Below are 57,671 nucleotides of genomic sequence, written 5' to 3'. Positions count from 1 at the left end.
TATGTGTGGAAGATGCGCTGGATGGTTTGCGTTGGGCCGAAGAAATTGGCGGTCTGGATGCCTTGATCCAACGTTCTCAAGCCAATCTGAAAGTATTGGAAGACTGGGTGGACGGTAATGAGAACGTGGCCTTTTTATCTGTTGATCCGGCAACACGTTCCAATACATCGGTCTGCTTATCCATTACGGCGGACTGGTTTGCAGCTTTGTCCGATGAAGATAAGACAAAGGCTGCGAAGAAACTGGTGGCTTTGTTGGATGAAGAAGGGGCTGCCTACGATATCGGATCTTACAAGGATGCCCCGGCGGGCTTGCGCATTTGGTGCGGGGCAACGGTGGAAGCGGATGATCTGCGGCTTTTGACCCCTTGGCTGGATTGGGGGCTGGCGGAAGTCGCTGCACAATATTCCTAAAATAAAAAAGAACCCATCGTCTGATTTATTGTACGATGGGTTTTTTCTTGGGCCTCTCAAGGGTGGACTGTGGCGGAATTCTGGGCAGCCTTTGCGGCAGCGTTTGATTTGATCTATGGGGCAGATGACAATCTGGTCGGGATTGTCCTGTTGTCATTACGTGTCAGTCTGACGGCTGTATTGATTGCTGCCCTGATCGGTTTACCATTGGGGGCGCTGGTTGGCTTTCTCTCTTTTCCGGGGAAAAAGGCCTGTGTTGTGGTTCTGAACGCCCTGATGGGATTGCCCCCTGTCGTTGTCGGCTTGCTGGTCTATCTGGCGTTATCACGCGCAGGACCATTGGGGGTGTTCGGCCTGCTGTTTACGCCAATGGCAATGATCATTGCCCAAGTCATTTTAATCACCCCGATTATTGCGGCATTAACCCGTCAGGTCGTAGAGGATTTGTGGGGGGAGTATCGCGAACAATTAACCTCCCTGCAATGTAGCACAGGGCAAGTGGTTTTGACCTTGTTATGGGATGGGCGGTTTAGTCTGTTTACAGCTGTCTTAGCCGGGTTTGGTCGGGCCAGTGCCGAGGTTGGGGCGGTGATGATCGTCGGGGGTAATATCGACCATGTGACGCGGGTGATGACAACTGCGATTGCACTGGAAGTCAGTAAAGGTGATTTGGCCTTGGCGCTGGGACTTGGGATTGTCTTATTGACCTTGTCGTTGGGGGTGAATGCAATTGCGTATGTGTTGGGTGAATTTGCCCGAAAAAGGATGGGCGCATGACCAAAAGAAACGTGCCTTTACAGGTCAAAAACCTGTGTTTTGATGCCCGTGGCATTCGACTGATCAAAGACGTTTCGTTTGATTTGACCGCTGGTTCGCGTTTGATGGTCTTGGGGGCAAACGGCGCGGGTAAAAGCCTGTTGATGCGTTTGTGTCATGGCCTGTTGGTTCCCCATTCCGGGACAGTGCAATGGGGGGAAGGGCAAGAGGGAAAAATGATCCAACAAGCCATGGTTTTTCAGCGCCCTGTTATGTTACGCAGAACGGCCCTTGCTAATATTGTCTATGGCCTGAAATGCAAAGGGGTTGCGCGTCGCTCACGTCGGGATATTGCGTTTGATTTTCTAAGCCGTGTGGGCTTGGCCCGTTTGGCAAACCATCCCGCGCGGCTGTTGTCGTTTGGGGAACAACAACGCCTTGCACTGGCGCGGGCCTGGGCGATGGAACCGGACGTCTTGTTCATGGATGAACCAACCGCCAGTCTGGACCCAAGCGCGACACATGCGATTGAAGAAATCACACGCTTGATCGCAGAAGAAGGCACGACCATTATGATGAGCACCCATGATTTGGGACAGGCCAAACGTTTAGGCAGCGACGTGTTGTTTTTGCATCGCGGGCGTGTTTTGGAACAAGCGGGTGTGCAAGACTTTTTCCAACAGCCAAAAAATGATTTGGCGCAGGCTTTTGTGCGTGGTGAATTGTTGTGGTGGAAGAAAAAGAAAGATTTATATCCCGGTGGCGGGATAGAGCAAATCCCGAGCGACCGAATTTAGGTCGTGACGACGCATTTGCGTAAGATAAACAGGCAAATCCCGAGCGACCGAATTTAGGTCGTGACGACGCATTTGCGTAAGATAAACAGGCAAATCCCGAGCGACCGAATTTAGGTCGCGACGACGCATTTGCGTAAAATAAATAAACAAAAATTCCGAGTGATCGGACTTAATCCCGCGTGACTTTAGCCGTGAACATATACCCGCGATTGCGCACTGTTTTGATGAATTTAGGGGCTTTCGGGTCACTTTCGATTTTTTTGCGCAAACGTGTAATCTGCACATCAATACTGCGGTCAAAGGCCGGGGTGTTGTCACCGTGGACAAGATCAAGCAACTGGTCACGGCTGAGAATACGGTTGGGATGTTCGATGAAGGCTTGCAGCAGGTTAAACTCGCTATTGGATAATTGCGGCTGCATACCGTCTGGTCCGGTAATTTCCAAGGAGGCGAGATCAACTTTCCAGCCATCGAAAATAAAGGACATATCAGAACGTTGTGCCCCGCTGGACACCGTGGTTTGTGTTGTCGTCTGTGCGCTGCTGGGTTGTGTGCGGCGGATAATGCTGCGCACACGGGCGAGTAATTCGCGAGGTTCAAACGGTTTCCCCAGATAATCGTCGGCCCCGACTTCCAGCCCGATGATACGTTCAGTGGTGTCTCCGCGCCCACTGAGGATCATAATGCCGATGCTGGTACGGCTTTTAATTTCGCGCGTCAGGGATAAACCGTCCATATCGGGCAGGCCCAAATCAACAACGCAAAGATCAACATGTGTATCTGAGATAATATTCAGGGCAGCCTGACCGGAAGACGTTATGGTGGTTTCAAATTCCGCATCTTCAAGACATGCGGCGACCACGTCAGCCACAACCGGGTCGTCTTCGACGATCAGAATGTGTTTTGTTTCGCCCATGGTTTGCCCGTTATTATTATTGTTGAAATATTTTGAAATAATATGGGCATATCACGTTTTTCGCAACTGCTAATTTCTATACGGGGACATGCACAAGTTATATTTTATGTAAATAACGGCGTGGATCCAACATGTCTACAACCTTAACGAAAATAACAAGATCCCCGGCGCCCTGTTTTGTCGAAATAGCGTTGATGATATTCCTCTGCGCGATAAAAGGTTCCGGCGGGGGCAACCTCCGTGACAATTGGGTCTGCGAATCGGTGGGCAGCATTCAGGTTTTCGATCATTGTTTCAGCGGCTTGTTGTTGACTGTCATCATGGTAATAGATGGCGGAACGATACTGGCTGCCGATGTCCGGTCCTTGACGATTAAGGGTGGTTGGGTCATGCAATTCAAAAAATAATTCCAGTAAACCCTCAAAAGAAATACGTACTGGATCATAGGTCAGGTGGACGGCTTCGGCATGACCCGTAGTGTCTGTACAAACTTCACGATAGGTCGGGTCAAGCTTGTGTCCGCCGGTATAGCCGACTTCGGCATCAACAACCCCATCCTGATCCCGAAACCGGGCTTCGACGCCCCAGAAGCATCCGGCGGCGAATGTGGCTGATTTATATTCTTTAGACATGAGGTCACCTTTATCTTTTGCACTGTGTCGTTCGGTTCTATAGATATGGCCTATTCAAACGGAATTAAACAGGCCGATCACGAAAATATGAAGACCATTGTTTATCAGTCCTATCGAAATAACGATGTACCCGACTGGATTGCCCTATGTTTGCAATCGGTAAAGTCTTGGGCGGACACAATTGGTGCGGACTATCGTTTCTATGGGGATGAGCTGTTTGATCGGGTGCCTGCGTGGTATCTGGAAAAGACCAAAGAGCGTCTTGTCGTTGCAACGGACCTTGGACGTCTGATGCTGGCGAAAGAACTGTTGAACGAAGGTTATGATCGTGTGGTGTGGCTGGATGCCGACATGCTGGTTTTTGCGCCTGAGCGTTTTGAGCTGAATATCGATGCACAATATGCCTTCGGACGCGAAGTATGGGTTCAACGGGATGAAAAAGGCCGATTGAGGGCATATCGCAAAATTCACAATGCCTTTTTTGTTTTTATACAGGAAAACAGCTTTCTGGATTTCTATATTCATTCCTGTCTGTCGATTATCCGTCGAATTGAAGGGCAGATGGTGCCGCAGATTGTGGGGCCGAAGTTTTTAACCGCTATTCACAATATTGTTGCCTGTCCGGTGGTTGAAGAAGCCGGTATGTGCAGCCCTTTTGTCATTCGTGATATATTGAATGGTGGTGGGGACGCACTGGATTTGTTCCATCAGGAAAGTCCCTCATGCGTATTCGCTGTTAATATGAGTGCCTCACTTGAGGGTGTAGAACTAAGTGCACAGGAAATGGAACGGGCCTGTCAGTTGTTGCTGGCGCGAAAAGAGTTGTAGTTATGGAAGATATCAAACAGAAAATCCGCGAACTTGCCTTGGAAATCGGGTTTGATGATGTGGGGTTCTGTGCGGCCCAAACCACCGATCAGCATAAGGCGGATTTAAAGGAATATAACGAACGCGGCTGCCACGGCACAATGGATTGGATGGAAACCACTGAAGAACGCCGCGCAGATCCGACCGTCCTGTGGGAAGAAGCCAAAAGTATCATTGTACTGGGGATCAATTATGCTCCCAAGGGGGATCCGATGGCGTTACTGGATCATCCGGATCGCGCTATTATCAGCTGTTATGCCCAAAACCGGGATTATCACGATCTGGTGAAAAAACGCCTAAAACGGCTGGCGCGTGAAATGGTGGATCGTTGGGGCTGCGCGCTCAAGGTCTTTGTTGATACAGCCCCTGTTATGGAAAAACCAATCGCTTCGCAAACGGCGCTGGGTTGGCAGGGCAAACATACCTGTCTTGTGTCGCGAAAATTTGGGTCATGGCTGTTTTTAGGCGAGATTTATACGACGTTGGAGATGGAACCGGACAAGGCTCATAAACATAGCTGTGGGTCGTGTACCAGCTGTTTAACCGTCTGCCCGACCGATGCGTTTTTAGGCGAAGGCAAAATCGATGGGCGCAAATGTATTTCGTATCTGACCATTGAATATGACGGTGTGATTGAACCAGAACTGGCCTTGAAGATGGGAAACCGGATTTATGGATGTGATGACTGTCTGGCGATTTGTCCCTGGACCAAGTTCAGCGTACCGACCAAGGAAAAAGATTTTAAACCGCGTGCGGAATTTATGGCCCCACGTTTGGGGGATTTGGTCGGGTTGAATGATGAAGAATTTCGCGATCTGTTTCGGGCTTCCCCGGTGAAACGTATTAAACGACATCGGTTTATTCGAAATGTTTTGATCGCTATTGCCAATGGACGGTGTCTGGAATTGCGCGACAAGGTTGTTGCCTTGATCGAAGATGAACATCCGGTCATCAGTGAGACGGCAAAGTGGGCTTTATCTGTGTTGGATAAAGAGTCGAAAACGTCGATTTAATATTGTAGAGTGCGCTCAAACAGGCCCTCAGGTATCTATAAGGTAGAGTGTGAATGAAACAGTATCTGGATCTTATGCGTCACGTGCGTGATAACGGCGTTTATAAAAGCGACCGTACCGGGACGGGGACCTATAGCGTTTTTGGACACCAGATGCGTTTTGACTTGTCACAAGGCTTTCCGTGTTTGACGACCAAAAAACTGCATTTACGCTCGATCATTCATGAACTGTTATGGTTTTTGAAGGGCGACACCAATATTAAGTATCTCAAAGAGAATAAAGTGTCCATTTGGGATGAGTGGGCCGATGATGACGGTAATCTTGGCCCTGTTTATGGTTATCAATGGCGATCCTGGCCGACACCGGATGGAAACCATGTGGATCAAATTGCCAATCTGGTTCAGCAGATTAAAAATAATCCGGATTCCCGTCGTTTGATCGTTTCTGCGTGGAATGTCGCCAATATTGAAGAGATGGCCTTGCCGCCGTGTCATTGCCTGTTTCAGTTCTATGTGGCAGAGGGGAAATTGTCCTGTCAGCTATATCAGCGCAGTGCCGATATCTTTTTAGGTGTTCCGTTCAATATTGCCTCCTATGCCTTGTTAACCATGATGCTGGCACAGGTCTGTGATTTGGAAGTGGGTGAATTTATTCACACGTTTGGAGACGCACATCTTTATTCCAATCATATGGATCAGGTGGAATTGCAATTGTCACGTACACCGGGACCGTTGCCGACAATGAAAATGAACCCGGACGTAAAAGACTTGTTTGATTTTACGTTCGATGATTTTGAATTGGTGGATTATAACCCGCAGGCTCATATCTCGGCACCGGTGGCGGTGTAATGAAGATCAGTATGATTGTGGCGGTTGCCGGTAACGGGGCGATTGGCAAGGATAATAAAATGCTCTGGCATATCCCAGAGGATTTTAAATATTTCAAGGCCACGACGATGGGCAAGCCCATGATTATGGGCCGCAAGACGTTTGAATCTATCGGCCGTCCTTTACCCGGTCGCCTGAATATTGTCGTAACACGTGATGAAAACTGGCAAGCTGATGGTGTTATGGTGTGCCATGATCTGGATGCGGCTCTCTCGGCAGCTTTTGCCGAGGCAAAGGCGAAAAATGCCGGGGAAGTGATGATTGTGGGCGGGGCGCAGATCTATGCAATGATGATGGAACGTGCCGAGCGAATTTATTACACCGAAGTCCATCGCGACTATGACCATGATGCGGCCTTTCCCGCACTAGATAAGGCGATTTGGCAAGAAGTGTCCCGCGAAGACCATCAGGGGGACGGCGGGGATAAACCCAATTATAGCTTTGTGGTGTTTGAACGCATTTAAATTCGCGGTTTCATGGCATGGGTTTTGCTTTTTTCTTAAGGAAACATTAACCTTTAAGGAAGAGAAAAATGGACGTTGTTGTTGATGGTAAAACCTATGCGGTGAATATCCCTCAAACGGGGTTGCGCAATATGGGGCAAAACTCTCAAGGAACAGATTTTGCCGCCATGCTGGAAGAACAAAATCAGATTAAAAACCAAATCATGGATGAAGGTTTCGGAAAGTACGTTTCCGATATTCAGCAGCAAAAGCTGGAAGAAAAAATCCGCGACAAAGTTTTGGCGGCAATGGGCTTAACGGAAGAGCAGTTTAACGCGTTGCCGGCAGAACAACGTGCGGCGATTGAGCAGGCGATTCAGGAAACTATTCAGAAAGAAATGATGGCGCGTGCAGAAGAAAATGCAAAAGGCAAAGCCAATCAGGCTGTTTCCGTCCCGCTTATTGCGATGAAGTAAGCTTTTGATTGATCCATAAGGTTGCGTCGGCTTCGTTGGAAAAAATTTCAACCGTCATGTCGATGTATTGCTGGACCAGTTCAGGATATAGTTCATATCGGGCGCGCACATTTTTGATATCGTCTTGTTGGACAACAACCGCAAGAATACAGGCTTTAATACCGTATTCATTGGCTTTGCGGGCAAAAACAACGGCCCCTTCTTTTGGAAAAAGGGAGAGGCCGTTTTGTATATCTAAAATAATACCAAGTGTCGTATGAGGCTCGGCAAAGATGTAGTCAAAAGCGTGGGATAAATCCTCGCTCGTATGTCCGCCAATAGAACAAAGACGATATAGATTGTTGAGGTGCTTGGCCTGATAGGTCAGAAGATGCATGATATTAATCAATAAAGAGTACATATAAAGGTATTCTTTAAGTCTTATCATATCCCCCAGACTCGATCAAACCATTGCATTACTCTGCATCTTCGATTGGGTCGTCGTACGAAAACAAGTCACCCGGCTGACAATCCAATCCCTGACAAATGGCATCCAGGGTGGAAAGGCGGATCGCTTTGACTTTTCCTGTTTTTAGAATGGAGATGTTCTGTTCTGTTATGCCGACTTTTTTGGCAAGCTCGTTTGAGCGCATTTTGCGTTTGGCAAGCATAACATCTAAATGGACTGTAATGGTCATTGAGTTACACCGTATAAAGTCGTTCTTCTTCCATTTGCGCAGCTTCATTCATAACCCATGAAACCAGCAAAACCATGATACCGGCGGTAAGAGTGGTTAGGTCCATTGTGCCGATGGTGATTTGAAGTTGACGTTCGCCTTCTGGCCGATGAAAGGTCAGCACGACGCTTAAGACACTGTTGTAAATCAAATCTGTAAAGGCATAAATCAATGTGCCGTAGCCGATGTGACGATAACAAGTGACATTTTGGCGTGTGAAGATGACCCCTTTTTCATAAAAAGAAAAAAGGCGGCGGAATGTAAAAATGACATACATGCCCGCGCCGACAGGCAGCATATTGACCAGTGCGGCCAGGGCAATTTGCAAATCGGAGATTGCCTCTTGTGGTGGGATGAGAAGTTCATCACGAAACCCACCCGGCAAGTCATTAAAGTTCACCCAAAATACAATGGTTAAAATGGGGCAGGCAAATAAGAGTATGGTGAATAACCAGCGAAAGAGTCTGCTCATTCGTTGGATGCGTACAAGATTTTGCTGAGACATAATCAGGTCCTTTTGGTGTTTAATTTTCCTGATTATTGATAATAATTTATCGAAAAACAATAATTAATTTCGATTTAGATGAATTTTTTTGAAGGGGTAAAGGGCGACCGCAATAAAAAAAGCCCTCATATCAGGGGATATAAGGGCTTTTAGAAAATTAGATATGTACGGGTTAAGCGTTTAAATCGTCACCCTTTAAGACTTTTTCGATCAGCGCACAGCTTTTGTCCAGACCGTAAAGGGCGAAGAAAGACCCCATGCGCGGCCCGGTTTCTTGTCCCAGCAGGGTTTCATATAAAGCCCCAAACCATTCACGCAGGTTTTCATAATTATGTTCTTTACCGATGGTATAGACTTCGGTCTGAACATCTTCACCACTGGTGTCCGGTGACAGTGTTTCCAGCTTGGCTTTTAAATCTGAAAGTGCGGCACGTTCGCCATCTGTCGGTGTCCGGAATTTCTTCGTTGGTTTAACGAAGTCCTGATAGTAATTGATGGAATGTGCCACCAGTTTATCCAACATCGGGCTGTTGTCCGGTGTTGCATCTGAATTATAGGTTTTGATGAATTCCCAAATGACGGACGGGTTTTCCGTATTCAAAACAGATACGAGATTAAGCAACATATTGAAGCTCAGGGAATGGCTGTCAGCTTGCGGGTGACCATTATGGATGTGCCATGCCGGGCTGTCGATTTTCTTGGCATCTTCCAGAGTGTCGAATTTCTGAACATGGCTGACATATTCATCGACCGCCTTCGGGATGACATCAAAATACAGACGTTTGGCTGTCTTTGGTTTTTGGAACATAAAATAAGACAGCGTTTCCGGCGGGGCATAGCGCAGCCAGTCTTCCATAGACAAGCCGTTGCCTTTGGATTTTGAAATTTTCTCGCCTTTGTCGTCGAGGAACAACTCGTAAGTGAACTGAACGGGCGGTGTACCGCCAATGGCACGACAAATTTTAGAGGACAGGTTCTGCGAATCGATCAGGTCTTTACCTGCCATTTCATAATTGACGCCCAAGGCTGTCCAACGCATGGCCCAGTCGGCCTTCCATTGGCATTTCACTGCACCGCCTTTGACGCTGGTTTCAACTTCTTTGCCGTCTTCGTTCAGATAGACCATCGTCCCGGCGTCCGGGTTGGTGGACACGACTTTTGCCAGCAGAACTTTACCGGATTCGGCATCAACCGGCAGAAGCGGGCTGTAGGTTGCACGACGTTCTTCCCCCAATGTTGGGCGAATGATGTTACAAACTTCTTCGTGGTTGCGCAGTATCGAAAGCAGGGTTTCGTCAAAAAGGCCGTCTTTATAGCATTGTGTGGCACTGCGAAATTCATATTCAAACCCAAACTGGTCGAGGAATTGACACAGGCGGTTGTTGTTATGTTCGCCAAAGCTCGGGTGTGTGCCGAACGGGTCGGGCACAACTGTCAGCGGCTTGCCCAAATGCGGAGCAATGATTTCTTTATTGGGGATATTGTCCGGCACTTTGCGCAGGCCATCCATATCATCGGAAAAAGCGATCAGTTTGGTCGGCATACCGTCTGAAAGAATTTGAAACGCGCGCATAACCATTGTGGTCCGTGCCACTTCGCCAAATGTACCGATATGAGGCAGGCCGGAGGGACCGTAGCCGGTTTCAAATAAAACGTAGCCTTTTTCCGGGCACTTAGCGTTCAAACGTTTAAGGATATTGCGTGCTTCAACAAAGGGCCAGGCTTTTGAGTGGTGCGCGGCTTCGCGCGCGTGCAGGGAAGGTGCATCCGATGGCATCGCAGGTCATCCTTAAAAAAGTGAATCGTTGGGGAGAATAATATCTCCAAGGTTGGGCAAACTAAGGCTATGGCTGACATTCGTCAATAGTTTCACGTCAATCATGCCATTTGTTTCACCTAAACGGCGAATGTAAAAATGTAAACTCTCCTTCTGCTTCATGTAAGAGCTTGAATTTTTTCTGAAATGATTCCATAATGAATACGACAGAATGTATTTCATATAGGAGAGAACTCCAATGGGTAACAGCATGACAATTACGTCCTCGGACGGTCGTGTTGATATCGTTGCTGCACCCGATGGCGTGCAGACCGATAGCAATTTCGGGCAAGGATATCAACAAGGTAGCGGCCATTCAGGGGAAATCGAAGACATCGTTAGTATCGGTATTGCCTTGTCAACGGCGGAGAAACTGAAAGAAGCTCAAGACGAAGTTGAGCTTATGAAGATTCTCGGCATTGACGAGGAAAAAGCGCGTGAGCTTGTCGGTATCGTAGGTCAACAATATCAAGAACTTCCCGGTGAACGCCTCGGTAAAGATGAATTTCTTTACGATACCGTGCGTGAGGTCGTTATTGATATGTTGACGGCAAATGTTGGTAATGAAGATGAAGTAGTCATCTTCAGAACATTCGAGACACGTTTGGCTGAGCGAATTCGTGAAAAACAAAGTGATCCGATCAATCGCGAACAGCTTAATAAAGCTGAAGGGGTTGATGGGGACGAGGCGTCTGAGTAACGACTAAATTTGGGTTTAGCGGTTAAAAAAATGCGTTAGGAAGGAATTCTTGGCGCCAATAGGTGTGCCTGAAATTTAGAAAAAGCGTCTCCATGAAAGCCTGTGCTGGAAATTGTATAAAGTGCAGGCTATTGTGACAAAATGAATGCCAGAAACGATACGTTAAGCCAGACTTCTCAGCCGATTCGCATGCCATGTGTTCCCGTTCTGGTAACGCATGTGCGCTCGTGCGTGTGGTTGAGTTTGGACGGGGAAATCGAAATCCTGTCGCAAAAGGAAGGGGCACGTCGACTGTCCACCAGTGAAATCCCCGTACTGGTCTTGCATGCGTTGGCGACAGCGCGACGTTTGCGGTGTGGCCCGTTTCCAAGGCTGGATATTCTTGAACTCTTTGCCTTTGTGCGCCCTGCTCAATTTTGCTTGCCGACCCCTCGTGGGATCGCAGACAGTCTAGGCTTGCCCAAACCAATGAGTTTGGAAGATGAAGTGGAGACCTTACGCAATGTATGTCAGCAATTGCTGGGGGAGTTGCGCGCGCGGTCAAGTAAGGATTTGATAACGCTGGCCTGGGCAATGAAAACCGGAGGTTGGAGCTGGGGGGATATCGTTCTGGATGCCTTGGGGGTAGAAGAAGGCGATGCGCCACACAGCGGTGCGTTATTACGATCCTTGCAAATTTGGCATAAGTTAAAAGAATGGGTTGAAAGTGCCCCGCCGCCACAACCCGGTCATTTACCGGTTGAACCGGTGGAGGCGCGCGCGCGTCTGGACCTTTTACTGGGATCGGATGCAGAAGTACGTCTGGAACAGAAAGACTATGCCGCGTCGATCTGCGAAGCGTTTCAAGCGCCGAACGCCGTGGGGGAACCTGTCATGGCTTTGGTGGAAGCGGGCACAGGGGTTGGCAAAACGCTTGGCTATATTGCACCGGCAAGTGTCTGGGCAAAAAAAAATCAAGGGGCTGTCTGGATCAGCACTTATACCCGAAACCTGCAACGTCAGTTAGATAGCGAACTGGACCGTCTGTACGCTGACCCGAACGAAAAGAAGCGCAAAATCGTTATTCGCAAGGGGCGGGAAAACTATTTTTGTCTTCTGAATTTTGAAGAGGCGGTTTCACGTTTACGCCTGCGTGCTGATGATGCGCCTGCCTTGGGCTTGATGGCACGCTGGGCATTGGCAAGCCGGGACGGGGATATGATCGGTGGTGATTTTCCGTCTTGGTTAAAAGAACTTCTGGGGGCACGCCTCACTGTTGATATGACGGATACCCGTGGCGAATGCGTTTATTCGTCTTGTTCTCATTATGCAAAATGTTTTATCGAAAAAACGGTCCGTCGGGCACGTCGCGCGGAATTGGTTGTGGCCAATCATGCCTTGGTGATGATCCAGGCCGCGTTGGGCGGGACAGAAGAGGCCCTGTTGCCGACCCGCTATATATTTGATGAAGGCCATCATGTGTTTGATGCGGCGGATAATGCCTTTTCGGCGCATTTGTCCGGTCAGGAAGGGGCGGATTTAAGGCGTTGGTTATTAGGTGCAGAAGAAAGTAGCCGATCACGCGCACGCGGATTAAAGGCGCGCATTGAAGATTTGGTGGCAGGTCGTGAGATGGAAGAGGCCTTGGAAGAGGTCATGCATCATGCCCGTATCCTGCCGGGACCAAGTTGGCATCAACGGATCAACGGTGGTCAACCGATGGGGCCGTTTGAAGATTTCCTGCGTCGTCTGCGCCAACAGGTTTATGCCCGCGATATCAATAACGGATCACCTTTCAGTCTGGAGGCGGCGATCCACCCGCCTGTGGAAGGTGTGCTGGAAACGGCTGAACGTTTAAAATCAGCGTTGGAAAAAATGCGCATCCCAATGCAAAGCCTGATTAAAGGAATGATGGCCTTGATGGATGAAGAGGCGGACGAACTGGATAGCGCCAATCGACAGCGTATTGAGGCCACGTGCGCCAGTTTGGAACGTCGCGGCGTTCAACAACTTTTAGCATGGTGTTCGATGCTGGATAGCCTGTTTGGTGAGACGCCTCCGCAATTTGTCGACTGGTTTTCGGTTGAACGGATTGAGGGCCGTGACATGGATGTGGGAATGCATCGCCATTGGGTCGATCCGACCATTCCTTTTGTTGAAGAAGTGGTGGAAAAATCACACGGGGTTGCGATCACGTCTGCGACCTTACGAGATGGCAGCGGTGATGAGGAACTGGACTGGAAGGTTGCCGAGGCACGTACCGGGGTATCCCATCTGGCGCGCCCCGCTTTATTGCATGATGTGAAATCACCGTTTGATTACCCAAAACAGACCCGGGTTTATATTGTTGATGATATCCGCAAAGATAATCTGGATCAAATTGCGGCTGCCTATCGCGAATTGTTTGTTGCAGCTGGCGGTGGGGGATTGGGGCTGTTTACGGCGGTGAACCGATTGCGTGCGGTTTATCAACGGATTGCCGAACCGTTGGATCGAACGGGGATTCAACTTTTATCCCAACACGTTGATGCAATGGATGTGGGCACATTGATTGATATTTTCCGCGGGGAAGAAAGCAGTTGTCTGTTGGGTACAGATGCGGTTCGCGATGGGGTTGATGTACCGGGAAATTCCTTGCACTTAATTGTTTTTGACCGAGTGCCGTGGCCTCGTCCAACCATCTTGCATAAAGCGCGCAAACGATCTTTCCCTGCGCGCTCCTATGACGAAATGATTGCCCGTTTGCGCATGAAACAGGCGTTTGGACGTTTGGTGCGCCGTAAATCCGACCGGGGTGTGTTTGTCATGCTGGATCGACAAACACCAACGCGTATGTTGGGGGCATTCCCCGACGGGGTAGAGGTCGTGCGTACAGGATTGGCAGAAACGATCAAAGGCGTTCACGAATTTTTATCTGAAAAATAAACGTTCTGCTTTCCGGGGCCTAGACTTTGCTTTCTTCCAGAACCCGTGTGATCTCCGCCAACGTTGAAGCCACATCAATCGGTTTGGTTAAATAGGCTTTAAACCCAAGCTCGCGGCCCTTTTCCACTTCGCGCGGCATGGCGTTTGCGGTTAAGGCGATGACCGGGATATCGGACATGTTAGGGTCGTCACGCATAACTTCAAAGGCTTCGAACCCGTCCATGCCCGGCAGGTTGATGTCCATCAAAACCAGATCCGGTTTGCTGTGTTTAATCAGTTCAAGACCTTCTTCAGCCGTACCTGCTTCGATAAAGTCGGTACGTGGAAGCTGGGTAATCAGTTCACGCATGAGACGCATATTGGCCGGGTTATCTTCGACATAGAGGATGCTGTTGGTACCGTCGATGCGTTTAGGGAGATGGCTGATTTCCAAATTCAACTCCGGTGCGTCGCGCACGATCGTTTCATCAGATAACGGAATATCAACCCAGAAAGTTGAGCCTTCCCCCAGTTTGCTGTCAACGCCGATTTCACCGCCCATAATTTCAATCAGGTGTTTGGTGATGGTCAGACCGATCCCTGTGCCTTCGATGTCAGTATTTTCGGCATTTAATCGGTTAAAGGGTTGGAAGAGTTGATCCTGATTGCCTTCTTCAATGCCATACCCCGTATCCGTGACAGTATAACGCCAGAAACCTTGCGGCCCTTCTGAGCTATCAAGAACGACTTTGCCGTTTGCAACGTTGTATTTGATGGCGTTGGACAGCAGGTTGGAAAGTACCTGTTTGAGACGGGTAAAGTCACCAATGACATATTTTTGAGGGTTGTCATCACCAGTGCGTTGAATGGAAATATTTTGTTCGCTTGCGTAGGCATCAATCATATCGACACATTCATTAACGACATTGCTTGGGTCAATATTTTCAATGGACAGACTGATACGACCGGACTCGATTTTGGCAAGGTCGAGAACTTCGTTAATCAGTTCAAGAAGCAGATTACCGGCCTTGAGGACGTGTTCAATGTATTCAGATTGTTTGTCGGAAAGCGGGTGACGCTGATCCATCAACAACAATTGTGCAAACCCAAGGATGCCGTTCAGCGGTGTACGTAATTCGTGGCTCATACGTGACAGGAATTCGGATTTGGCACGGTTGGCTTTTTTCGCTTCGGTCGTTGCCGCCTGCAATTCATGTGTACGTTCTTCAACGCGATGTTCCAGTTCGTCGCGTGCACGACGCAGTTCACGTTCGGCGCGTTTGATTTCTGTAATGTCGGTCTGGATCCCGACGCGGCCCCCCGCATGGGTCGGTCGTTCACGAATAAGAAGGTGGCGACCGTCTGTCAGGGCGACTTCAATGGAACCGCTGGTGTCCCAGTTATACGCACTTCGCAGATCGTGATAGGAACGACCAAAATGATCAACGGCAGGCACGACACCGCGTTCTATGTCCAATTCAATGAGGCGGTTATAGCTGATACCGGCGCGAATATCTTCGTCGCTATATTCGTAGAAATCTTTGAAGCGCGTATTGCATAAGACAAGATTTTGTTGTTTGTCGAACAAAATGAAGGCTTCAGAGATATTTTCAATGGCATCTTTCAGGCGGGCTTCGGCTTCGACCGCAGCATTACGGGCAGCGCGCAGGGCGGCATCTGTTTCGATTTGATGGCTCATCATATCGTTAAAGGCGTTGATGACTTGACCCACCTCGTCAGAAGATTGCCATTTTACAGGTTCATAATCGTCCGTGACCTTGGCGCGACGGATCCCTTTAAGCAGTAAATCAAGGGGTTTACCGATAAGGCGTTGTGAGGCAATGAACGTTCCGCCGACAAGAGAGGCCGCCAATAAAATAAGAATGAAACTGTCGAAAATGAGTCGTTCCAACGCCTGACTTTGAACTTGATCATCGCCAAAAATCAGAACAAGTTTTCCGACAACTTCGTCACGTTCGGAACCTGAAAAGATAATGTCGCGGGCGACTTTCAATTCCGGGACGTTGGGTTCTGCACCTTCTTTACCGACATGTTCCAGAACATGACCGTAATCATCGAGCAGGGTCCCGCTGATAAAATGCGGATTGTTGGCTAAAGTGCTCATCGCCAGTCGAATGGATTGTTCGTCGAAATTCCAGACGGGAACGGAGAGGGTAGAACTTTGGAAATCCGCGATCTGTTTGATTTGTTCGTGGAGGCGTTTATTGGCGTTGTGGTAATTGCGATATTCGAATGCTGTAAACAGGACGACCATACTTACACCTACGATTAATAAATAGGTGGCCAGCAGTTTGGTTCTTAAGCTCCAGGTTCGTTTTGTTTCAGGCATCCACTATTACCCCGCTTTTTTTTACGGATACTCCTACGGTCAAGTTTAAAAGCTTTGTGTAAAACTACAACTTGAATTTCGTACTAAGTTCCATAAAGCGTCCAAAAATTATATTTTTTTAAGGGTTACGGTATTTTTCCACCTTTAAAAATAGAATTTTTTCAGAAAATACAGATGAAATATGATATGAAAACCAATCGATGATTGCTTAATATTATTATTTTATAATTAAAAATTGTTTAGGGGTGCCTTTTATTTTGTGATCATGTTCCGGGTAAAAGGGAAAATTTTTGGACCGAATCGTTTTTAATGTCGAAAAAATAGGTCAGACTGTTTTATGGAGTAGATCGTGCATGGCTTTGGTCAGCCGATCGATTGACACGGGTTTGGTGATGAAAAAATCAATTCCGAAATTTTCCGCATTTTCCATTGTGACGGTTTGGTCATATCCGGACATCATGATGACGGGGATTTCCGGTCTGATTTCATGGATGGCTTTAATGAGCTGAGCGCCATTCATTTTTGGCATTGTCTGGTCGGTCAGAATGATCTGATATTTATCCGGGTCAGCCTTAAAGGCTTCCAACGCTTCCAATGCGCTGTTGAAACTGTCGAAGCAGTAGCCGACATCTTCAAGGAGTTCTTCCAGAAAATTAGTATTAAGAAGTTCATCATCAACGATCAGGGCACATTCCATATTGCCTTCAAAAATTTCCTCTGCCGCGGGCATGCTGGCGACCGGCTGATCACTGACGGGGAGATATATAGTAAAGGTACTTCCTTCGCCAAGGATGCTTTTAACGAAAATATCACCTTTGTGATCCTGAACGATGGCATGCACCATTGCGAGGCCCAGACCGGTTCCTTTGCCGCTTTCTTTCGTCGTGTAGAAGGGATCAAATATTCGGGTAAGGGTCTGTTCGTCCATGCCGTGTCCGGTGTCGCTGATCGAAATTTTGATATGCGGTCCGACGTTTAATATAGGGGATGTATCCGCGATTTCAGTTTGCAGCATGCAATGTTCCATGCTCACGCGAAGGGTGCCACCATCTTTTTCCATTGCCTGATTGGCATTTGTACAAAGGTTCAGGACCAACTGTTGAATTTGTGTGTGATCAACAAGAACTGGCGGGCAATCTTTGGGGATGCTGAGTTCGATATCGATATTGGATGGCTGTGTGGCCTTAATCAGTTGCAGGGTATCTTCCAAGATGGGGGCAAGGAAGCGACTTTCCATTTCACTTTCGCTGCGTCGGGAGAAACTGAGGATTTGTTTAATCATGTCGGCCCCTCGTTTTGCCGACTTTGCAATTTGAGTGATCCGTTCGTGGTTGGGGCTGTCTTTGTCAATACGCGCTGACAGTAACGAGGCATACCCTAAAATAGGGGTTAGAATATTGTTGAAATCATGCGCAATGCCGCCAGCCAGTGTACCGATGGTTTCCATTTTCTGGGCTTGGCGGAGTTGCTGTTCTAGTTTCTTTTGTTTTGTTTCTTGTTCACGACGTTTTGTAATGTCGGTGATGAAGGCAACCGTGCGTGCTTTGGCGCTTTTTTCATATGGTAATTTGGACAGGTTGATTTCGACGGGAACGCGTTTCCCATCGCAACGTCTCAATCGTAATTCGTAAGTCCGGTGCGGGCGGTTGTTATCCTGTCTGAAATAATCGGACAAAATATCCATATCATCGGGATAGATAAATTTTGATAAAGGGGAAAAGAGCATTTCCTCGCGACTGTAACCTAAAAGCTGACAAAGCGAGGAATTGATATCAACCAGTTCCATTTTATCGATTTCTATAATGGCGAAGCCTTCTGATGTGGCTTCGATAATTGCGCGTAAACTGCCTTCGGTTGCTTTCAAGGCATCCTCGGCTTTTTTACGCGCGGTAATATCCTGCCCGGAACTCAGGATGCCGATTGTTTTACCATCGCGATTAACTTCGCGGGCGTTGTGCCAGAAAATACGCCGACGTTCCCCTCGTTTGGTGATGATGTCATTTTCCAGATAGCTGGAAGGGGTCAGATTTTTAAGCTGGCTATTCTGGGTGAAAAAAAGATTGTTGAAAATACGCAAGGTATTGGCGCGATTTTCACGTGGGATTGCGGTTTCAAACCAGTTTTTCCCGATAATGTCATCGGCTGTGCACCCCATGACATCAAGACCGCGTTGGTTGATCTTGATGACGCATCCCTCCATATCAAGGCGCAGAATGATGGCTTCGGCAATTTGCAGGAAGCGTTCATTTTCTTCTTTTTGGCGTTTGAGTTCGCTTTCAGCTTTTTCTTTTTCCTTCAGGTGTGAGCCGATAACGCTCAACATGTTTGTACCGCTCAAGGTCACGCCTTCAAATTCTGTTCCTTTGAGCGCCGGGGAAAGCGTGAGTTGACTTTGACTGGGGGCTTGTGGATCGATATGGGTAAAATCATCGGCCAGACGCTGCAAGGGGCGAGTGACACGGTTGTGAAAAACATAAAACAGGAAAATGGCAATCAGGAAGCTTTGAACCAGTGCCAATCCTAAAATAATCAGAGCGCGTTTGAAAAAAGCCTCCGCCGTTTGATGGGGGACGACCTCAATATATAAACTCCCGATACTTTTATCGGGTTCGCGTTCCATATGTAAGTCGATTGTATAGGCGTACTTCGGTTTGAAAAGCAGTTCGGAAATTGTGGCGAAGGGCAGGGCACCTCTGTAGCGTTCCAGTGTGGACATAATGGTGTTGTTTTCATCGCGAATGGTCACGCTGGAAATAGGAGGGAAGGCAAATAAACCGTTTGCAATCTCGACGGCGAGCCCGGCGTCAAAGGTATAGACGGCACGAACAGCAGCTTTTTCAACCGATCCTAATAAACTTGCAATTTGGTCATTAAAATTGTCCAGACGCTGTCGATAATCCCAGACAACAAGCAAGCTGCCGATGATAAGGCCCAGACATAAAGTCAACAGAACAATGGTTCTGGCCATTCGATAAGCAATGGTATGTTGGGTCTGGATCAAAGATAAACTCGCATGTGGACGAAATTTGAAGGAGTATTAAACTTTCATGGCGGCTATCAGTGCAAGTTGTTTTTCATATTCTGCTTTAAATGGCTGGAATAATAAACATCGATTCTTGCCCAATTAGCCAATGAGGAGGGAACTTTACGCGACTTCCGAGGGGAATTATTTAAAAAAAGAAGCTTTTTTAAATAATTGCAGGCTTTGTTATCTGACAAAGATAGACGCGCTCATAAAAGCACGTTAGGGTGTGTAAAACTGTTTTACATAAATAAATAATTGGTAGGCTTAATGTACCTATGGGGCAGATAAGAAAAGTTAAAGTATCCACCGGGATTGAATGGGTAGAAGTGCCAGAGGCTGGTGTCTTCATGTTATGTGGCTGTCCGCCTGACAGCGTCAAACATTTGATGAAATGTGGATTAATTGTCCCGACGGAACGGGCTGGATGGTCGTTTGAAACTGGCCCCAATGTAATTTTATTGTCCGATGTGATTTTGCAAAACGGCAGTTTTACCAACATGGCTGAGTTTCCAGTTCTGCAGATGTTATATCGCCAAGGTACACTGATACCGAACCATCCCAACAATACAGGTACAAAACCGATGTTGGTCGGCGCACAGGATCAAATTGATGCGCAGATGGAATATATCTATCGCGGAAATTATGGTCTGGTCAGCGAAGAAGAACTGATCAAGGGGGGGACCACATCAGACGAAGCGAAAGACATGATGCGCATGAAATTGCGCTTTGCGTTTGGCGCCATCCATCATCCCAGTGCTTTGCTTGATCATCGGGTGGTTAAAGAAGATGCGGTTGAAATAAAAAACGGTGTCTTTGTCAAACGCCTGTCACTCAATAAATTCGAAGTCAGCTATGAAGATGAAACCGTTCAGGTTGATCTTAATTTGGATGCGGATGCCCATTATGTACCGTCCTATCCGCTGAATTATCACGAGATTGACCGGGACAGCTTCTCGGTTATTCATTCCGGGGACGGGGACGGCTGGGATGTTAATCGCCCGACCATGTCCAGTGTCATTATGTATCAGGGAAAAATCTATCTGGTGGATGCCGGGCCGAATGTGCGGGTGACGTTGCAGGCCCTTGGGATCGGGATTAGCGAAGTGGACGGGATTTTTCATACCCATTCCCATGATGACCATTTTGCCGGATTACCCGCCTTTATTCGATCTGATCGCAAAATTAATTATTATGCAGCACCTTATGTACGTGCGTCTGTGGCGAAAAAATTATCTGCCTTGCTGTCGATTGATGAAAGTCGATTTGAAGATTTCTTCAATATTCACGATTTAAAAGTGGATGAATGGAATGATATCGAAGGATTGGAAGTGCGTCCGCGCATGTCGCCTCATCCGGTTGAAACCGCTATTCTTCAATTCCGCGCCCTAGGGCCAGAAGGATATAAAACATACGGTCATTATGCCGATATTGTGTCCTTGCAAGTCTTGAAGGATATGATCAATGAAGACGAAAAAGTCCCTGGTGTGTCTCAAGCCTTTTTTGATCGGGTTAAAGGGCATTATCTGGAAGAAATGGACGTTAAAAAAATCGATATCGGCGGTGGATTGATCCACGGGGAGTCAGATGATTTCAGGGATGATCCGTCCGGTAAAATTATTCTGTCCCATACGGCACGCCCCTTAACGGTTGATCAACGCGAAATCGGGTCGGGTGCACCGTTCGGAACAAGTGATGTATTGATCCCGTCCTTTCAGGATAACACCAGACGTTATGCCTATGCTTATTTGCGCAATTATTTCCCGACTGTGCCGACCCATGCGTTACGCACGTTGATGAATTCCACCTTGATGACGTTCAACCCGGAAACCATTCTGTTTAAAGAAGGGGAAAAGGTTGATAATATTTATCTTTTGCTGACTGGTGCGGTGGAGATGATTAAAACATCCAGCAATTTGCATGCACTGGCGTCAGCAGGGTCGCTGGTTGGGGAAATTGCCGCCATCCATCAATTGCCCCTGATGGAAACCTACCGCGCGACGACTTTTGTACGCGCTATGAAAATCCCGGCGACACTCTATCGTAATATTGTTGAAAAATATCAGCTGTTTGAAGATATCCTACGCCTGATGGAAGGCCGTGAATTTTTGCAAAACACGCGGGTCTTTGGTGAGGCCCTGTCTTACAGTACGCAAAACCGGATTGCTGACGAGATGACGGCTCATCACCTTTTTGCCGGTGATGAATATGCACCTCTTAAAAAAGAAGGGCTTGCGATTGTCAAAGAAGGCAAGGCACGTCTTTATTGCGGGAAGCGTTTTATTGAAGAAATCGGCCGGGGCGATATTTTTGCAGAAGACAGTGTTGTCGGTAATCGCCGCAGCAAGCATCATATCGAAATAGACGACAGTTTTGAATTCTGTACGATTCCGACGACCATTTTACAGGATATCCCGATTGTGCAATGGAAGCTGATTGAAAGTTTCGAGCGCCGCCGCCATATCGCCATGTCTTAGCCTTGTCGGGCGAAGGCGTCGAATAGGGCTTTGGCTTTGGTCAGGGTTTCTTCATATTCGTCTTGGGGGGACGAATCAGCAACAATGCCACCGCCCACCTGAATACAGACGGTTTTGTCTTTAAACAAAACGGTGCGGATGACGATGTTGGTATCCATACTGCCGTCAAATCCGATATAGCCGATGGCCCCGCAATAAACCCCGCGTGGGCAGCGTTCCAGCTCGGAAATGATTTCCATTGCGCGCACTTTGGGGGCACCGGTAATGGACCCGCCGGGAAAAGCGGCACATAACAGGTCAATCCCATCATAGGTGTTTTCCAGTTCCCCGGTGATGGTGGAAACAAGGTGATGCACACTGGCAAAAGAATGAACCGTGCACAGTTCGGGGACATGTACGCTATGGGGTTTGCAAACCCGTGACAGGTCATTGCGCAACAAATCGACAATCATGGTGTTTTCGGCACGGTCTTTTTCGCTGTTCGCCAGTTCCGTTGCGTGGGCTTGATCTTGGGCAGCATCCGGGTGGCGTGCCCGTGTTCCTTTAATCGGGCGTGTTTCGACTTGCCTCCCCTCACGCTTTAAGAAACGTTCCGGGGATGAGGACGCAATGCAGAAATCCCCGAAATTCAGATAAGCAGAAAACAGGGCCGGGTTAATTTTGCGTAAGTTCAGATAAAATGCAAATGGGTCGATATCGTCAGGTCGTTCCCCTTTGAAACGCTGTGTCAGATTGGCCTGAAAAATGTCACCTGCATGGATGTAATCAATGACAGACTGCACAGCCGCAATATATTCGTCTTTTTGAAAACCGGACTTCCAGTCTAAGGAGCAAGGTTTAAAAGTGGGAAGGGGGAGGCAATTCTCCAACAATTGAGATTTGAGCCAATAAGCACGATCTTCATTGAAGAGGGAGAATATCCACGCCTGTTTTAAATGATGGTCAAAGGCAGCAATCACATCGTAAAAACCAAGGCAAATATCGGGAACGCTTAAATCGTCTTTGGCTTGAGACGGAATTCTTTCAATTTGATGAAGAAGTTCATAGCCAAAATAGCCGACAATACCCCCTTGAAACGGGGGCAGGTTCGGATGCCTTTCAAAGGAATAAGAGGCGAGTTTTTCTTTTAGTTTTGCAAAACTGTTTTGATCGTGCGTAAACGTTTCAAACGGATCGATGGCGATAAAACTGTAACGCCCTTGTTCAATATCGAACATGGCGGAATCCAGCAATTGCGCAAAAGGTGTGTTTGCGTGCGGGGCAAACAGGATTGCGGGATCACCATAGGGGATTTCTATATAAAAGGGCCGTTTCATAAATCGCTTCTTACACGAAAGCGACTTGGCTTGTCGAGAAGAGTCAGCTATGAAAGGGGCCGACCTGTTTTTATGCGAAGGAAAAACCGATGCCCAAGCAATTTCGCTGTCACCTGTTCTGGTGTGGACACGAACGCGACGACCCAACAAAGCCGTCCTGTGCAAAGCGCGGTTCAATGGATATCGGGATGAAATTAAAACAGGCTATGCGTGATCGTGGTTTGCGCGAAGAAGTCGCCGTGACCAAGTCCGGTTGCCTCGGTCAATGTAGTGTCGGCCCGGCTATGATCGTTTATCCGGAAGGTGTCTGGTACAGCGTCCCAACCCTTGAAGACGCAATGGAAATTCTGGATAGCCATCTGGAAAAGGGCGAGATCGTCGAACGCCTGGTGATCAGGGATTAAGTCGCTTAATCTTAGCACTGGGTTCCCGCTTTCGCGGGAATGACAGGATGTTTCACCATCCTCGTCACCTTTGTCCTCCCCGTGAAAACGGGGACCCAGTGGTGTCCGTTTGCGCATACATGATTTTCTTATGCGGTGACGATCAAATCGGCGTTCAAGATTTCATCGATAACCTTATCCCATTCCTCAGTGCTGAGGGGCTTGTTCAGATCAATTACGGGGGCGTTTGCGGCTTCAATGATGATGTCAGCGTCTTCAAACAGGCCGGTGTTTAAGGTCAGGATCTTCATTTTAGAAACTCACCACTCTGTCGGCTTTGGCGATTAAGGCCCCGAGGTTCTGACACGGTGTTGTGCCCGGAATGTCGGGGATCAGGCTTTGGGGGCTAATTTCGGCCAATTCAAACATTTCGTGATTTTCCACTTTACCATTTATGGCTAAAGGGGCGTCTTTCATAAAGACGAAATCCACAGTGTTGTTGCGGATGGTTAAACCGGCGGCGACCCGAATGGCTTCGCGTACATCGCGGCGTGCCAGTACAAGGATGTGTTTGCTCATAGACTGATCACCTTGTCGGCCTTGGCGACCAACCCGCTGTGATGAAACTGACTGCCGAGATCGACGGGGCAATCAAGGCCATCCATATGATCTTTCCATGCCTCGGCACAGACGACGGCCTCAATACAGTTTGAGGCCACCAGATCACCAAAGGCATCGTCTTTTAAGGTTTTGACACCTTGCCCGGTGAAAAAACACCCCCAATCAAGGTCGGCACGCACGCAGGCCTCGCCCAACGGGGTGGCGATTGTGCCAGCATCGGCACTTGAAATTACAAGCAGCAGGTCCATTGTCTTTTAAATCGTTTTCGGTTAGTGTGCGCCGCCTTGATAGCACTATTCACACCAAAGGGGAACCGTATGAAAGTCGATGATTTCGACTTTGACCTGCCGCGCGACTCAATTGCGCAGCGTCCAGTCAGCCCGCGCGACGCGTCAAAACTTTTGCGCATCGATGCGGATTTAAGCGACCATATCTTTAAAGACCTTCCTGATTTATTGCGCGAAGGCGATCTTTTGGTGATCAATAATACCCGCGTGATCCCGGCGCGCCTGAAAGGCAAGCGTGGTGAGGCAAACGTGGAAGTCACCCTTCATAAGCATGAAGGTGACGGTACATGGATTGCCTTTGCCAAGGGCGCGAAGAAACTGAAACCGGGTCAAGTGATTACGTTTGATGACGATTTTAGCGCAGATGTGGTGGATAAAGACGGCGGCGAAGTGACATTGAAATTCAACTGCGCCGGTGCGGCCTTGATGGAAGCCCTGGAAGCTCACGGCGGCATGCCGCTGCCCCCTTATATCAAGCGCGAAGGTTTGGCGGACGAACGTGATAAATCCGATTACCAGACCATTTTTGCCAAGGAAGAAGGTGCGGTTGCGGCGCCAACCGCCGGATTGCATTTTACCCCGGATCTGTTTGAAAAACTGGAGGCCAAAGGCGTGCAAAAAGCTTACGTGACTTTGCATGTCGGTGCCGGGACATTTTTACCGGTTAAAGTGGATGATGTGAAAGACCACAAAATGCATGCCGAATTTGGTGTTGTCCCACAGGAAACGGTCGATTTGGTCAATCAGACACGGGCTAAAGGGGGGCGGGTGATTGCGGTTGGGACGACATCCTTGCGCCTGTTGGAAAGTGCGGCCCCTGAAGTTGGCAAACTGGCCGCATTCGAAGGGGATACCGATATTTTCATTACACCGGGATATGAATTTAAGATCGTTGATATGCTGACGACGAATTTCCATTTACCGCGCTCGACCCTTTTTATGCTGGTCAGTGCCTTTGCCGGGTTTGAGCGGATGAAAAAAGCCTATTCTTATGCGATTGAAAAAGGCTATCGTTTTTATTCTTATGGCGATGGTTCATTGTTGAGCCGCCATGACCAAATTGGTGATTGATAGATGACGGATACATTTAAGTTTGAATTGCTGGGCACCGATGGCAAAGCCCGTCGCGGGCGTGTTCATACCGCACATGGTGCGATTAACACGCCGGCCTTTATGCCGGTGGGCACGGCGGCAACTGTAAAGGCGATGATGCCAGAATCGGTGGCGGAAACAGGGGCGGAAATCCTGTTGGGCAATACCTATCATTTGATGTTGCGCCCCGGTGCTGAACGCATTGAAAAACTGGGTGGCCTGCACAAGTTTATGAATTGGGATAAACCGATTTTGACGGACAGTGGCGGCTTTCAGGTGATGAGTTTGGCACAGCTTCGTAAAATCACCGAAGAAGGTGTTCGTTTTCGTTCCCATATCGATGGGGCCTACTACGATCTGACACCGGAAAGTTCAACGGAAATTCAGCGCCAGCTTGATGCCGATATCACCATGTGTTTTGATGAATGTCCGGCCTTGCCGGCCCCGAAAGAACGGGTGAACGAAGCCATGCAGTTGTCCATGCGCTGGGCGCGACGCTCGCGGGAGGCCTTTACCCATCGTCCCGGCTATGGTCAATTTGGGATCGTACAGGGCGGTACGGAAAAAGATTTACGTGAAGAGTCCGTTGAAAAATTGACCGAGATTGGCTTTGAAGGTTATGCCATTGGCGGTTTGGCTGTGGGTGAAGGGCAGGAATTGATGTTTTCCACCCTTGATTTCACCACACCTGTGATGCCGACGGATAAGCCACGCTACCTGATGGGTGTGGGCAAGCCTGATGATTTAGTCGGGGCGGTTGCACGCGGTGTCGATATGTTTGACTGTGTGTTACCAAGCCGATCTGGGCGCACGGCAGAAGCGTGGACGCGGCGCGGTTCTGTCAATCTGCGCAATGCACGCCATAAAGATGATCCGCGTCCCTTGGATGAACACTGCACCTGTCCGTGTTGTAAAAATTATTCGCGTGCCTATCTGTACCACCTGACCAAAACCAAAGAAATTTTGGGCTTGATGCTGCTGACATGGCACAATTTGCATTACTATCAAGAATTAATGGCGGGCATGCGCAAAGCCATTGAAGAAGAAACATTTGATAAATTTGTCGTCGATTTCCACGCGTTGCGTGAACAAGGCGATATTGAGGCCTTACTATGAGTGATCAAACCATCTACGCCAACCTTGAACAACTCGGTTCTTCGACCGAAACCCCAACTAACCCGGATGAAGCCAAGCTGGAAGCGGTGAAAAACCCGCACCCGGGCACAGATTATCTGGTGCGTTTTACCTGCCCTGAATTTACATCACTTTGCCCGGTGACGGGCCAACCGGATTTTGCCCATATCGTTATTGATTATATTCCAGAAGATTTACTGGTGGAAAGTAAGTCTCTGAAAGTCTTTTTGACATCGTTCAGAAATCACGGTGACTTTCACGAAGCTTGTACGGTCGGGATTGCCAAACGTCTGGTCGATCTGTTGAAGCCAAAATGGTTGCGTATCGGTGGTTATTGGTACCCACGCGGTGGCATTCCGATTGACGTTTTTTGGCAAACAAGCGAAGCCCCCAAGGGGGTTTGGATTCCAGATCAAGATGTGCCCGGTTATCGTGGGCGAGGATAATAGGAAATAAATTTTATGTTAAAACTTTTTTATCTGCCGGATACGGCTTCACTCGCCCCGCATATTATTCTCAACCGTTTAGGCGTTGCCCATGAATTGATCCAGATGGGCAAGGATGACGGCAGCCTTGCGGACGAAGACTATCTGAAGATCAATCCCAATCGACGTGTGCCAACTTTGATTGATGGGGATCTGGTGTTGTTTGAATCGGCGGCAATTTGCCTGCATTTGGCTGATAGTGATCCCGATAGCGGCCTGATGCCGCCCTTAGGCAGTGCGAAGCGGGCAACAGCTTATAAATGGTTGGTCTTTATGACCAATTCCATTCAGGCCGATATGATGCTTTATTTTTATAAAGAACGTTTTTCAAAGACCGCGCAAGGGGCGGAAGAAGTCCGTGATGTTGCCATTGAACGTGTCAGCACATTTATGAGCCGCCTTGACGATGCCCTGTCGGATGGGCGCCCGTTTTTATGCGGTGGACAGAAAACCATCGTGGAAGATTATCTTCTGATGCTGGGACGCTGGTTTGTGCAAATGGGGCAGGAAGAAAAGCTGAAATCTATGGCCCATCTTTACGCGTTGTTGTGCGTTTTAGAAGAGGACCACTTTGTTCAACAGACTTATGATGTGGAAGGTTGCCAGCCCCTGTTTCGGTTCTAAAATTCTACACAGACTTTGCCGAAGTGCTGACCGCTTTCCAGATATTTAAACGCGCTCGGCACTTCTTTGAAGTTGAACGTCTGATCAATGACCGGCTTGATATTGTGTTTTTCCATGAAGGCGGTCATGCGTTCAAAGGCGGTTTTTGATCCGACGGTCACCCCTTGAATGCGGATGTTGCGCATCAAGATCATCGGCAAGGGGATGCTGGATGTATTGGCCCCTGTTAAAACACCGATCAGGCTGATATGCCCGCCGATCCGTGTGGCGCGAATGGATTGTTCCAACGTTTGTGCCCCACCCAATTCGATAATATGATCAGCGCCTTCGGACCAGACTTTCTTAACTTCTTGGCGCCAAACAGGGTGGTCGTAATAATTGACCGTGTAATCAGCGCCCAATTCTTTGGCGCGTTCCAGTTTTTTGTCACTGGATGATGTGATCAGAACTTGTGCGCCAGCCGCCTTGGCAAACAACAGGGCGAACAAGGCGACACCACCTGTGCCTTGAATAACCACGCAATCACTGGACGACAGTGCAGATTGTTCAAACAGGGCACTCCAGGCGGTCACGGCTGCGCATGGCAAGCTGGCGGCTTCAAGGTCGCTGAGGTAATCCGGGATGGGGACGCAGGCGTTTTCACTGACGACCATATATTCCCTGAGTGTCCCATCGTAGGCCCCACCCAAGGCCTGTGGGATGACAGAGGGGCGCGCCGGGCCATCTGTCCAATCAGGGAAAAAAATTGGACAGACACGTGCACCGACTTCGAACCTGTTGGTATTCGGCCCACATTCCACAACATATCCTGCGCCGTCGGAACAGGGGATCAAAGGGGTTTTGACTGTTTTGCCATAAGCGCCTGCGACCGTCACAAGGTCACGGTAGTTCAAGGAGGCTGCCGTCATTTTGACAAGGATCTGTCCGGGATTAAGCTTTGGTGCGGGAAGATCGACAAGATTAAGATTTTCAAGACCGAATGTCTTCTCGATTTGCCACGCTTTCATAAAAATTCTCTCTTTGTTGGATGGTTCAAAAAACTGCCTTGATTTAAACATGATTTGGCATAAATGTTGAAGCGTTCGTTTCAAGAAAATGGAAAGAAAATGATTAAACTGGTTGGTCTTAAAAATTGCGATACATGCCGTAAGGCAAAGAAATGGCTGGAAAATGAAGGGATTTCTTTTCAGTTCCACGATGTACGACAAGATGGTCTTGATCAAGATGATGTCACTGCATGGGCCGCGCAATTGGGATGGGAAGTGTTGTTGAACAAGCGTGGTACAACGTGGCGTAATCTGTCTGAGGATCAAAAAAATGATGTGGATGAGACCAAGGCCATTGCCTTGATCCTTGAAAATCCGGCATTAATGAAACGTCCGGTTTTCGTTTGTGAAAACGAAATTTCACTGGGTTTCAAGCAAGAACAAATCAACGAACTTCAAAAATACAAATAACTAAATTATGTTAGGTTAGGGAATAAAAAATGTCCAATCTCACTGGTGCGCAGCTGTTGGTCGAACAGCTTTCTTTGCATGGTTCCGATAAAATCTTTGGTGTCCCCGGCGAAAGCTATCTGGCGGTACTCGATGCCCTTTATGATGCCGATGGTCTGGATTTTATCACGTGCCGTCAAGAAGGCGGCGCAGCCATGATGGCAGAAGCTTATGGCAAACAAACCGGAAAACCCGGGATTTGTATGGTGACGCGCGGCCCCGGTGCAACCAACGCTTCTGCCGGTGTACATGTGGCGTTTCAGGATTCCACGCCGATGATCCTGTTTATTGGGCAAGTGGCCCGCGACATGATGGACCGGGAAGCTTTTCAGGAAATTGATTATCGCCGGATGTTCGGTCAAATGGCGAAATGGGTGGCCCAAATTGATGATGCGGACCGTATCCCTGAATATATCGCGCGTGCTTATCAAACAGCGGTGTCGGGTCGCCCCGGTCCCGTGGTACTGGCGTTACCGGAAGATATGCTGAGTGGCCCGGCAAAACGGGGGCCGGACCTTGCCCCTTATTGTGTGCCACAATCCTATCCTGCCCCGCAAGATATGGATCGTGTGAAAGATATGTTGAGAGCCGCAGAAAAACCTCTTCTAATCGTTGGTGGCGGGGGATGGTCCCGATCGGTTCAAGCTGATCTGGAGGCTTTTTGTCAACGTGAAAAATTACCTGTTGCGGCCTCTTTTCGCTGTCAGGATTATATCAATAACGATCTGGCCTGTTATGCGGGCCATGTTGGGATTGGGATTGATGCGAATTTGGCAAAATCCATTGATGACAGTGACTTGTTGATTGTTCTGGGCGCGCGTTTGGGCGAAATGACGACCAATGGTTACGAGGTTATCCAGCCACCGAAAACCAAGCAAAAATTAATCCATATCTATCCGCAGGCAGAAGAATTGGGCCGTGTCTACCAACCTGATCTGGCGATTGTTGCGACCATGTCTTCTTTTGTGAAGGCTTTGTCTGATTGTGCGTTTGATCAGCAATCCATATGGTCGCCTTGGCAATCTGAATTGCGTGTGAATTACGAAAAATTCAGCACCCTGCTCGCTCATCGTGGTGATGTTCAAATGTGCGATGTGGTTGCTTATATCCGTCAACAATTACCCGATAATACCACCATCACCAATGGTGCGGGGAATTATGCGATCTGGACCCATCGTTTTTTTGCCTATCGCGAATATGGCAACCAGCTTGCACCGACGTGTGGTTCTATGGGCTACGGTTTACCGGCGGCGATTGCAGCAGCAACCCTTGATCCTGAAAAAACGGTTGTCTGCATGGCGGGGGATGGTTGTTTTATGATGACCTGTCAGGAATTTGCTACGGCTGTTCAATATGGATTGAAGCTGATCGTAATTGTGGTCAATAACGGGAAATACGGCACAATCCGCATGCATCAGGAAAAACGTTTTCCGGCAAGAATATCGGGAACGACTCTGCAAAATCCGGATTTTTCTGCAATGGCAACGGCCTTTGGTGGATTCGGAGTCCGGGTGGAAAAGAACGAGGATTTTGCTACTGCATTTGAAGGTGCTCAAAATTTCGAAGGTCCGTCATTGATTGAAATTATTATTGATAATCAAGTGATTACGCCTTCTCAGACAATTGATGACCTACGTTGTTAACTTATAGGTTGATACCTATCGTTTTGAATAAAGTCGTCTAAGCTCAAACAAATGCCTTTGAGGCTTCTGGATATGCCTTTTTCATCATAATTGATTGCATTCTATCGTATTTTATAGTCAGGCAAATATGTCGTCCTGGAGAGGGTGTCTCCATGACGCTAACTGACATGGAGATTTACGATGGCTGACGATGATGTCAAAAAACCGGAAGACCAAGATGGTTCTGGCAACGATTCCGGCGTGACAACCGGTTCACAAGAAGATGCGACGGTTTTTGATGAGCTGACCTCGCTGCAGGATGTTGAGGATATAAACCTCGGTGGCCAGATGCAGGGCAAGGAAAACGCCGAAAGCGGAGCTGTCTATCAGGAAGACATGGGTTATATGGCTTCTGTCCACCAGGGTGGTTTTTCAACTGAGCAGGATGTTATTGACGGTATTCTTCCGGATGAAGACGATGCCTTCAAAAGCGACGAAGGCATCTATATCGACGATGAAGATAGTTTACGTGATCTGGGGGACAGTAACGGTGGCCCCCGTGATCGTCGTGAACTTGGGCAAAGACGCGAAGAAGTTGAGGATGATGAACAGGCCAGAGAACCGCGCGAACGCGCTGAAGCACCTGAGCTAGCCCCCGCAGACCCGAATGCCATTGACGGTTCTGTTGACACCCTCGATGTATTTGCCGCACCCATCGAAGATGACTTGATTGTTGAAGAAGAAGAAACTGCTCCGGTTGAAGAAGAAGACATTATTGAGGAAGAGCCTCTTACTCTACCGAAAGATTTTCTGGATAGTATTATTGGGCAGGACCCTGATGATCCCAATGGACAGCCCGGTCCGGAAAAACCGATCATTATCCGCGAAGAAGATATCATCAAGGCCATTGGTCCATTCGACGATATCGATATTGACGCTTTCTATGAAAATACCAGTTCCTATTTGGGGGATGGTACCAACGGAACGGAAGATGCCGCCCAAACATTGGCCGCCGGAATTAAGGAAGGTAATGAGGAAGGCGATGGTCGGATCGTTCTGGAATATGACGATAATGGCCTGCGTATTTGGAAAATTTATACGGGCTTTGAACAGCAAGATAGCGATATCGGCCTGAATGTAACCATTACACGCAATGGTCAAACAGCCACTGCATCTGACACTTTCTCTTGGGATGTGGATAACACGCTTGACGATGATAATGCAGCACTCGATTGGAATCAGACCGTAAATATCGATGTTTTGAGCAATGATACGCTTTATGATAATAACATCGATTTCGCTAATGGTGCCAAAGCAGATGCCGGTGTTATTACCAAAATTAATGGTCAAGATGCCGAAGTTGGTAAACCAATTGACCTGATTGTTGATGGCACCAAAGTCGCGACTTTGACCCTGAATGAAAACGGTACGATCAACTACGATCCCGAGATCCGTGAAGAAGCCAGTTATTCGTTTGAATATGAAGTCACCGATGATAACGGCGAAACGAAAACAGCCAGTGTCACGGTTGATGTGGATGGCAATGCGGCACCGGATGTCCGCGCCACGCATTTGCCCGGTGGAACAGAATATCAAGAATATACGCTGACTAAAGAACAACTACTCGCCAATGCAACGGACGCGGATGGCGATACACTTAGTATCACGTCTGTCACCGGGCGTGATGATGTGACCATCGTTGATAATGGCGATGGCACCTGGACAATTACGTCTGATGAAGAGGGATTGGAAGCCATCACCTTCACCGTGTCTGATGGTATCGAAGAAACAACTCAGACAACCACAATCAATTTCGCCGATGTGGATAATACGGCGAACGATGATGCGGCGAGCGTGGCGGAAGACAGCACGAAGACCATTAATGTACTTTCCAACGATCAGATTAGAGATGGCGGTGTTCTCAGCGATGTGTCTCAACCGGAAAACGGCGAAGTCACATTTGAATCTGATGGCACGGTGACTTACAAACCGAACCCGGATTTCCATGGAACGGAAACCTTCACTTATACGTTGACCGATGAAGATGGCGAGACGGTAACTGCCACCGTGATCATGACGGTGAGCCCGGAAAATGACATTCCTGTGTTAAATGCTATTCATTTACCAGACGGGACGGAATATCAGGAATATACAGTTACCGAAGAACAGCTCCTTGCTGCTGCGTCCGATGTGGATGGCGATGCGCTGAGCGTCACGGGTGTGTCCGGCAGTTCCAACCTCGTCGTAACAGATAACCACGACGGCACTTGGACGATTATCTCTGATGAAGAAGGTTTAGAGGCGATTACCTTCACGGTGTCTGATGGCACCGCTGAAGTTACTCAAACAACAGCGATTAAATTTGCTGACGTGGATAATACGGCCACTGATGATTCCGCGACTTTGGCGGAAGATGGCAGCAAAACCATCAATGTTATGTCCAATGATGATATTAATGATGGTGGTATCTTAAGCGGTGTCACCCAACCGGAAAATGGAACAGTTGCGTTTTCTGGAAACGGAACTGTTACCTATACACCACATCAGGATTTCAACGGGACCGATACCTTCACCTATACCATCACCGATGAAGACGGCGAGACGGTCACCGCGACCGTGACCATGACGGTTAATCCAGAGAATGATGATCCGATTGCGGTTGATGATATTACGGTCACTGAGGAAGATCAGGCCGTAACAATTGATCTGTTAGATAATGACAGTGACATTGATGGCGATAGCCTGAGCATTACACAAGTGGATGGTCAGGATATTGCAGCCGGTCAAACCATAACCTTGTCTGACGGGTCCGGTACGGTGACCTTGAATGCGGATGGGACGGTTAGTTTTGACCCGACCGATGATCTGAATGGGGATGTGAACTTTAGTTACACCATTTCTGACGGTCAGGGCGGGACAGATACTGCAACTGCTACGGTGACGATTGATGCGGTCAATGATGGTCCGGTTGCGACCGATGATAGCTTCAGCGGTAACGAAGATACGACCATTACCTTTAGTGCCACTGATTTGTTAGGCAATGATAGCGATGTGGATAGCACTGGATTGTCTATCGCCCAGATCAACGGGGTCAGTCTGGATAACTTCCCGGCGGAAGGTATGGATCTTGGCAATGGAACGCTGACATTTAACAGTGCGGATAATACCTTTAGCTTCGCCCCGACCGAAGATTGGAGCGGGACAGAAACCTTGAGTTATACCGTAACTGATGGTGACGGTGGATCTGCACAGGCCAATATCGCATTGAACGTGGATGGTGTTGCCGATACGCCTGATCTTGCGGTTTCATTGGTTGAAAGCGGTCATACGGGTGACAGCGTCACGGTGACCTTCCAAGATACGAATGCCGGATATCACAATACCTATGGGTATTATATTCTGGATGAAAACGGTGAGCCGAGCACAGGGCAAATTATCTTTGCCGACCTGCATGATCAAAGTCAGGGCGATAGCTTTGTTTTGGACGGGGTTGATCAGGACCGTGTTGGTTTCTTCCTATTGTCTGATGGCGATGGTGAAAACACAGGCCTGAGCAATGGCATGGATGTGACTTTCCAACAGGATGCTGCCGGGAATTGGCAGGTTGTTGCGGATGGGAACGTCCTTGAACATGACAATAACGGTGGCCTGTATTTCAGTGATGAAGAGTTCAATGCGGATGATCTGGATCATTCGTTTGATGATAGCGATGTCATTGGAACGCAAAACTGGGAAGATCAGGCCAGCCAGTATGGCGGTAATGATTTTGATTTTAATGATGCATCGTTCAATGTGGACTGGGATACGTCAAATTCCGAAACCACATATGATGTCAATATTTCGGCCGCGATCACTGATGATGATCTTTCTGAAAGCCTGACTGTAACGATTGAAGATTTCCCAGAAGGCGCGACCTTTAATATGGGTGAAATCGTTGACGGAACGTTGGTCATCAGCGGAGATGATCTGAACCGTCTGGAAGATTTGACCATGACGGTGACAGGTGATGTTGCGGACTTCCAAATCAATGTGACGGCGACAGCGACAGAACCGAATGGATCAACAGCCAGCACATCGCTGACAGTCAGTTCCAGCTTTGATCCGGATGCGATTGATGACACGGGTTCCGTGACAGAAGGTCAAAGCATTACGATGGATGTGGTTGCCAATGATGTCGCGGGTGACAGTGAAAGCCTGAATATTGTTGAAATTAATGGGCAGTCTGTTGAAGCCGGTGATAGCGTGAATGTTAATCACGGTACGGTGACATTGAACGAAGATGGCTCCATTACCTTTGCTGCCGATAATGGCTACGAAGGGCCTGCTGATTTCACTTATACGGTTTCTGATGGGCAGGGTACAGATACGGCCACGGTCAATCTGGACATTACCGATGGGAATATTGCCCCGGTTGCCGGTGATGACACAGCAACCACGAATGAAGATACATCTGTTGTGATTGATCTGCTGGATAATGACAGCGATGCCAATAATGATGCACTGAGCATTACCCAGATCGATGGTCAGGACGTGAATGTCGGTGAAACGATAACGCTGTCGGATGGGTCAGGTCAGGTAACGCTGAATAATGATGGGACGGTTACGTTTGATCCAAGCGATAATCTGAACGGTGACGTCAGTTTCGATTACACCATCCGTGATCCGGAAGGCATGAGCGATACGGCAACCGTCACGGTTGATATTGATGCCGTTAATGACGGCCCGGTTGCAGGTGCCGATAATGCCCAAACGTTGGAAGATAACGCGGTTACTTTCAACCCATTGGGCAATGACAGTGATGTGGACGGCGATAGTCTGAGTATTACCCAGATTAATGGCCAGAACATTGAGGCTGGCGGCAGTGTCGAATTGGATAACGGAACCCTGACGTTGAATGAAGACGGCACGGTTACCTTTAACCCAGAGCAACATTATGCTGGCACGCAGGATTTCACCTATACGGTTTCTGATGGTCAGGGTGGTGTGGCAACGGCGACGGCAACAGTTGATGTTGAAGCCGACGCGGATGCACCTGTGATTTCCATTAATATCGGGGCACCGGAAGCTGTCAGTGATGATGGTGCGGTTGCCGGTGGTAGTGTCAGCGGTGACGATGTGGCATCCGGTTCTGTTCAAGGTGTGACAATCTCGGGCTTTGATTCAGAAGGGAACCCGGCGGCGGTTGAACAAGTGACTAATGGTCACGGGGGCGGCATTGGTGTTGCAGCCCATACAACAGGATCGAAAGACCTGTTGGGTTATGACAGCAAAGAAGGTGCAAGCGAGAGCCTCGTCTTTGAATTTGACGAAGATGTAAACAATGTCAGCTTCAACGTTGAACAATTCGGTGAAGGCGGCAATGGGGCGAATGCAAGCTTCGAACAGGGGATCTGGGAAGCCTATGACAATGGTGAACTGGTTGCCAGTGGTACATTCGATGGTCGTGGTTTGAACAATGCCGATGATACGGCCAGCGTGTCTATCAACGGTGTGACCTTCGATAAGCTGGTTGTAAAAGCAGATACGACCATTAATGCGGACGGATCAACAGCAGCCGGAGACAGCGATTTCGCAATTGATAATCTTGAATTTACCTATGCCGATGCATCTGGGGAAGTCGCTTATTACGACTATCCGTTGGATGTGTCTGCTGAACTGGTGGATCAGGATGGATCGGAAAGCCTGTCCGATGTGACCTTGAGTGGCTTGCCTGAAGGGGCTGTTCTGACACAAAACGGTGTCGAAATTACAATTACGGATGGAAGTGCAACAGTCTCTGTCGATAATCTTGATGGATTGTCTTTGCGCGTTCCAGCCGATGCGGAAGATTTCAGTATTGATGCTTCTGTGACCTCAACCGATAGCAATGGTGATCAGGCAACATCAACGGCAAGTGATACGGCTGAAGTTCCTGATATCGATATCAACAATGGCCCGGATGCTGTTGCAGATAACTTAAGTGGTTCAGAAGACCAGCCGATTACGTTTACTGCTGGTGATCTGTTGAGCAATGACAGTGATGTGGATGGCGATAGCCTGAGTATTGTCAGTTTTGATCAACCGGAATTCGGTACGATTACAGATGATGGCAACGGCAACTTTACATTCACACCGAATGAAAACTGGAATGGTCAAACTGACTTTACCTATACGATCTCTGATGGTCAGGGTGGGACAGATACGGCCACCGTTTCCATTACGGTTGATGGCGTAAATGATGGCCCGGTCGCGACACATGATGAAGCTGATACGTTGGAAGATAACGCAGTCACCTTCAATCCGTTGGGTAATGACAGCGATGTTGAAGGCGATAGCCTGAGCATTACGCAAATTAACGGTCAGGATATCGAAGTTGGCGGCAGTGTCGATGTGGGCAATGGTTCCGTCACCTTGAATGCGGACGGAACCGTGACCTTTAACCCGGATGGGAATTATGCGGGGTCACAATCCTTTGAATATACCGTTTCTGATGGTCAGGGCGGTACAAGTACCGGGACTGCAAATGTCGATGTGGAAGCCGATGCAGATGTTCCTGACTTAAGTGTTTCTGTCGGTGAAGGTGTTACGCAAACAACAGGTGGTGAGCCGGTTGATGTGCTGATCAATTCCGAAAATGCGACCAGCACAGGCGGTGGCTTTACAGTTACAGCACGCACAGTTGATGAAAACGGTAATCTGGAAGATACGGATATTGCCTATAACAATAATCCGGTTGGTTTCGGTGTTGCCGGTGCGTCTTCCGGTGCGGCGTCTGAAATCGGATATGACAATACGCATCAGGCATCCGAAGAACTGGTCTTTGATTTCGATCACGATGTATCTTCTGTTGATGTTTCCGTTTCCTGGTTGCATGGCGGTGAAGATGCGATCTACACCATGTATAAAGATGGTGTGGAAGTCGGTCGTGGCATGATTGACGGTGGTTCTGATCGTGTTGATCCAGCCATTAGCTTGACGGCAGATGGCGGTGTTGATTTTGATCAGATTGTCTTTAGTGCCGAAGGCAGTGGCGATGACTATCTGATCCATTCTTTGGAATTTGAAGTATCCGATGGTGGGGAAACCACAACGACCTATCCATTGAACATTACATCTGGTCTGAACGATACGGATGGTTCGGAAAGTCTGAGCCTGAGTGTGGATGGCCTGCCTGATGGTGCGGTTCTGTCTGCCGGAACGCAAAATGAAGACGGTAGCTGGACACTGTCCGCCGATGATTTGGAAGGTTTGACGGTTACTGTTCCGGGGACTGGCGAAGACTTTACGGTTGAAGTCTCTGCAACCGCGACAGAAAGCTCAAACGGTGATTCTGAAACTGTAACAGCCAGTGCAAACGTGGTTGCCAATCAGGCACCAGAGGCCGGGGATGACACAGGGTCAACAACGGAAGATCACAGTGTTGTTCTGGACCTGACAGCCAATGACAGCGATGCCAATAATGATGAACTGAGTGTGACACAAATTAACGGTCAGGACATCGAAGTTGGCGGCAGTGTTGATGTCGGTAATGGTCATGTTACCCTCAATGAAGACGGAACTGTGACCTTTAACCCGGATGGTGATTTTGCGGGAACGCAGGACTTCACTTATACCGTATCCGATGGACAGGGTGAAACCAGCACCGCAACTGCTTCTGTTGATATTGAGGCCGTTGCGGATATGCCGGAACTCAGCCTTGAAATCGGTGAAGGTAATACTGTTACCTTGGGTGCCTCTGAAGGGGAAAGCTCTACCATCTTTACAACGACCTTTGGTCAAACGGATGGCGGGTTCTATACTTCGCCTGTCGATGGCTGGAACACATCTTCCGATGCAATTGAGGTCTGGGACACGGACGGGGACGGTTCTTATATCGAACTGAACGATGACAACCGTGACCATTATGCAGATGCCACGAGTATTAACCGGACGGTAGATACGGTCGAAGACGCGACTTACACGGTTGATTTCGATTATTCTGGTCGTGCGGGTTATGATGAAACCGTCAACGCCATCGAAGTTCGTGTCAATGGGGTTGTGGTTGCCGAGTTCAACCATGATAACGCCAATGGCAATGATAACGACTGGCAGGATGGCTCCTTCACCTTCACAGGAACGGGCGAGCCGATGACAATTGAATTTGTCAGTGTTGGCGAGGCGATCGATTATGGTCGTGGCATGTATCTGGATAACATTGAAGCCGTTCAAACCCTGCCGGATAATGCGGGTGAGGAATTTGTCGAATACCCGCTGAATCTCAGCACCAATTTGACAGATACCGACGGTTCAGAAAGCTTGTCGGCTGTGACCTTGTCCGGCTTGCCGGAAGGGGCTGTGGTTCTGGTTGATGGTCAGGAAGTCACGGTCAGCAATGGTACGGCGTCTATTGCCAGTAACAATCTGGATGATGTGGTTCTGCGTGTGCCGGCGGATCAAACCGACTTTGATCTGTCTGCAAGCGTCACATCTACTGAAAGCTCCAATGATGATAGTGCAACCGCAACCGTAACCGCTAGCGTAAATACCAACAGCGCACCTGTTCTCAGTGATGACAGTGCGGTGACGAACGAAGATACCAGTGTGGTGCTGGATCTGGTTGCCAATGACAATGATGCTGATAACGACACATTGACGATTACCCATATTAACGGGGAAGAAATCAGTGTGGGCGGACAGGTCGATGTTGGTAATGGAACCGTGACGCTGGAAGCTGATGGGACGGTGACCTTTACACCAAAAGGCGATTATGCCGGGGCACAAAGTTTTGAATATACGGTGTCTGATGGCGAAGGTCATAGTGCAACAGCAACAGCGGATATTGATGTTGAGGCCGTTGCAGATGCACCGGAATTGACGGTTAATCTGGGCGAAGGCCAACTGGTTGGGGGTGAGAGCTCCGGTGGTGCAGGTGATAGCACTGGCGGTGGATCCGCTTCCTATGACAATACAATCACAGGAACAACCGACAATGACTACAACATTGTTGGAACCAATGATGATGACTATATCGACGCCTCTCATGGCAATGACAGGGTCTATGCCGGTCACGGTGATGATTACATTGACGGCAATACCGGAGATGATGTCCTTTATGCAGATAAAGGGGACGATACGGTCATTGGCGGACATGGCAATGACTACCTATCCGGCGATCAAGGCGATGATTATCTGGATGGCGGAACGGGCCATGACCGTATTTACGGTGGGTCCGGTGATGACACCATCATCGGGGATCATGGCAACGATACACTGTTTGGTGGATCGGGCGATGATACGATTTCTGCCGGTACGGGCAATGATTATGTCTCCGGTGAAGATGGTGACGATATCATCGATACGGATAGCGGCAATGACGTGATCTATGGCGGCAGTGGTGATGATACGATCACTGCCGGTATGGGGAACGATTACATTAATGGTCAGGGCGGTAACGATACGCTGGTCCTGAGCGGGAATTCCAGTGAATATGCCATCAATGCTTATGGTGGCGGCTATCTGGTCACCCATTACGGCAGTGACGGAACGGACTACATCGAAGGTGTCGAAGAACTGCAATTTGCTGATGGTACAATTGATGTCACTGATTTTGCCAATGGCGGTTCTGTTTCTGACAGCTCCGGTGGTGGTGACAGTACAGGCGGTGGATCCAGTGGTGATGCCTATATGGAATATCCGCTTGATATCACGGTTGACGAAACTGATGTAGACGGGTCGGAAACATTGTCGGCTGTGACCTTATCTGGCCTGCCCGATGGTGCGGTTCTGTTGCTGGATGGTCAGGCTGTTTCCATTACGAACGGGACGGCAACCTTGTCCAGTGATGATCTGGATAACTTGACCCTGCGTGTCCCCAGTGATGCAGGCAGCTTTGAATTGACAGCTTCTGTTACTTCAACTGACGGGGATGACAGCGCAACAACCACCGTGAATACAGCGGTGGGCAATGACGCACCTGTTGCCAATAATGATTATGCAACGACGAACGAAGACACTGCAATTGTTCTGGATCTGGTTGATAACGACACGGATACAGGCAGTGATAGTCTGAGCATCACACAAATTGACGGTGTTGATATCTCCATTGGTGATACGGTCAATGTTGGTAATGGGACGGTCACGCTGAATGCAGATGGTTCGATCAACTTTATGCCATCTGATGATTTCAGCGGGGAAGTCAATTTCGATTACACCGTTTCTGATGGTCAGGGTGCGAGCGATACCGCCACGGCATCTATTGATGTTGCGGGTGTTGCTGATGGGGCCGAGGTCAGTGTCAATATCGGTGAGGGCAGCATTCAAAATGGTGCAGCTCAATCCGGGACGATTTCGCCCAGCAACTGGGATGATGCCAATGATGGTATCAGTGTTACCGGTTATACCTATGACAGTAGCGGTGGTTGGCATTCCAGTGCGGATCATATTCAGGAAACGCATGGCGGTCTTGGTGTTGCAGACAGCAGTGGTGGCAAAGAGATTACAGACGGTGAAAATATTACCTTCACCTTTGAGAATGATCTCAGCCAAGCCACTGTGAATTTGAGCGGTCTGAAATCACAAGAACAAGCCGATTACACCTTGTTGGATGATAATGGGCATGTTGTTGGTTGCGGGACGATTTATGGTTCCGGTGACGGTGAAATTTCTGCGACCTTAACGGGCAACAGTGAATTCTCACAAATCGTGATCACGGGTGAACATAAAACCAATAACTACTGCAAAACGTCCAAGTTTGTGATCGACTCTGTGGATTACACGCCGGCTGCTGCTGCCGCAGTTATGGCTTATCCGGTGACCTTCGCACTCAGCATGAACGATGCCAGCGAAAGCCTGCTGGGGGATGAATTGAGTGTGGATCTGTCAACGATCCCGCATGGTTCTGAACTCAGCATCGGGGATGCAACGGTCAGTATTGATCAAAATGGTAGCATCTCGGTAACCGGCGGGGATGACGTCAGTGTTGACGGTTCAACCTTGAAAATCCCGAGTGCCACATTGGGTGAAGACCTGAGCGTCAGTGGAACTGTGACGGTTCCGGTTGATGAAAACGGTCATCACGATAGTTTCGATCTGACAGCCAGCGTTCACACAGTGGACGGCATGGATGTCAGCATTGAAAATATTGATGCTGATGTTGCCGGTACCTACAGTGATGAAATCGGTACCGATGGCAATGATATCCTGTATGCCGATGATAACGGGGCGCAGTTGGCCGGTGGCGATGGCAATGACATTCTGGTCGATGGTGACGGGGATGACGTTATGATCGGCGGCGACGGCAATGACACATTCTACGTCAGTGACGGCGAAGATGTTATGAGCGGTGGCGACGGTAATGATCTCTTTATCTTTAGCGGAAGCGCCGACAGTGGGACCAGCGGTCAGGATTGGGTTGATGGCGGTGCCGATTTCGATACGATCCATCTCAGCGGTTCGGAAGGTTGGACATTGACCATTACCAACGACGATGGTTCGCAGGATGTTATTTCTTCGGACTCCGCAACCGCCGAACAGATGGCAGATTACCACGATGTATCCGGTCTGACAGGTCAGATCGAATTCGACGATGGTTCTACGGTCATCTTCGAAGGGGTGGAAAAAGTCGAGTGGTAAGCCTCTTGGCAATTCAGAAAAAAGGCTGCGGTGTCAAACCCGCAGCTTTTTTTTTAAGCTTGTATAGGCTGTCTAATTTTGGTCTTCTCTTTTTATGAGAGAAATGCCGAAAATCGCCTATGATCAGATAGGCAAATACACCGTGAAACGGATAATCCGCTCGACGGGAAGTTCTGATCTTTATGAATGTTTTGACCCCGACTTACAGAGTAAAGTGGCGGTTAAAGTCTTTGATGTCAAAAAACGCCTGTTGAAGAAATTACCCTATTCTGTTGCCAGTTGGCGTCGGCGTTTTTTACGTGAGGCCCGCGTTCTGGCGCAAATCGATCATCCTCATGTCATAGCGGTGCGGGATTTGTCATATGTGGGGGACAAACCCTTTTACGTCATGCCCTATATTGCGACAAATTTGTTATATGAAATGGGACGGGACGGTCCGGCACAGGGTTATGCACCGGAAATTCAAGATGCGCCGGAAGCTCGCATGCTGGATATTGTACGGGCGTGTGATATTTTGTTTCAGGTTGGCAGTGCTCTATCGGCGTTTCATGGGCGAGGCCTTGTTCATCGTGATATTAAACCGGCAAATGTTTTATTAACCCAGTTAAATGTCGGGTTGGTGAAGCTATGCGATACCGGCATGGTTAAATTTCCGAATAGTGAGGAATCGCAGGCTGGATATTGGATTGGCACGGAAGATTTTATTGCACCGGAACAAAAACGTGATTCTAAAAGCGTGGATGCGCGGGCGGATATTTTTGCATTGGGCGTTTTGGGATATCGGATGTTGACGGGGGAATTGCCACGTGGTGCCTTTGACACCCCAAAAGAAATGCGCACGGATGTCCCGCAAGATTTAAGCCAGCTTGTGATGCGCGCTTTATCGCCTAAATTGGAAAGAAGACCCGCAAATGCCTTGGCCTTTTTGCAAGAGGTCGCACCGATCCGGGCAAATATACGTATGAAAGGAACGAAAATTGGCTGATTTGCTGGAAAAAATCAAAAGCTGGAGCTTCAATTGGCGGACAATTGCGCAAGCAGGTGGCAGTGATGAGACGTTAAACTTGTCCCCGGATTTACCTGTGCATCAATGTCAACAGGTGCGCAAACAATTGAATGCCTGTTTGCAGTCTCAGGGCGGGGAGGTATCGGCGCGCCAACGGGCAGCAACCTTGGGGCAGGCTTATTTGGAACTGAATGCCGAGGGACGTAAACGTTTTTTAAAAATTCTGGCAGAAGATTTTGGAACGGACCGTCAAGCGGTTGATCAATCCATTTCTAATTTCCAAAATGCCACGGATGAAGAAACCAAACGGGGTTTTGAAATTGAATTACGCCGCAATTTAGAACCTGCGCGTATGACGTTGCTTCGCCAGTTCAATGCTTTGCCACAAGGAGTTAAGTTCTTGGTCGATTTGCGGGCCGAGTTGATGCAAATGGCCCGTGAAGACAGCACTTTGAAAGTGGTGGAACGCGATTTGAAAGACGTTCTGATTTCATGGTTCGATGTTGGTTTTCTGGAGTTGCGCCGCCTGACATGGGATAGCCCCGCCAGTGTTCTGGAAAAAATTGCGGAATACGAGGCTGTTCATTCCATCCAAAGCTGGTCGGATTTGAAAAACCGTTTGGCGCGTGATCGTCGTCTCTTTGCCTTTTTCCACCCCCGTATGCCGGATGAACCGTTGATTTTTGTCGAGGTTGCTTTGGTGAACGGTATGGCGGACAATGTGCAGGATTTGTTGGATGAAGATGCGCCCCTTTTGGATCCGCAGGCGGCTGATACTGCTATTTTCTATTCTATTTCCAACGCGCAGGCCGGATTGGCGGGCATCAGTTTTGGTAATTTTTTGATCAAAAAAGTTGTGGCAAGTCTGAAAAAGGATCTGCCGAACCTCAAGACATTTGCAACGCTTTCGCCCATGCCCGGTTTCAGGACGTGGCTGGATGAAACACTGGCTGAAGGCGATAGTGCGCTTTTACAAACCAGCGAACGCGAAGCCCTGAAAATGGCCAGCGGACAAAAAGGGGCGAAGGGGGGATTAAAAACCCTGCTTGACGAGGGACGTTGGGTGAATAAGCCGGAGGCATGTGAGGCGTTAAAGGCGCCGTTAATGCGCTTGGCTGCACGTTATTTGACGGAAGCAAAACGCAAAGGGTCGCGCCCGCTTGATCCGGTTGCGCATTTCCACCTTAGCAACGGGGCGCGTATGGAACGTCTCAATTGGTTAGGGGATGTGTCGCAAAAAGGTATGAAACAATCTGCAGGCATGATGATCAATTATCTTTATAAACTGAGCGATATAGAGAAAAACCACGAAGCATATCGCGGTGATGGGCAAATTATCGTTTCCTCGCAAATCAAATCGCTGAAAAAAGGATAAACAAGGTGTCGAAGGCTTCAAAACTACGCGCTTTATTGGCGGGAGATGACTTTTTAATGATGCCGTGCTGCTTTGATGGCTTAAGCGCTGCGTTGATCGAACGGGCAGGGTATCCCTTAACATTTATGAGCGGCTTCAGTGTTTCTGCGGCCCGTTTGGGGATGCCGGATACGGGCTTGATTTCTTATGGGGAGATGGTCGATCAGGGGCGTTCCATCTGTCAGGCGACGGCGTTGCCGGTGATTGGGGATGGGGATACAGGCTATGGTAATGCGTTAAACGTCAAGCGGACTGTCCAAGGATATGCGCAAGCCGGGTTTGCCGGGATTATGATTGAAGATCAGTTGTCCCCTAAACGATGTGGGCATACCAAGGGGAAGCAAACAGTGGGGTTTGATGATGCCTGCATGCGTATTCAAGCGGCTGTTGATGCCAGAAACGAAGGGGCTGACATTTTAATTATGGCGCGCACCGATGCTCGTCAAACCGAAGGGCTGGACGAAGCAATTCGCCGTATGAAGGCTTTTGAAAAGATCGGGGCCGATATCCTGTTTCTGGAAGCCCCGCAGTCTGTTGACGAAATGAGCCTTTTTTGCCAAGAGGTTAAAGGGGCAAAAATGGCCAATATGGTGGAGCAAGGCAAGACACCGGTTTTGCCGCCGGCGCAGTTGGCTGAAATGGGCTATAAAATCGCTGCTTATCCTTTGACACTTATTTTATCGGCCATTCAGGCGATGGAAACGGCGTTAGAGGAATTGAAAAGCGGATATCATCCCAAGTCACTGGCAAGCTTCGAACATCTGCAAGACGTTATCGGTTTTCCTGCTTATTACCAAAATGAAGAACGATATAAAACGTGAAAGCAAAAAAGGCTCCCTTAGGAGGGAGCCTTTTCTAGAATGCAGACGTTTATGCGCCCTTTTGCCTCAGGTCATTGACGAGGTCAGTCATGGCGCGATCAAGTGTATCGGAACTTGCGAGCAATTCATCGCTTGCGCTTTTGACTTCATCAGCAGACAGCATCGTTTGATTTGCATCCTCAGCAACAGCTGCAATATGACTGGAAATTTCTTGTGTGCCGCGTGAAGCTTCTTGAACGCTACGGCTAATTTCCTGAATGGCGGCATGTTGTTCTTCTACGGCTGCAGCAATGGCACTTGAGGCTTCACGCATGTTGGTAATTGTGCTGGTAATGCCTTCAATTGCGCTAACCGCATCACTGGTTTGATTTTGGATTGCGGAAATTTGTTGTGAGACTTCATCCGTTGCCCGTGCGGTCTGGTTGGCCAGGTTTTTAACTTCTGAGGCCACGACAGCAAACCCTTTTCCGGCTTCGCCTGCGCGGGCGGCTTCGATCGTGGCGTTCAAGGCCAGAAGGTTGGTTTGTTCTGCAATATCTTGAATGATACTGACAACTTCACCAATTTTTCCGGCTGCCCCGCTCAAGCTCTGAATAACAACGTTGGTTTGTTGTGCTTCCTGTGCTGCGGCCTCAGCTGTTTGATTGGTATGTTCAACTTGTCTACCGATCTCGTGACTAGACGCATTCAACTCTTCAGTGGCGGCTGCAACTGTTTGGACATTGGCAGAGGTTTGTTCAGAAATACTGGCAACCGATGAACTTTGCTGGTTCGTTGCCTCTGCATTGTTGTGCATGGTATCTGCCGATTGACCAAGCTGGTTCACAACGCCACCCATTTTTTCCATAACACCATGTATTTGGTTATGGATATTGTCTGCCATATCAATAAGGCTTTGTTTTTGCTCTTTTTCTGCCAAAAGCCTGTTTTCTTCCTGGTTGGTACGCAGTTGGTTGGCTTCTATACTGTTTTGTTTGAAAACTTCAACGGCACGCGCCATTTCGCCAATTTCGTCGCCGCGATGCTGACCAGCGACCTCAATATCCAACTTCCCTTCGGCAAGGTGGGACATCTGATCTGAGATACGGCTCAAGCCCTTGCTCAGGTTTTGTGCAACCAAGAATGAAATCGTACCGGCAACCAGTAAAGCCACGACCACCATAACAGCAAAAATCTTAAACTGTGCCCAAAAGGCCGCATCCACATCATCCGTGTAAAGGCCACTCCCGACAATCCAGCCCCAGTCTTTCACAAGCGAGACAAAGGAAATCTTTTGGACGGGTTCCTCAAATCCAGGCTTGGGCCAATAGTAATCGACAAAGCCGACGCCGTCTTTATTTTGGACAGCTTTAATAAACTCGGAGAAGAGATATTTCCCGTTCTTGTCTTGAAGCTTGTCCAGCGTTTTACCATCCAATGCAGGCTTGATCGGATGCATAATCATTATATTTTTTGTATCGTTAATCCACAGGTATTCAGACCCACCATAACGGATGGATTTAATGATCTCGCGCGCTTGCTTTTGTGCGTCTTCGGTACTGAGTGTACCGGCTTTGACTTTGGCGACGTAGCCTTCGAGAATGCTATGAGCCTCTTCAACAACGCTACGCACTTTGTCCTGACGGTCTGTGAGCAAAGTTTGCTTCATATTTTGTGCTGCAATACCAGCAACTGCAATCAATGCGATGGTAAAAATAATAGCCGGGAGCCATATTTTTGAGCTGATTTTTAATTTGTCTAAGAACATGATTTTGCCCTCTTTTTAGTTAGCTCTTAGGGAAAGCAAGCAGCTGGCGTTTGGTTTCTCGGCATGCCTAATCTTATAACTGTTTTCCCAGTCGAGATTATATGTTTAGATATATAATATATCTTATTAGAGTAAAATGGTACGGACAATATCAATTTATATTTTAAAAAAATATGAAAAAAAACCTAAAAAGGTATGAGATTCATACATTTAATTAATGGTTGAATAGCATGCTTTAGTAATCTCGTCAATGACGTGCGTCAAGGGGGAAGGGGCAATTAGTATAATTGCCCCATATAATAATTATTTAAAGTGTATAGATTCTAAATTAGACATCTAATTATTGTTATTTACAACTTGATCGGCTTGTTTGCCACTAAGCTCTTGGAGATGATCGAATCGATCAATATAGGATCCGATACCTAGTGTTTGTGATCTTAACTCTAAAATCATGTCTTGCAGTTCGGCCTCCGGGATATAGGCGTTAACCTCGTCCCAAGCTTTCCAACCTTCTTTTGCATCGAATCCAAGAATTTGACCACGTCGCCCGGAAATAATGCGCTGCACTTTTGAGGTGTAAACGCTTGGAACTTGAATGGTAACATTGTGAATTGGTTCCAATAAGACAGGTGAACAATCCGGCATGGCTTCACGCATTGCAGTTTGTGCGGCTTTTTTAAAAGCCATTTCAGAACTGTCTACGGCATGAAAACCACCGTCGCTTAACACAACGCTGATATCGACGACCGGAAAACCCAATGGACCTTTTTGCATATACTCAATGACACCGTTTTCGACAGCGGGAATATATTGTTTCGGGACAGCACCACCCGTGATGGTATCGCTAAATGAGAAACCGCTACCACGCGGTAGGGGACTGATTTCAATATGAACATCGCCATATTCACCGTGACCGCCACTTTGTTTGCGATGTCTTGCGTGTTTGGTTGCGCTTTTACGAATGCTTTCTTTATAGGCGACTTTGGGGAGATGGGCTTCAACATCCATTGAAAAGCGATCCGCAAGACGTTCCAGTGCAATTTTGATATGCATATCGCCTTGTCCGCGTAAAAGGAGTTCTCCGCTGGTTTGATTTTGTTCGACGATTAAAGACGGGTCTTCGTCGTTTAATTTGGCGAGGGCTGTGGAAAGTTTGACTTCATCGGCCCGTTTGACGGCTTGCACGGCTTTGGCATACATCGGTGGGAGGGGAGCCGGCCAATAGGGGGGCTTTGTGTCCCCGCCTTCGGATAAGATTTGTCCGGCAGTTGTATTTTCCAATCGACCCAATGCAACCACCTGTCCGGCGCAGGCTGTATTTATCTTGTGTCCTTCACTGCCTAACATATGTTGAATACCGGACACGCGTTCCTCATTTAAGGTCATGCCGTCTTTCAGTTCACCAGACCAGATGCGTGCAAAAGAAAGTTTGCCTGCATGGGCGGCATGAATGGTTTTGAAAACCTGTGCGCAGTTACCAGTCGTGACTATACCGCGTTGTTCAGCCGTTTGCATGACTTCGGGGGCATCATGGCGTAACGCTTTTAGAAGACGCGTGATGCCACCACGATGTTCGGCAGAACCGAAGAAGACAGGAACAATGACATCTTCTGCGAGATCTTTATGAATGTTTTCGTAAATCTCGGATTTTGGTGGCTGAACTTCTTCCAATATTTCTTCCAGCAACTTGTCGTCAAAATCCGCAAGTGATTCCAGAAGTTCTGTGCGGGCTTCCTGTTCACGGTCTTGAATAGCTTGCGGCATCTTAATCAATTCAGATCGTTCTCCGTCATGCCATTTATAGGCTTTTTCCGAAACAAGATCGACGTAACCGGTAATCTCGCCATTTTCACGGATGGGAACTTCGCGCAGCAAGAGCGGATGTTCGCTAATGTCTTGCAGGGCGTTCATCAATTCGCGCACGCTGGCTTCCGGCTGATCCATTTTATTGATGAAAACCATATGGGGAATGTTGTGCTGATCCAGAAATTTGAGAGCCGGGGCAATGGTAATGGCTTTTTCCGGTGAGGGATCGCATACCACAATTGCCACATCACAAATCATTAAGGCCTGATAGGTGTCCTGCATAAATTCGACCGAACCGGGGCAATCTATAAAGGTCCATTCCTCTTCAAGGTATGATGTTGTGGCAATATTGAGTTGGGTTGTCATGGTGTGAGCACGGGCCTCGGCTGACGAGTCGCCGACCGTATTACCCTGATTGACATTGCCTTTTCGATTGATTGCGCCTGTTGTAAAGAGAATTTCTTCCAACAGGCTTGTCTTCCCGCTTAGATAGGCGCCAACGATAGCGCAGCAGCGCGGTTGTGATGGTTGTTTGGACACGATTTCGACCCTCCCGATCTATATCAGGGACGCGTCCGTACAATTCAAGTGGGCACAGGCGCGTGCCTCTCTAGGATTCTACTTATCTTATAAAAGAGGCTAACGCGAATTGCCTGTAATGAAAAGGGCATAGATCAAATTGAGGGCGCAAAAAGCGTAAAGCCGCATAAAAATCAGGAAATACCTTCAAATTCACTACGTTCAGCAAAAAGATTAAATTCATCAATGCGTAAAGGTCGGCTGAAATAATAGCCTTGCCCCAACTGACACCCTTTTGCAAACAGGAAATCATTGTGGTCTTTGGTCTCAATCCCTTCGCCCACGACTTCCAGCCCCATACTTTGTGCCATCGTTAAAATGGCGGCAACAACAGCGGCATCTTCCGGGTTTGTGGTGACATCACGCACGAACATTCGATCGATTTTCAAGGTATCGAGCGGGAAGCGTTTGAGATAGTTCAGGCTGGAATACCCTGTTCCGAAGTCATCAATGGACAGGCGCACACCCATTGTTTTTAACTCATGCAGCATTTTCAAGGCTTCATCCAGATTTTCCATCATCAGCGTTTCTGTAATTTCTAATGATAACTGGTTGGGATTGAAGCCTGTTCGATCCAGTACACCTTTGATGACAGCGGGTAAGTTGTCTTCTTTGAATTGACGACTGGACAGGTTGATGCTGACACGGAAAGGGGTTTGCGACTGTTCCGACCAGCTTTTAATTTCGCGGCAGGCCGTTTCCAGAACCCATTCACCAATGGGTAGGATCAGGTGATTGCGTTCTGCCAGCGGGATGAATTGATCAGGCGAGACAAGGCCCCGTTCCGCACTATGCCAACGGATCAGAGCTTCGGCGCTTTTCATCTGACCGGTTTCAAGATCAACAATCGGTTGATAGACAAGATGGAATTCGTCAAACGTTTTAATGGCGTGGCGCAAATCACGTTCAATCGCACGCTTGGCCTGTGCGGTTGCATCTAGATCAGGGGTAAAGAAATGATAGGTGTTGCGCCCTTTTTCTTTGGCCTGATGCATGGCGCTATCGGCATTTCGCAGTAAGGTTTCCACGTCATCGCCATCGCCGGGCCATGTGCAAATACCGATGGAACAGGAAATATGAATTTCTTCATTTTCAATTTCAAAAGGACGATCCAGCGAGGCTAAAATGGCTTCCGCTGCTTGACGTGTTTCTTCATCATCCTTGATGTTGGGGAGAACGGCGGTGAACTGATCGCCGCTAAAACGGGCGACGGTGACATTTTGTTCAAGTGCGTTGCTAAAGCGCAGGGCGACCTCTTGTAACAGCTTATCCCCGATGGTATGCCCCAAGGTATCGTTAATAACTTTAAATCCGTCCAGTCCGATAAAGAGCAAGGAAGTCTGTGTCCCGCTTTGGCCTGAGGTGTAAAGAGAATTGATAAAACGATTGAGGAACAAGTTCCAGTTGGGCAAATCGGTAACCAGATCGTAATTGCTGCGTCTGTCCAGTTTTTCTTCCGTTTCTTTCTCAGACGTGACATCGCGGAAGAAAAAGACGAAGCTTGCCGTGTCCAAATCTTCGTTATGCAGATTTTGGATATGTGTTTCGACACGATAGATATTGCCGAACTTACTTTCATTCCATAACAAGCCCTCCCAATGGCCTTCCTGTTCCAGACTGATTTGGACGGCGGGCCACAGTTCATCGCGCTTGTGATGGGCAATTAAACCGTTAATGGGGAAATACTGAATTTCATTGGCGTCATATCCGGTCAGGGTCGAAAAGGCCGGATTGATACTGATGATTTGATAGTTGGCGTTTACCAAGGCAATCGGTTGAGTTGCTGACTGAAAGACAGACGACATCATGCGATAGCGCGCGACCTCGCGGCGCTGCGCAACCAACTTGCCTTTAAGCGAGGCAATCTCATTTTTAAGGCTCGCGATATCTTCAGTCATATCAAACAATTAGCTAATGAATAATGGAGTATTCCTGTTTATCGTCGTGCGCACTTTAGTTTTTCAGCCTAATGGTGTGCTTGATGATGGTCAAAAGATTTATAGATTGAACAAAAAAACTGCGCAAGGAGTTACTCACTCGTTGCGCAGTTTTATCGATTTTAAACCAAGAATTACTTCAATGCGGCACAGGCACGTTGGATGCGTGTGCAAGCTTCGATCAAGGCTTCGTTGCTGGTTGCGTAAGAAACACGGAAATGCGGTGACAGGCCAAATGCCTCGCCATGAACCGCTGCCACGCCTTCGGCTTCCAGCAGGTAGGTTACGAAATCTTCATCGGTTTTGATTGCTTTACCATCGGGTGTTGATTTCCCGATTACACCGGCGCAGGACGGGTAAACATAGAATGCCCCTTCCGGTGTTTTGCACTCCAGACCTTCTGCTTCGTTCAACATCTTCACGACAATATCGCGGCGTTCTTTGAACACGGCGTTACGCTCAGCCACAAAGTCGTGCGGACCGTTCAACGCTTCGACGGCAGCAGCTTGTGCAATCGAACAGGTATGTGTGGTGCTTTGGGATTGAATTTTGTTCATCGCTTTGATGAGTTCAACCGGGCCAGCGGCATAACCGACACGCCAGCCTGTCATGCTGTAGGCTTTGGACACACCGTTTAAAGTCAATGTGCGATCAAACAATTTGGGTTCGATTTGGGCTGGTGTGACGAATTCAAAATCATCATAGGTGATCAATTCGTACATATCGTCTGTCATAACGTGCACATGGTCATATTTGACCAGAACGTCAGTCAGCGCCTTCATTTCATCACGTGAATAAGCCGCACCCGTCGGGTTGGACGGAGAGTTCAGGATAACCCATTTTGTTTTATCCGTGATAGCGGCTTCCAGATCGGCGGCTTGCATTTTGAAATTGCTTTCAGCCGGGCAATCAACGAAAACCGGCACACCGCCAGCCAGCAGGGTGATATCGGGGTAGGATACCCAGTACGGCGCCGGGATGATCACTTCGTCGCCATCGTTCAGGGTGGCCATCAGGGCGTTATAAATGGTTTGTTTACCGCCACAACCGACGGAAATTTGATCCGGTGTGTAGGTGAGTTCGTTGTCACGTTTCAGCTTGTCGCAAATGGCTTGGCGTAATTCCGGTGTACCTGCAACAGCCGTGTAACGCGTCTTGCCTTCATTCATGGCTTTGACAGCGGCATCGATGATGTGTTGCGGGGTATCGAAATCGGGTTCGCCTGCACCGAGGCCGATCACGTCGCGACCAGCAGCTTTCAATTCTGCGGCCTTGGTGGATACGGCGATTGTCGGAGAAGGTTTAATGCGAGACAGTTTGTCAGCTAAAAATGACATGGAGCCCTGACCTTTTAGGTTTGTGTGTCAAAAAAACATCGATAAACGGACAAGCGAAAACATAGACCGCTTTGCCCAGACAGAACCTACGCTTGCGCTGCATTGGACGCAAGTTTTATTGGCTGTTTTATGACAATTTCTTGCTCGTGTGCTTGGATACTTAATTTTGGCCGTGTCGCGTTGGATTTTGCGGCGAATATTATTTGAATTCTAAACTGAAGAAGAAGAGAATCGACATAAAATAGGCGCCTTGTTGCAAGGCGCCTATTTTATTGTGTTTGATGAAAAAGATTAGTCTTCGACGTCGAGTTCTTGCTCTGTTGTACGAATAACCCGCGGGTCCCACTGCAATAATTCTTCGTTCTTCCCTTCATAGGTGACGTTGCTGAGGAAGTAACGAATCGCATTGATACGGGCGCGTTTTTTGTCATCTGATTTGACGATGGTCCAAGGGGCTTCTTTTGTGTCGGTATAGAAGAAGACATCCTCTTTTGCTTTGGTATATCCGGCCCAGTGTTTTTGCGATTCCTTATCGACCGGTGATAATTTCCATTGTTTCAGCGGGTCATCTTCCCGGCAGGCAAAACGCCGCGCCTGTTCTTCCTTGGAAACAGAAAAATAGAATTTGAACATTTTCAACCCACTGCGATAAAGCATACGTTCGAATTCGGGGACGGAGCGTAAAAACTCTTTAACCTCGTCCGGTTCGCAAAAACCCATGACCCGTTCGACCATACCGCGGTTATACCAGGAACGGTCAAACAAGACGATTTCACCGGCTGTGGGCAGATGGTTGACATAGCGTTGGAAGTACCATTGATTACGTTCGCGATCTGTTGGTTTTTCCAAAGCGACAACGTGACAGCCCCGTGGGTTAAGATGTTCAATAAATCGCTTGATTGTCCCCCCTTTACCAGCGGCATCACGCCCTTCGAAAATAGAGAGAATTTTCTGCCCGTTGGTTTTAACCGAATTTTGCATGCGTAAGAGTTCAACATGCAAAGGGGCAATGATTTCCAGATAGTCAGCAGTTTTTAATTTTTGGATGGGGGCGTCAACACCATCCAATTGATCAATAGGTTTTCCGTTGATCAATCCATTGCCCATCGATTTAATTTTCTTCTTGGCGGTCTTCTTACCTTTGAATTTTTCCGCATCCCGGCCCGCCGGTTTTATTCGGGACAGATTGTCAGTGGCAATCATTTCTTGTTCCATCAGTTCGTCATCAATGGTTTCCTCATCGAATTTGACGATCTTGGCCGTTTTCTTTTTAACTGTCATATATGTCCCCTTTTTGTATCTTTTATTGCTATCGGAATGTAGCATGAGCAAAGCGGGTGGTGTGTGATTTGGATCAATTCAAAAGAACTTTATCAACAGACACTGGTCAATTTTATATGAACGGGTTATATCTCAATCCATGACAGTTGATGCGATATTTACCCCACCGAAACATCCTGTCCCCAAGGGGGGCAAGGATTTTAAGCTCGTCAGTGATTATCAGCCGGCGGGTGATCAACCGACGGCAATTCGCGAGTTGGTGGAAGGTATTCAAAATGGTGAAAAAGATCAGGTTCTTCTGGGGGTAACGGGATCGGGTAAAACCTTTACCATCGCCCATGTCATTCAGGAAATGCAGCGCCCAGCCGTTGTCTTGGCGCCAAACAAAACCTTGGCAGCCCAATTGTATGGGGAAATGAAAAGTTTTTTCCCGGACAATCATGTGGAATATTTCGTTTCCTTTTATGATTATTATCAGCCGGAAGCCTACGTTCCCAAGACCGATACCTATATAGAAAAAGACAGCTCCATCAACGAACAGATTGACCGGATGCGTCACGCTGCAACGCGATCTTTGCTGGAATATCGCGATACGATCATTGTTGCTTCTGTTTCCTGTATCTACGGGATTGGGGCGGTGGAAACCTATTCTGAAATGACGCTCGGCATTGAAGCAGGTCACGAATATGACGTGCGTGATTTGATGAAAGGCCTTGTTGAACTGCAATATACCCGCAATGACAATAATTTTCATCGTGGCACGTTCCGTGTGCGCGGCGATGTGGTTGAGGTTTTCCCCTCCCACTTTGAAGACAGGGCATGGCGTTTGTCTTTCTTTGGCGAAGAATTGGAAGATATATGGGAGTTTGATCCCCTGACTGGTGAGAAAATTACGGCGCTGGATAAAGTCACGGTCTATCCCAACAGTCACTATGTGACCCCGCGCCCGACCTTGATGCAGGCGTCCAAGAAAATCAAGGCAGAGATGAAAGAGCGCGTTGAATGGTTCCGCGCCAACAATAAACTGATTGAAGCCCAGCGTATTGAAGAGCGCACGATCTTTGATCTGGAAATGATCGAAACCACGGGCTTTTGTTCGGGGATTGAGAATTATTCGCGTTATTTGACAGATCGTCTGCCCGGTCAGGCCCCCCCGACCTTGTTTGAATATTTACCCGATGATGCCTTGTTAATCGTGGATGAAAGCCATGTCGGCGTGCCGCAAATCGGCGGTATGTATCGCGGAGATTATAATCGAAAAAGCACCTTGGCCTCTTATGGCTTCCGGTTGCCGTCCTGCGTGGATAACCGCCCGTTGAAGTTTGAAGAATGGGATGCCATGCGTCCGCAGTCTATCTTTGTGTCTGCGACACCGGGGGACTGGGAAATGGAACGCACCGGTGGTGTCTTTGCCGAACAGGTGATCCGCCCCACGGGTTTGATCGATCCGGTCTGCATTGTGCGACCGGTGGAAACACAAGTGGATGATTTGCTGAACGAATGCCGTGAAACAGCGGCGCGCGGCGAACGGGTTCTCGTCACAACTCTGACAAAACGTATGGCGGAAGATCTGACCGAATATTTCCATGAACAAGGCGTGCGTGTGCGTTATATGCACAGTGACATTGAAACGCTGGAACGTATTGAAATTATCCGTGATTTACGTCTGGGCGCGTTTGACGTGTTGGTCGGGATTAACTTGTTGCGTGAAGGTTTGGATATCCCGGAATGTTCGCTGGTTGCGATTTTGGATGCGGATAAAGAAGGGTTTTTGCGTTCCAAGCGATCCTTGGTTCAAACCATTGGGCGAGCAGCACGTCATATCAACGGACGCGTTTTACTTTATGCCGATAAAATGACGCAAAGTCTGGATTATGCAATTGGTGAAACCAATCGACGACGTGCCAAACAGCAGGCCTATAACGAAGCCAACGGCATTACGCCGCAAACGGTGAAATCCCACATTTCAGACGTTCTGGAGGATGTCTCGCAGGGCGACTATATGACGGTCGATACCGGGGCGGGTAACAATAAGCATTTGGTCGGTAAAGACCTGAAAACTGTTCTGGCTGATCTGGACAAGCAGATGAAAGATGCCGCCGCCAATTTGGAATTTGAAGAAGCCGCACGCCTACGTGACGAAATACGTCGTCTGGAAGCCGCTGATCTGGGGCTGAACAAAGCCGGGATCGCCAAGGGGGCGGCAGAACGCGCGGGTGCGGGTGGCGGAAAAAAAGCCAAACGACGCGGGCGTTAAATCGGCTAAGACTTTGTATCCCGAATAATGGCATGTTCAATTCGATGACAGTTTGCACAGAGGCATTGCAGATCATCCAATGCGGTTTCTCGTGTATCGCTCAGGCTGGATAAGGGAGTCTTGTGATGAACTTCAATACAGCTTTCCCCGATTTTGCCATAGGCTTGGATGGGTTCCAGTCCGCAAAGTTCGCAAAACAGATATCCGTGTTTTAGTTTGAACATCTCCTTTTTACGTTTGGCTAACGTGCGATTTCTTTCCCGGACATAATGCTTTTGTAGGCGCTTTTGACCTTCATATTCACGTTCGTTTTGTCTGTCGTTTGCACTGGGCTGGTGGGGTTGCGTGTTGATGCATTCAAAACCACGCATTTGCAAAATTTTAATGGCAGTCCGGCTATTGAAATGAAAGGGGCGTATGCGTTCCCCATTGCGGCAAATGGAAAGGGCTTTCCCAAAAACCATTTTAACGGCGAGAGGCGGGCAAAGAGGAAAAACCAGATAGCAGGACTTTGCGCTTTTGAAATTGGCGTAGTTTTTATGAACCTGAAGAAAGTCGATTGCCTCCAAAATATGAATGTGGGAGACTTTCTCCAATTCTTCATTTGGAAGGGGAAGTCTAAGCATGTTTCTTTTTTCAAACATTTGTTACATCAAGAGCAACTAAAAAGTGTCAGCCATATAGAAGAGAGTCAAGTTGAAAGACCGCAGTATTTCTCGCCATATAATATATTTGTGATTTATAAAAACAGAACGATAGGAGATTTTTTAGAATGGATATTCAATCCCTGATCGCATTGGTCGGCGCAACGATTATTCTTGCCTTGGTTCCGGGACCCGTGGTTGCAGCCCTTGTTGGGCGCGCCTTATTTGGTGGGATCTCCTCGACATTTGGGTTTATCGGCGGTGTCTTTTTGGCGGATTTGCTCTGGCTTATTGCGGCCATTTCGGGGCTGGGATATGTCGCGGCCAGTTATTCAACATTGTTTTTGGTAATTAAATATTTGGGCGCATGCTATTTGATTTATTTGGGGATACAAGCCATTCGTCATGCCATGCAGGACAATCAGGAAATTAAAATCCCGAAAAAGTCTTATAAGGGCGCCGGATTCGTCAGTGGTCTATTGGTGACATTAGGCAACCCGAAACTGGTGGCGTTTTATGTCGGT

The 57,671-nt window shown here is 48.2% G+C and carries 43 protein-coding genes (2 of these 43 running past the window's edge); 24 read left to right on the top strand and 19 right to left on the bottom strand.

Features of this window, described 5'->3' with window-relative positions:
* The 3 genes from ACN0VA_RS04775 to ACN0VA_RS04765 all read left to right on the top strand — a co-directional run.
* On the top strand, positions 1-413 hold the 3' portion of the coding sequence (locus ACN0VA_RS04775; RefSeq protein ID WP_417820044.1) for a phosphoserine transaminase. Its footprint begins 745 nt before the window's first position; 413 of the gene's 1,158 nt are visible here — the last part of the coding sequence; the start codon falls outside the window, past its left edge; it ends in the stop codon at positions 411-413.
* A 69-nt stretch (positions 414-482) separates the two neighbouring features.
* Positions 483-1,190: an ABC transporter permease gene (locus tag ACN0VA_RS04770; protein ID WP_417820043.1), complete on the top strand. Its 708-nt coding sequence runs from the start codon at positions 483-485 to the stop codon at positions 1,188-1,190.
* Positions 1,187-1,966 carry an ATP-binding cassette domain-containing protein gene (locus ACN0VA_RS04765; RefSeq protein WP_417820042.1) on the top strand — a complete coding sequence of 260 codons (780 nt, stop codon included), beginning with the start codon at positions 1,187-1,189 and terminating at the stop codon, positions 1,964-1,966. Before ACN0VA_RS04770 ends, ACN0VA_RS04765 begins: the two co-directional genes overlap by 4 nt.
* Positions 1,967-2,135: 169 nt before the next feature.
* Here ACN0VA_RS04765 and ACN0VA_RS04760 read toward each other — a convergent pair whose 3' ends face one another.
* On the bottom strand, positions 2,136-2,882 hold the full coding sequence (locus tag ACN0VA_RS04760) for a response regulator transcription factor (protein WP_417820041.1): 747 nt from the start codon (positions 2,880-2,882) through the stop codon (positions 2,136-2,138).
* A 143-nt stretch (positions 2,883-3,025) separates the two neighbouring features.
* The gene (msrA, locus tag ACN0VA_RS04755) at positions 3,026-3,514 is read right to left on the bottom strand and encodes a peptide-methionine (S)-S-oxide reductase MsrA (protein WP_417820040.1); all 489 of its coding nucleotides are present in this window, start codon (positions 3,512-3,514) and stop codon (positions 3,026-3,028) included.
* Between the two features lie 45 nt (positions 3,515-3,559).
* On the opposite strand from msrA, the gene ACN0VA_RS04750 reads away from it, so the two are divergent.
* The 5 genes from ACN0VA_RS04750 to ACN0VA_RS04730 all read left to right on the top strand — a co-directional run bounded on the left by ACN0VA_RS04750 (position 3,560) and on the right by ACN0VA_RS04730 (position 7,200).
* On the top strand, positions 3,560-4,342 hold the full coding sequence (locus tag ACN0VA_RS04750) for a hypothetical protein (RefSeq protein WP_417820039.1): 783 nt from the start codon (positions 3,560-3,562) through the stop codon (positions 4,340-4,342).
* 2 nt (positions 4,343-4,344) lie between these two features.
* Positions 4,345-5,394 carry a tRNA epoxyqueuosine(34) reductase QueG gene (queG, locus tag ACN0VA_RS04745; RefSeq protein WP_417820038.1) on the top strand — a complete coding sequence of 350 codons (1,050 nt, stop codon included), beginning with the start codon at positions 4,345-4,347 and terminating at the stop codon, positions 5,392-5,394.
* 53 nt (positions 5,395-5,447) lie between these two features.
* Complete coding sequence (locus ACN0VA_RS04740) at positions 5,448-6,242, top strand: thymidylate synthase (RefSeq protein WP_417820037.1); 795 nt, start codon at positions 5,448-5,450, stop codon at positions 6,240-6,242.
* A complete protein-coding gene (locus ACN0VA_RS04735) occupies positions 6,242-6,745 on the top strand; it encodes a dihydrofolate reductase (RefSeq protein WP_417820036.1) in 504 nt (167 codons plus the stop codon). The genes ACN0VA_RS04740 and ACN0VA_RS04735 overlap by 1 nt, the downstream gene beginning before the upstream one ends.
* Before the next feature lie 68 nt (positions 6,746-6,813).
* Positions 6,814-7,200 carry a hypothetical protein gene (locus ACN0VA_RS04730; RefSeq protein WP_417820035.1) on the top strand — a complete coding sequence of 129 codons (387 nt, stop codon included), beginning with the start codon at positions 6,814-6,816 and terminating at the stop codon, positions 7,198-7,200.
* Here the strand turns inward: ACN0VA_RS04730 and ACN0VA_RS04725 are convergent.
* The 4 genes from ACN0VA_RS04725 to ACN0VA_RS04710 all read right to left on the bottom strand — a co-directional run bounded on the left by ACN0VA_RS04725 (position 7,184) and on the right by ACN0VA_RS04710 (position 10,198).
* Entirely contained in the window at positions 7,184-7,600 is a 417-nt protein-coding gene (locus ACN0VA_RS04725) for a hypothetical protein (protein ID WP_417820034.1), read from the bottom strand. The two genes, ACN0VA_RS04730 and ACN0VA_RS04725, sit on opposite strands and share 17 nt — an antisense overlap.
* Positions 7,601-7,655: 55 nt before the next feature.
* The gene (locus tag ACN0VA_RS04720) at positions 7,656-7,877 is read right to left on the bottom strand and encodes a helix-turn-helix domain-containing protein (RefSeq protein ID WP_417820033.1); all 222 of its coding nucleotides are present in this window, start codon (positions 7,875-7,877) and stop codon (positions 7,656-7,658) included.
* Positions 7,878-7,881: 4 nt separating this feature from the next.
* Entirely contained in the window at positions 7,882-8,421 is a 540-nt protein-coding gene (locus tag ACN0VA_RS04715; protein WP_417820032.1) for a DUF2975 domain-containing protein, read from the bottom strand.
* A 172-nt stretch (positions 8,422-8,593) separates the two neighbouring features.
* Positions 8,594-10,198: a lysine--tRNA ligase gene (locus ACN0VA_RS04710; RefSeq protein WP_417820031.1), complete on the bottom strand. Its 1,605-nt coding sequence runs from the start codon at positions 10,196-10,198 to the stop codon at positions 8,594-8,596.
* Between the two features lie 250 nt (positions 10,199-10,448).
* Here ACN0VA_RS04710 and ACN0VA_RS04705 point away from each other — a divergent pair, with 250 nt between their 5' ends.
* Positions 10,449-10,937 carry a hypothetical protein gene (locus tag ACN0VA_RS04705; protein WP_417820030.1) on the top strand — a complete coding sequence of 163 codons (489 nt, stop codon included), beginning with the start codon at positions 10,449-10,451 and terminating at the stop codon, positions 10,935-10,937.
* Positions 10,938-11,078: 141 nt separating this feature from the next.
* Positions 11,079-13,841 carry an ATP-dependent DNA helicase gene (locus tag ACN0VA_RS04700; RefSeq protein WP_417820029.1) on the top strand — a complete coding sequence of 921 codons (2,763 nt, stop codon included), beginning with the start codon at positions 11,079-11,081 and terminating at the stop codon, positions 13,839-13,841.
* Positions 13,842-13,860: 19 nt separating this feature from the next.
* Here the strand turns inward: ACN0VA_RS04700 and ACN0VA_RS04695 are convergent, their stop codons facing one another.
* Entirely contained in the window at positions 13,861-16,170 is a 2,310-nt protein-coding gene (locus tag ACN0VA_RS04695) for an ATP-binding protein (protein ID WP_417820028.1), read from the bottom strand.
* 325 nt (positions 16,171-16,495) lie between these two features.
* Positions 16,496-19,138, bottom strand: coding sequence for a PAS domain S-box protein (locus ACN0VA_RS04690; RefSeq protein ID WP_417820027.1), 2,643 nt, complete (start codon positions 19,136-19,138; stop codon positions 16,496-16,498).
* A gap of 332 nt (positions 19,139-19,470) precedes the next feature.
* Between ACN0VA_RS04690 and ACN0VA_RS04685 the strand changes: the two genes are divergently transcribed.
* Positions 19,471-21,669, top strand: coding sequence for a cyclic nucleotide-binding domain-containing protein (locus tag ACN0VA_RS04685; RefSeq protein WP_417820026.1), 2,199 nt, complete (start codon positions 19,471-19,473; stop codon positions 21,667-21,669).
* Here ACN0VA_RS04685 and pabB read toward each other — a convergent pair.
* The gene (gene pabB / locus ACN0VA_RS04680; protein WP_417820025.1) at positions 21,666-22,985 is read right to left on the bottom strand and encodes an aminodeoxychorismate synthase component I; all 1,320 of its coding nucleotides are present in this window, start codon (positions 22,983-22,985) and stop codon (positions 21,666-21,668) included. The genes ACN0VA_RS04685 and pabB overlap by 4 nt on opposite strands.
* An 89-nt stretch (positions 22,986-23,074) precedes the next feature.
* Here pabB and ACN0VA_RS04675 point away from each other — a divergent pair, with 89 nt between their 5' ends.
* Complete coding sequence (locus tag ACN0VA_RS04675; RefSeq protein WP_417820024.1) at positions 23,075-23,389, top strand: (2Fe-2S) ferredoxin domain-containing protein; 315 nt, start codon at positions 23,075-23,077, stop codon at positions 23,387-23,389.
* Between the two features lie 128 nt (positions 23,390-23,517).
* Here the strand turns inward: ACN0VA_RS04675 and ACN0VA_RS04670 are convergent, their stop codons facing one another.
* Genes ACN0VA_RS04670 through ACN0VA_RS04660 form a run of 3 tightly spaced genes read right to left on the bottom strand, consistent with a single transcriptional unit; the run spans position 23,518 to position 24,237 of the window.
* Complete coding sequence (locus ACN0VA_RS04670; protein ID WP_417820023.1) at positions 23,518-23,679, bottom strand: hypothetical protein; 162 nt, start codon at positions 23,677-23,679, stop codon at positions 23,518-23,520.
* Between the two features lies 1 nt (position 23,680).
* A complete protein-coding gene (locus ACN0VA_RS04665; RefSeq protein ID WP_417820022.1) occupies positions 23,681-23,947 on the bottom strand; it encodes a hypothetical protein in 267 nt (88 codons plus the stop codon).
* A complete protein-coding gene (locus tag ACN0VA_RS04660) occupies positions 23,944-24,237 on the bottom strand; it encodes a hypothetical protein (protein WP_417820021.1) in 294 nt (97 codons plus the stop codon). Before ACN0VA_RS04660 ends, ACN0VA_RS04665 begins: the two co-directional genes overlap by 4 nt.
* Positions 24,238-24,306: 69 nt before the next feature.
* On the opposite strand from ACN0VA_RS04660, the gene queA reads away from it, so the two are divergent.
* The 4 genes from queA to ACN0VA_RS04640 are packed head-to-tail and all read left to right on the top strand — an operon-like array spanning position 24,307 to position 27,611.
* Positions 24,307-25,347 (top strand): tRNA preQ1(34) S-adenosylmethionine ribosyltransferase-isomerase QueA, encoded by a 1,041-nt coding sequence (queA, locus tag ACN0VA_RS04655; protein ID WP_417820020.1) that lies wholly within the window; start codon positions 24,307-24,309, stop codon positions 25,345-25,347.
* A gap of 3 nt (positions 25,348-25,350) precedes the next feature.
* Complete coding sequence (gene tgt, locus ACN0VA_RS04650; protein ID WP_417820019.1) at positions 25,351-26,484, top strand: tRNA guanosine(34) transglycosylase Tgt; 1,134 nt, start codon at positions 25,351-25,353, stop codon at positions 26,482-26,484.
* Positions 26,481-26,948 carry a preQ(1) synthase gene (queF, locus tag ACN0VA_RS04645; protein ID WP_417820018.1) on the top strand — a complete coding sequence of 156 codons (468 nt, stop codon included), beginning with the start codon at positions 26,481-26,483 and terminating at the stop codon, positions 26,946-26,948. The genes tgt and queF overlap by 4 nt, the downstream gene beginning before the upstream one ends.
* A gap of 15 nt (positions 26,949-26,963) precedes the next feature.
* The gene (locus tag ACN0VA_RS04640) at positions 26,964-27,611 is read left to right on the top strand and encodes a glutathione S-transferase family protein (RefSeq protein WP_417820017.1); all 648 of its coding nucleotides are present in this window, start codon (positions 26,964-26,966) and stop codon (positions 27,609-27,611) included.
* Here ACN0VA_RS04640 and ACN0VA_RS04635 read toward each other — a convergent pair.
* Positions 27,608-28,618, bottom strand: coding sequence for a zinc-dependent alcohol dehydrogenase family protein (locus ACN0VA_RS04635; protein WP_417820015.1), 1,011 nt, complete (start codon positions 28,616-28,618; stop codon positions 27,608-27,610). The genes ACN0VA_RS04640 and ACN0VA_RS04635 overlap by 4 nt on opposite strands.
* Before the next feature lie 99 nt (positions 28,619-28,717).
* On the opposite strand from ACN0VA_RS04635, the gene ACN0VA_RS04630 reads away from it, so the two are divergent.
* The 6 genes from ACN0VA_RS04630 (at position 28,718) to ACN0VA_RS04605 (ending at position 45,559) form a co-directional block, all read left to right on the top strand.
* Positions 28,718-29,068: an ArsC family reductase gene (locus tag ACN0VA_RS04630; RefSeq protein WP_417820014.1), complete on the top strand. Its 351-nt coding sequence runs from the start codon at positions 28,718-28,720 to the stop codon at positions 29,066-29,068.
* Between the two features lie 29 nt (positions 29,069-29,097).
* Positions 29,098-30,750: a thiamine pyrophosphate-binding protein gene (locus tag ACN0VA_RS04625; RefSeq protein WP_417820013.1), complete on the top strand. Its 1,653-nt coding sequence runs from the start codon at positions 29,098-29,100 to the stop codon at positions 30,748-30,750.
* A gap of 180 nt (positions 30,751-30,930) precedes the next feature.
* Positions 30,931-42,318 carry a cadherin-like domain-containing protein gene (locus tag ACN0VA_RS04620; RefSeq protein ID WP_417820012.1) on the top strand — a complete coding sequence of 3,796 codons (11,388 nt, stop codon included), beginning with the start codon at positions 30,931-30,933 and terminating at the stop codon, positions 42,316-42,318.
* Positions 42,319-42,460: 142 nt separating this feature from the next.
* A complete protein-coding gene (locus ACN0VA_RS04615; protein ID WP_417820011.1) occupies positions 42,461-43,303 on the top strand; it encodes a serine/threonine-protein kinase in 843 nt (280 codons plus the stop codon).
* Entirely contained in the window at positions 43,296-44,699 is a 1,404-nt protein-coding gene (locus ACN0VA_RS04610; protein WP_417820010.1) for a malonyl-CoA decarboxylase, read from the top strand. The genes ACN0VA_RS04615 and ACN0VA_RS04610 overlap by 8 nt, the downstream gene beginning before the upstream one ends.
* 5 nt (positions 44,700-44,704) lie before the next feature.
* Complete coding sequence (locus tag ACN0VA_RS04605; RefSeq protein WP_417820009.1) at positions 44,705-45,559, top strand: isocitrate lyase/PEP mutase family protein; 855 nt, start codon at positions 44,705-44,707, stop codon at positions 45,557-45,559.
* A gap of 49 nt (positions 45,560-45,608) precedes the next feature.
* Here ACN0VA_RS04605 and ACN0VA_RS04600 read toward each other — a convergent pair whose 3' ends face one another.
* From ACN0VA_RS04600 to ppk2, 5 genes are all read right to left on the bottom strand, one after another.
* Positions 45,609-47,306 (bottom strand): methyl-accepting chemotaxis protein, encoded by a 1,698-nt coding sequence (locus ACN0VA_RS04600; protein ID WP_417820008.1) that lies wholly within the window; start codon positions 47,304-47,306, stop codon positions 45,609-45,611.
* A 336-nt stretch (positions 47,307-47,642) separates the two neighbouring features.
* Positions 47,643-49,652: an elongation factor G gene (locus tag ACN0VA_RS04595; protein WP_417820007.1), complete on the bottom strand. Its 2,010-nt coding sequence runs from the start codon at positions 49,650-49,652 to the stop codon at positions 47,643-47,645.
* Between the two features lie 173 nt (positions 49,653-49,825).
* Positions 49,826-51,589, bottom strand: coding sequence for a putative bifunctional diguanylate cyclase/phosphodiesterase (locus ACN0VA_RS04590; RefSeq protein ID WP_417820006.1), 1,764 nt, complete (start codon positions 51,587-51,589; stop codon positions 49,826-49,828).
* A gap of 173 nt (positions 51,590-51,762) precedes the next feature.
* A complete protein-coding gene (locus tag ACN0VA_RS04585; protein WP_417820005.1) occupies positions 51,763-52,965 on the bottom strand; it encodes a pyridoxal phosphate-dependent aminotransferase in 1,203 nt (400 codons plus the stop codon).
* A gap of 291 nt (positions 52,966-53,256) precedes the next feature.
* Positions 53,257-54,246, bottom strand: a complete 990-nt coding sequence (ppk2, locus tag ACN0VA_RS04580; RefSeq protein ID WP_417820004.1) for a polyphosphate kinase 2 — start codon at positions 54,244-54,246, stop codon at positions 53,257-53,259.
* Between the two features lie 139 nt (positions 54,247-54,385).
* On the opposite strand from ppk2, the gene uvrB reads away from it, so the two are divergent.
* Positions 54,386-56,503, top strand: a complete 2,118-nt coding sequence (gene uvrB, locus ACN0VA_RS04575) for an excinuclease ABC subunit UvrB (protein ID WP_417820003.1) — start codon at positions 54,386-54,388, stop codon at positions 56,501-56,503.
* Positions 56,504-56,508: 5 nt separating this feature from the next.
* Here the strand turns inward: uvrB and ACN0VA_RS04570 are convergent, their stop codons facing one another.
* Positions 56,509-57,129 carry an HNH endonuclease gene (locus ACN0VA_RS04570; RefSeq protein WP_417820002.1) on the bottom strand — a complete coding sequence of 207 codons (621 nt, stop codon included), beginning with the start codon at positions 57,127-57,129 and terminating at the stop codon, positions 56,509-56,511.
* A gap of 146 nt (positions 57,130-57,275) precedes the next feature.
* Here ACN0VA_RS04570 and ACN0VA_RS04565 point away from each other — a divergent pair, with 146 nt between their 5' ends.
* Positions 57,276-57,671 carry the 5' portion of a LysE family translocator gene (locus ACN0VA_RS04565; protein WP_417820001.1) on the top strand. The gene runs 222 nt beyond the window's last position, so only the first 396 of its 618 coding nucleotides appear in the window; the start codon lies at positions 57,276-57,278; its stop codon lies off the right edge, out of view.

This window comes from Terasakiella sp., assembly GCF_048267425.1.
Taxonomy (GTDB): Bacteria; Pseudomonadota; Alphaproteobacteria; order Rhodospirillales; family Terasakiellaceae; genus Terasakiella.
The sequence above is the reverse complement of the archived record's forward strand: the minus strand, read 5'-3'. Positions and strand labels throughout refer to the sequence as shown.

What these genes read in the sequence shown, in the direction of transcription:
- ACN0VA_RS04740 (WP_417820037.1), top strand. Translation starts at nt 5,448, where the DNA reads ATGAAACAGTATCTGGATCTTATGCGTCACGTGCGTGATAACGGCGTT.
- ACN0VA_RS04685 (WP_417820026.1), top strand. Translation starts at nt 19,471, where the DNA reads ATGGGGCAGATAAGAAAAGTTAAAGTATCCACCGGGATTGAATGGGTA.
- uvrB (WP_417820003.1), top strand. Translation starts at nt 54,386, where the DNA reads ATGACAGTTGATGCGATATTTACCCCACCGAAACATCCTGTCCCCAAG.
- ACN0VA_RS04735 (WP_417820036.1), top strand. Translation starts at nt 6,242, where the DNA reads ATGAAGATCAGTATGATTGTGGCGGTTGCCGGTAACGGGGCGATTGGC.
- queG (WP_417820038.1), top strand. Translation starts at nt 4,345, where the DNA reads ATGGAAGATATCAAACAGAAAATCCGCGAACTTGCCTTGGAAATCGGG.
- ACN0VA_RS04630 (WP_417820014.1), top strand. Translation starts at nt 28,718, where the DNA reads ATGATTAAACTGGTTGGTCTTAAAAATTGCGATACATGCCGTAAGGCA.
- ACN0VA_RS04730 (WP_417820035.1), top strand. Translation starts at nt 6,814, where the DNA reads ATGGACGTTGTTGTTGATGGTAAAACCTATGCGGTGAATATCCCTCAA.
- ACN0VA_RS04585 (WP_417820005.1), bottom strand. Translation starts at nt 52,965, where the DNA reads ATGTCATTTTTAGCTGACAAACTGTCTCGCATTAAACCTTCTCCGACA.
- ACN0VA_RS04670 (WP_417820023.1), bottom strand. Translation starts at nt 23,679, where the DNA reads ATGAAGATCCTGACCTTAAACACCGGCCTGTTTGAAGACGCTGACATC.
- ACN0VA_RS04665 (WP_417820022.1), bottom strand. Translation starts at nt 23,947, where the DNA reads ATGAGCAAACACATCCTTGTACTGGCACGCCGCGATGTACGCGAAGCC.
- ppk2 (WP_417820004.1), bottom strand. Translation starts at nt 54,246, where the DNA reads ATGACAGTTAAAAAGAAAACGGCCAAGATCGTCAAATTCGATGAGGAA.
- ACN0VA_RS04765 (WP_417820042.1), top strand. Translation starts at nt 1,187, where the DNA reads ATGACCAAAAGAAACGTGCCTTTACAGGTCAAAAACCTGTGTTTTGAT.
- ACN0VA_RS04700 (WP_417820029.1), top strand. Translation starts at nt 11,079, where the DNA reads ATGAATGCCAGAAACGATACGTTAAGCCAGACTTCTCAGCCGATTCGC.
- ACN0VA_RS04640 (WP_417820017.1), top strand. Translation starts at nt 26,964, where the DNA reads ATGTTAAAACTTTTTTATCTGCCGGATACGGCTTCACTCGCCCCGCAT.
- ACN0VA_RS04750 (WP_417820039.1), top strand. Translation starts at nt 3,560, where the DNA reads ATGGCCTATTCAAACGGAATTAAACAGGCCGATCACGAAAATATGAAG.
- queF (WP_417820018.1), top strand. Translation starts at nt 26,481, where the DNA reads ATGAGTGATCAAACCATCTACGCCAACCTTGAACAACTCGGTTCTTCG.
- ACN0VA_RS04725 (WP_417820034.1), bottom strand. Translation starts at nt 7,600, where the DNA reads ATGTACTCTTTATTGATTAATATCATGCATCTTCTGACCTATCAGGCC.
- ACN0VA_RS04660 (WP_417820021.1), bottom strand. Translation starts at nt 24,237, where the DNA reads ATGGACCTGCTGCTTGTAATTTCAAGTGCCGATGCTGGCACAATCGCC.
- ACN0VA_RS04635 (WP_417820015.1), bottom strand. Translation starts at nt 28,618, where the DNA reads ATGAAAGCGTGGCAAATCGAGAAGACATTCGGTCTTGAAAATCTTAAT.
- pabB (WP_417820025.1), bottom strand. Translation starts at nt 22,985, where the DNA reads ATGAAACGGCCCTTTTATATAGAAATCCCCTATGGTGATCCCGCAATC.
- ACN0VA_RS04620 (WP_417820012.1), top strand. Translation starts at nt 30,931, where the DNA reads ATGGCTGACGATGATGTCAAAAAACCGGAAGACCAAGATGGTTCTGGC.
- ACN0VA_RS04760 (WP_417820041.1), bottom strand. Translation starts at nt 2,882, where the DNA reads ATGGGCGAAACAAAACACATTCTGATCGTCGAAGACGACCCGGTTGTG.
- ACN0VA_RS04625 (WP_417820013.1), top strand. Translation starts at nt 29,098, where the DNA reads ATGTCCAATCTCACTGGTGCGCAGCTGTTGGTCGAACAGCTTTCTTTG.
- msrA (WP_417820040.1), bottom strand. Translation starts at nt 3,514, where the DNA reads ATGTCTAAAGAATATAAATCAGCCACATTCGCCGCCGGATGCTTCTGG.
- ACN0VA_RS04690 (WP_417820027.1), bottom strand. Translation starts at nt 19,138, where the DNA reads ATGGCCAGAACCATTGTTCTGTTGACTTTATGTCTGGGCCTTATCATC.
- ACN0VA_RS04600 (WP_417820008.1), bottom strand. Translation starts at nt 47,306, where the DNA reads ATGTTCTTAGACAAATTAAAAATCAGCTCAAAAATATGGCTCCCGGCT.
- ACN0VA_RS04675 (WP_417820024.1), top strand. Translation starts at nt 23,075, where the DNA reads ATGCCCAAGCAATTTCGCTGTCACCTGTTCTGGTGTGGACACGAACGC.
- tgt (WP_417820019.1), top strand. Translation starts at nt 25,351, where the DNA reads ATGACGGATACATTTAAGTTTGAATTGCTGGGCACCGATGGCAAAGCC.
- queA (WP_417820020.1), top strand. Translation starts at nt 24,307, where the DNA reads ATGAAAGTCGATGATTTCGACTTTGACCTGCCGCGCGACTCAATTGCG.
- ACN0VA_RS04695 (WP_417820028.1), bottom strand. Translation starts at nt 16,170, where the DNA reads ATGCCTGAAACAAAACGAACCTGGAGCTTAAGAACCAAACTGCTGGCC.
- ACN0VA_RS04720 (WP_417820033.1), bottom strand. Translation starts at nt 7,877, where the DNA reads ATGACCATTACAGTCCATTTAGATGTTATGCTTGCCAAACGCAAAATG.
- ACN0VA_RS04570 (WP_417820002.1), bottom strand. Translation starts at nt 57,129, where the DNA reads ATGCTTAGACTTCCCCTTCCAAATGAAGAATTGGAGAAAGTCTCCCAC.
- ACN0VA_RS04715 (WP_417820032.1), bottom strand. Translation starts at nt 8,421, where the DNA reads ATGTCTCAGCAAAATCTTGTACGCATCCAACGAATGAGCAGACTCTTT.
- ACN0VA_RS04705 (WP_417820030.1), top strand. Translation starts at nt 10,449, where the DNA reads ATGACAATTACGTCCTCGGACGGTCGTGTTGATATCGTTGCTGCACCC.
- ACN0VA_RS04590 (WP_417820006.1), bottom strand. Translation starts at nt 51,589, where the DNA reads ATGACTGAAGATATCGCGAGCCTTAAAAATGAGATTGCCTCGCTTAAA.
- ACN0VA_RS04710 (WP_417820031.1), bottom strand. Translation starts at nt 10,198, where the DNA reads ATGCCATCGGATGCACCTTCCCTGCACGCGCGCGAAGCCGCGCACCAC.